Origin of the sequence: Actinokineospora diospyrosa (assembly GCF_024171925.1) — a bacterium.
GTDB classification, from domain to species: Bacteria; Actinomycetota; Actinomycetes; order Mycobacteriales; family Pseudonocardiaceae; genus Actinokineospora; species Actinokineospora diospyrosa.
In genome coordinates this window covers 173,015-217,276 of sequence record NZ_JAMTCO010000017.1, presented here as the reverse complement: position 1 = coordinate 217,276, position 44,262 = coordinate 173,015, and the positions used below count along the sequence as shown (strand labels likewise).

Annotated in this window: 43 protein-coding genes, 1 rRNA gene and 1 pseudogene (1 of these 45 running past the window's edge); 27 read left to right on the top strand and 18 right to left on the bottom strand. The window is 72.1% G+C overall.

The annotated features are described in order from the left end of the window. Window positions 1-39: 39 nt before the first annotated feature. The 13 genes and pseudogenes from rrf (at window position 40) to LV75_RS30550 (ending at window position 14,708) form a co-directional block, all read left to right on the top strand. A 5S ribosomal RNA gene (gene rrf / locus LV75_RS30610) occupies window positions 40-156 on the top strand. Window positions 157-2,017: 1,861 nt separating this feature from the next. After that, a complete protein-coding gene (locus LV75_RS30605) occupies window positions 2,018-3,031 on the top strand; it encodes a tetratricopeptide repeat protein (RefSeq protein ID WP_253890829.1) in 1,014 nt (337 codons plus the stop codon). Further along, window positions 3,024-4,004, top strand: a complete 981-nt coding sequence (locus LV75_RS30600; protein ID WP_253890828.1) for an HAD-IIA family hydrolase — start codon at window positions 3,024-3,026, stop codon at window positions 4,002-4,004. The genes LV75_RS30605 and LV75_RS30600 overlap by 8 nt, the downstream gene beginning before the upstream one ends. 13 nt (window positions 4,005-4,017) lie before the next feature. Further along, window positions 4,018-4,092, top strand: a pseudogene (locus LV75_RS30595) (hypothetical protein); the annotation flags it as partial. Between the two features lie 406 nt (window positions 4,093-4,498). Then, window positions 4,499-4,687, top strand: coding sequence for a hypothetical protein (locus LV75_RS30590; RefSeq protein WP_253890843.1), 189 nt, complete (start codon window positions 4,499-4,501; stop codon window positions 4,685-4,687). A gap of 4 nt (window positions 4,688-4,691) precedes the next feature. After that, window positions 4,692-5,498 carry a TlyA family RNA methyltransferase gene (locus LV75_RS30585; protein ID WP_253890827.1) on the top strand — a complete coding sequence of 269 codons (807 nt, stop codon included), beginning with the start codon at window positions 4,692-4,694 and terminating at the stop codon, window positions 5,496-5,498. Next, the gene (locus tag LV75_RS30580) at window positions 5,495-6,385 is read left to right on the top strand and encodes an NAD kinase (RefSeq protein ID WP_253890826.1); all 891 of its coding nucleotides are present in this window, start codon (window positions 5,495-5,497) and stop codon (window positions 6,383-6,385) included. Before LV75_RS30585 ends, LV75_RS30580 begins: the two co-directional genes overlap by 4 nt. A 43-nt stretch (window positions 6,386-6,428) precedes the next feature. Next, window positions 6,429-8,228: a DNA repair protein RecN gene (recN, locus tag LV75_RS30575; protein WP_253890825.1), complete on the top strand. Its 1,800-nt coding sequence runs from the start codon at window positions 6,429-6,431 to the stop codon at window positions 8,226-8,228. Between the two features lie 1,004 nt (window positions 8,229-9,232). Beyond that, on the top strand, window positions 9,233-10,417 hold the full coding sequence (gene steA, locus LV75_RS30570; RefSeq protein WP_253890824.1) for a putative cytokinetic ring protein SteA: 1,185 nt from the start codon (window positions 9,233-9,235) through the stop codon (window positions 10,415-10,417). Beyond that, on the top strand, window positions 10,414-11,355 hold the full coding sequence (locus LV75_RS30565) for a copper transporter (RefSeq protein WP_253890823.1): 942 nt from the start codon (window positions 10,414-10,416) through the stop codon (window positions 11,353-11,355). The genes steA and LV75_RS30565 overlap by 4 nt, the downstream gene beginning before the upstream one ends. A 176-nt stretch (window positions 11,356-11,531) precedes the next feature. After that, entirely contained in the window at window positions 11,532-12,191 is a 660-nt protein-coding gene (locus LV75_RS30560) for a hypothetical protein (RefSeq protein WP_253890822.1), read from the top strand. Window positions 12,192-12,354: 163 nt separating this feature from the next. Then, entirely contained in the window at window positions 12,355-14,055 is a 1,701-nt protein-coding gene (pyrG, locus tag LV75_RS30555; RefSeq protein WP_253890821.1) for a CTP synthase, read from the top strand. Next, a complete protein-coding gene (locus LV75_RS30550; protein WP_372504261.1) occupies window positions 14,052-14,708 on the top strand; it encodes an NUDIX domain-containing protein in 657 nt (218 codons plus the stop codon). Before pyrG ends, LV75_RS30550 begins: the two co-directional genes overlap by 4 nt. 27 nt (window positions 14,709-14,735) lie before the next feature. On the opposite strand, the gene LV75_RS30545 is transcribed toward LV75_RS30550, so the two are convergent. Beyond that, entirely contained in the window at window positions 14,736-15,239 is a 504-nt protein-coding gene (locus LV75_RS30545) for a DUF1707 domain-containing protein (RefSeq protein WP_308211073.1), read from the bottom strand. Window positions 15,240-16,354: 1,115 nt separating this feature from the next. On the opposite strand from LV75_RS30545, the gene xerD reads away from it, so the two are divergent. The 8 genes from xerD (at window position 16,355) to LV75_RS30505 (ending at window position 22,812) form a co-directional block, all read left to right on the top strand. Further along, window positions 16,355-17,290 (top strand): site-specific tyrosine recombinase XerD, encoded by a 936-nt coding sequence (gene xerD / locus LV75_RS30540; RefSeq protein WP_253890820.1) that lies wholly within the window; start codon window positions 16,355-16,357, stop codon window positions 17,288-17,290. 93 nt (window positions 17,291-17,383) lie between these two features. Beyond that, window positions 17,384-17,707: an ArsR/SmtB family transcription factor gene (locus tag LV75_RS30535; protein WP_372504260.1), complete on the top strand. Its 324-nt coding sequence runs from the start codon at window positions 17,384-17,386 to the stop codon at window positions 17,705-17,707. A gap of 131 nt (window positions 17,708-17,838) precedes the next feature. Further along, entirely contained in the window at window positions 17,839-18,780 is a 942-nt protein-coding gene (locus LV75_RS30530; RefSeq protein WP_253890819.1) for a ParA family protein, read from the top strand. Then, window positions 18,714-19,031 (top strand): hypothetical protein, encoded by a 318-nt coding sequence (locus LV75_RS30525; protein WP_253890839.1) that lies wholly within the window; start codon window positions 18,714-18,716, stop codon window positions 19,029-19,031. The genes LV75_RS30530 and LV75_RS30525 overlap by 67 nt, the downstream gene beginning before the upstream one ends. After that, window positions 19,028-19,843 (top strand): segregation and condensation protein A, encoded by an 816-nt coding sequence (locus tag LV75_RS30520; RefSeq protein WP_253890818.1) that lies wholly within the window; start codon window positions 19,028-19,030, stop codon window positions 19,841-19,843. The genes LV75_RS30525 and LV75_RS30520 overlap by 4 nt, the downstream gene beginning before the upstream one ends. Window positions 19,844-20,006: 163 nt before the next feature. Next, complete coding sequence (scpB, locus tag LV75_RS30515; RefSeq protein WP_425547625.1) at window positions 20,007-20,756, top strand: SMC-Scp complex subunit ScpB; 750 nt, start codon at window positions 20,007-20,009, stop codon at window positions 20,754-20,756. Then, window positions 20,746-21,501 (top strand): pseudouridine synthase, encoded by a 756-nt coding sequence (locus LV75_RS30510; RefSeq protein ID WP_253890816.1) that lies wholly within the window; start codon window positions 20,746-20,748, stop codon window positions 21,499-21,501. The genes scpB and LV75_RS30510 overlap by 11 nt, the downstream gene beginning before the upstream one ends. Before the next feature lie 150 nt (window positions 21,502-21,651). Next, window positions 21,652-22,812: a DUF1015 family protein gene (locus LV75_RS30505; protein ID WP_253890815.1), complete on the top strand. Its 1,161-nt coding sequence runs from the start codon at window positions 21,652-21,654 to the stop codon at window positions 22,810-22,812. A gap of 103 nt (window positions 22,813-22,915) precedes the next feature. Here the strand turns inward: LV75_RS30505 and LV75_RS30500 are convergent, their stop codons facing one another. From LV75_RS30500 to LV75_RS30450, 11 genes are all read right to left on the bottom strand, one after another. Then, window positions 22,916-24,094 carry a cation:proton antiporter gene (locus tag LV75_RS30500; RefSeq protein WP_253890814.1) on the bottom strand — a complete coding sequence of 393 codons (1,179 nt, stop codon included), beginning with the start codon at window positions 24,092-24,094 and terminating at the stop codon, window positions 22,916-22,918. Window positions 24,095-24,107: 13 nt separating this feature from the next. Further along, entirely contained in the window at window positions 24,108-24,581 is a 474-nt protein-coding gene (locus LV75_RS30495; RefSeq protein ID WP_253890813.1) for a cation:proton antiporter regulatory subunit, read from the bottom strand. Window positions 24,582-24,619: 38 nt separating this feature from the next. Next, entirely contained in the window at window positions 24,620-25,210 is a 591-nt protein-coding gene (locus tag LV75_RS30490; RefSeq protein ID WP_253890812.1) for a DUF4240 domain-containing protein, read from the bottom strand. An 88-nt stretch (window positions 25,211-25,298) separates the two neighbouring features. Then, on the bottom strand, window positions 25,299-26,402 hold the full coding sequence (locus tag LV75_RS30485; RefSeq protein ID WP_308211071.1) for an acyl-CoA dehydrogenase family protein: 1,104 nt from the start codon (window positions 26,400-26,402) through the stop codon (window positions 25,299-25,301). A 60-nt stretch (window positions 26,403-26,462) separates the two neighbouring features. Further along, entirely contained in the window at window positions 26,463-26,864 is a 402-nt protein-coding gene (locus tag LV75_RS30480) for a RidA family protein (protein ID WP_253890811.1), read from the bottom strand. Continuing rightward, window positions 26,861-27,679: an enoyl-CoA hydratase family protein gene (locus LV75_RS30475; protein WP_253890810.1), complete on the bottom strand. Its 819-nt coding sequence runs from the start codon at window positions 27,677-27,679 to the stop codon at window positions 26,861-26,863. The genes LV75_RS30480 and LV75_RS30475 overlap by 4 nt, the downstream gene beginning before the upstream one ends. A gap of 13 nt (window positions 27,680-27,692) precedes the next feature. After that, a complete protein-coding gene (locus LV75_RS30470) occupies window positions 27,693-28,379 on the bottom strand; it encodes an SDR family NAD(P)-dependent oxidoreductase (RefSeq protein WP_253890809.1) in 687 nt (228 codons plus the stop codon). After that, complete coding sequence (locus LV75_RS30465; RefSeq protein WP_253890808.1) at window positions 28,376-29,908, bottom strand: benzoate-CoA ligase family protein; 1,533 nt, start codon at window positions 29,906-29,908, stop codon at window positions 28,376-28,378. The genes LV75_RS30470 and LV75_RS30465 overlap by 4 nt, the downstream gene beginning before the upstream one ends. A 10-nt stretch (window positions 29,909-29,918) precedes the next feature. Continuing rightward, on the bottom strand, window positions 29,919-30,668 hold the full coding sequence (locus LV75_RS30460) for a creatininase family protein (protein WP_253890807.1): 750 nt from the start codon (window positions 30,666-30,668) through the stop codon (window positions 29,919-29,921). Continuing rightward, on the bottom strand, window positions 30,665-32,581 hold the full coding sequence (locus LV75_RS30455; protein WP_253890806.1) for an FAD-dependent monooxygenase: 1,917 nt from the start codon (window positions 32,579-32,581) through the stop codon (window positions 30,665-30,667). Before LV75_RS30455 ends, LV75_RS30460 begins: the two co-directional genes overlap by 4 nt. Beyond that, on the bottom strand, window positions 32,581-33,381 hold the full coding sequence (locus LV75_RS30450; RefSeq protein WP_253890805.1) for an LLM class flavin-dependent oxidoreductase: 801 nt from the start codon (window positions 33,379-33,381) through the stop codon (window positions 32,581-32,583). Before LV75_RS30450 ends, LV75_RS30455 begins: the two co-directional genes overlap by 1 nt. Window positions 33,382-33,461: 80 nt before the next feature. Between LV75_RS30450 and LV75_RS30445 the strand changes: the two genes are divergently transcribed. Genes LV75_RS30445 through LV75_RS30430 form a run of 4 tightly spaced genes read left to right on the top strand, consistent with a single transcriptional unit; the run spans window position 33,462 to window position 37,335 of the window. Beyond that, on the top strand, window positions 33,462-34,262 hold the full coding sequence (locus tag LV75_RS30445; protein WP_253890804.1) for a PaaX family transcriptional regulator: 801 nt from the start codon (window positions 33,462-33,464) through the stop codon (window positions 34,260-34,262). Then, entirely contained in the window at window positions 34,259-35,107 is an 849-nt protein-coding gene (locus LV75_RS30440; protein ID WP_308211070.1) for a tryptophan 2,3-dioxygenase, read from the top strand. The genes LV75_RS30445 and LV75_RS30440 overlap by 4 nt, the downstream gene beginning before the upstream one ends. Next, complete coding sequence (locus tag LV75_RS30435; protein WP_253890803.1) at window positions 35,104-36,264, top strand: aminotransferase class V-fold PLP-dependent enzyme; 1,161 nt, start codon at window positions 35,104-35,106, stop codon at window positions 36,262-36,264. The genes LV75_RS30440 and LV75_RS30435 overlap by 4 nt, the downstream gene beginning before the upstream one ends. A 33-nt stretch (window positions 36,265-36,297) precedes the next feature. Beyond that, a complete protein-coding gene (locus LV75_RS30430) occupies window positions 36,298-37,335 on the top strand; it encodes a cation diffusion facilitator family transporter (protein WP_253890802.1) in 1,038 nt (345 codons plus the stop codon). On the opposite strand, the gene LV75_RS30425 is transcribed toward LV75_RS30430, so the two are convergent. Both LV75_RS30425 and LV75_RS30420 read right to left on the bottom strand, forming a co-directional pair. Further along, window positions 37,305-37,739 carry an ATP-binding protein gene (locus tag LV75_RS30425; RefSeq protein ID WP_253890801.1) on the bottom strand — a complete coding sequence of 145 codons (435 nt, stop codon included), beginning with the start codon at window positions 37,737-37,739 and terminating at the stop codon, window positions 37,305-37,307. The two genes, LV75_RS30430 and LV75_RS30425, sit on opposite strands and share 31 nt — an antisense overlap. 55 nt (window positions 37,740-37,794) lie before the next feature. Further along, window positions 37,795-38,706: a Ppx/GppA phosphatase family protein gene (locus LV75_RS30420; RefSeq protein WP_253890800.1), complete on the bottom strand. Its 912-nt coding sequence runs from the start codon at window positions 38,704-38,706 to the stop codon at window positions 37,795-37,797. Between the two features lie 227 nt (window positions 38,707-38,933). On the opposite strand from LV75_RS30420, the gene LV75_RS30415 reads away from it, so the two are divergent. After that, window positions 38,934-39,914 carry a DNA polymerase domain-containing protein gene (locus LV75_RS30415; RefSeq protein ID WP_372504259.1) on the top strand — a complete coding sequence of 327 codons (981 nt, stop codon included), beginning with the start codon at window positions 38,934-38,936 and terminating at the stop codon, window positions 39,912-39,914. A gap of 2 nt (window positions 39,915-39,916) precedes the next feature. Here the strand turns inward: LV75_RS30415 and LV75_RS30410 are convergent, their stop codons facing one another. From LV75_RS30410 to LV75_RS30395, 4 genes are all read right to left on the bottom strand, one after another. Continuing rightward, window positions 39,917-40,474 carry a TlpA disulfide reductase family protein gene (locus tag LV75_RS30410; protein WP_253890799.1) on the bottom strand — a complete coding sequence of 186 codons (558 nt, stop codon included), beginning with the start codon at window positions 40,472-40,474 and terminating at the stop codon, window positions 39,917-39,919. Between the two features lie 113 nt (window positions 40,475-40,587). After that, the gene (locus tag LV75_RS30405) at window positions 40,588-40,923 is read right to left on the bottom strand and encodes a hypothetical protein (protein ID WP_253890798.1); all 336 of its coding nucleotides are present in this window, start codon (window positions 40,921-40,923) and stop codon (window positions 40,588-40,590) included. 41 nt (window positions 40,924-40,964) lie between these two features. Continuing rightward, window positions 40,965-42,317, bottom strand: coding sequence for an acyltransferase (locus LV75_RS30400; RefSeq protein WP_253890797.1), 1,353 nt, complete (start codon window positions 42,315-42,317; stop codon window positions 40,965-40,967). A gap of 130 nt (window positions 42,318-42,447) precedes the next feature. Beyond that, a complete protein-coding gene (locus tag LV75_RS30395; protein ID WP_253890796.1) occupies window positions 42,448-43,743 on the bottom strand; it encodes a glycoside hydrolase family 18 protein in 1,296 nt (431 codons plus the stop codon). A 204-nt stretch (window positions 43,744-43,947) separates the two neighbouring features. Between LV75_RS30395 and LV75_RS30390 the strand changes: the two genes are divergently transcribed. Beyond that, window positions 43,948-44,262 carry the start of a hypothetical protein gene (locus tag LV75_RS30390; RefSeq protein ID WP_253890795.1) on the top strand. The gene runs 606 nt beyond the window's last position, so the window shows 315 of its 921 coding nt (coding positions 1-315); the start codon lies at window positions 43,948-43,950; its stop codon lies off the right edge, out of view.

The following is a 44,262-nucleotide window of genomic DNA, read 5'->3' as shown; positions in this document are numbered from 1 at the left end:
TTGTGTGGTGGGGTTGAGGTTGTGATTGTTTCATAGTGTTTCGGCGGTCATAGCGGTGGGGAAACGCCCGGTCCCATTCCGAACCCGGAAGCTAAGCCCACCTGCGCCGATGGTACTGCACTCGTGAGGGTGTGGGAGAGTAGGACGCCGCCGGACAATCATTCCCGAAAGGGCCTGTGGTGAGGCACGTGTAACGTGCGTCAGACCACAGGCCCTTTTCGGTGTTGTCGGAGCAAGGTGCGGGTAGCCCGCATGCGGGAGGATCCAGGTGTCCGAGTTCGGTCGAGGCAGCGGCGCTGACCGCGGCGACAAAGAATCAGGTCGTCGGCGCGACGCGGGCGACGCCCCCCGACGCGACACAGACCGTGGCGGCGATCGCCGTGACAACAACAAGCGAGACGACCGGGGCGGCTTCCGTTCCGGTGGTTCGGACCGCGGCGGGTACCGCCCAGGCGGCTCCGGTGGCTACCGGGGCACCGACCGCGACTCCCGGCCCGGCAGCTCTGACCGCGGCGGTTACCGCTCGGGTGGTTCAGCGGGCCGCTCCGATGACCGCGGCGGTTACAAGTCCGGTGGCTCTGACCGCGGCGGCTTCCGCCCAGGCGGTTCCCGCTCCGATGACCGCGGTGGCTACAAGTCCGGCGGTTCGGACCGCGGCGGCTTCCGGTCCGACGACCGCGGGTCCCGGTTCTCCGAGTCCGGCCGCGGCGACCGCACGGGCTTCCGTCCCGGTGGTTCGGACCGCGACCGCGGCGGCCGCTCTGACGACCGTGGCGGGTACCGCCCCGGCGGCTCAGATCGTAGTGGTGGCAACAGATCCGATGATCGCGGTGGTTACCGCGCGGGCGGTTCCGACCGTGGCGGCAGCCGATCCGATGACCGCGGTGGTTTCCGCTCTGGCGGTTCGGATCGTGGCGCCAGCCGGTCTGACGACCGTGGTGGTTACAAGTCGAGTGACCGCGGTGGCTACAAGTCCGACGATCGGGGCGGTTTCCGTTCCGGTGGCTCGGATCGCGGTGGCCGCTCTGACGAGCGTGGTGGCTTCCGCTCGGGCGGTTCGGATCGCGGCGGCTACAAGTCTGACGACCGTGGCGGCTATCGCGCGGGCGGTTCCGACCGCGACCGTGGTGGCTTCCGTTCCGGTGGTTCCGACCGTGGCGGCCGCTCTGATGACCGGGGCGGGTTCCGCTCTGGCGGCTCGGATCGCGGCGGCTACAAGTCTGGCGGCTCGGACCGCGGTGATCGTGGTGGCTTCAAGCCCGGTGGTTCGGATCGCGGTGGATTCCGCTCGAGTGGACCCGATCGCGGTGGCAGCCGGTCTGACGACCGCGGCGGTTTCCGTTCCGGTGGTTCGGATCGTGGCGCCAGCCGCTCTGATGACCGTGGCGGGTACAAGTCGAGCGACCGTGGTGGTTTCCGGTCCGATGACCGTGGTGGCTACAAGCCCAGGGACTCCGACCGTGGCGGTTACAAGTCCGGCGGGTCTGACCGTGGCCCCAGCCGGTCTGATGACCGTGGTGGCTACAAGTCGGGTGGTTCCGACCGGGGTGGCTACAAGTCCGCTGGCTCGGATCGGGGCGGTTTCCGCTCGGGCGGGTCTGACCGAGGCTCCAGCCGGTCCGATGATCGTGGTGGCTACAAGTCGACTGGCTCGGATCGTGGTGGTTACCGGTCTGGTGACTCCGACCGTGGCGCCAGCCGGTCTGAGGACCGCGGTGGCTACAAGTCCGGTGGCTCGGATCGCGGCGGGTCTCGGTTCTCCGAGTCCGGTCGTGGCGACCGCGCGGGTTTCCGGCCGGGTGGTTCGGATCGCGGCGGCAGCAGGCCCGATGACCGTGGTGGCTACAAGTCGGGCGGTTCCGACCGTGGCGGCTACAAGTCCAGGGACACCGACCGCGGCGCGAGCCGTGATGACCGCGGGCCTCGGTCGGACAGTTCCGAGCGTCGCGATGACGACCGCGGCGGGTTCCGGCCCGCGGGTCGGGGGCACTTCCGGGCCGATGACGCCGAGGTCGACGTGCCGCGGGGCGACAACGCCGACGCGGCCGACAACTCGTCGAGCGGGGCCGAGGACAAGCTTGCGGACCGTTCTGCGGCGGACGACCGCGTAGTCGAGGTGACCGGGCGGCGGGAGCCGCGGGCACGTGCCGACGAGCGGGACGTGGAGCCGGTCGAGTTCGGGCCGCGGTTGCCCGAGGGCGCCGACTACTCCGCGCTCGACGTCGAGGCGCGGGCCGGGCTGCGCAGCCTGCCCAAGTCGCTGGCCGAACTGGTCGGCAAGCACCTCGTCGCGGCCGGGATGCTCATCGACGAGGACCCCGAGCGGGCCCTCGTGCACGCCAGGTTCGCCCGTGAGCGGGCGGCGCGGGTCGCCATCGTGCGCGAAGCGGCCGGGCTGACCGCCTACCACGCGGGGGAGTGGGCCGAGGCCCTCTCCGAGCTGCGCGCGGTGCGGCGGATGAGCGGCGGCAACACCCACATCGCGATCATGGCCGACTGCGAGCGGGCGCTGGGCAGGCCGGAGCGGGCCCTGGAGCTCGCCAAGGAAGCCGGGCGCGACCTGCCGCCGGACGTGGCCGTGGAGCTGCGGATCGTCAGCGCGGGTGCGCGTCGCGACATGGGGCAGCTGGAGGCGGCGGTCGTCGGCCTGCAGGGCCCCGACCTGGAGCCCAAGCGCCGGGACCCGTGGAGCGCGCGGCTGTTCTACGCCTACGCCGACAACCTGGCGGCCGCGGGGCGCACCGAGGAGGCCATCCGCTGGTTCCTCAACGCGGCCCAGGCCGATGACGACGAGGACACCGACGCCGCCGAGCGCGCTTTCGAACTGGGCGCCGACGAGTCCGAGATCGCCGCCGCGCTGCCGGGGGAGACCGTCGAGGTCGACGACTCCGACGAGGGCACCGACGACTCCGAGGACAGCGAGCCCGAGGACGGTGACGAGTCCGACGACGCGGGCGAGTCCACCGCCGCGCCTGCCGAGGTCGTCGCGGACAGCGGGAAGCAGGCGAACAAGGACGCGGTGGATGGGTGATCGACTGCTCGACGGCTACGACGCCCTGCTGTTCGACCTCGACGGCACCGTGTACCGCGGTGGCCAGGCGATCAGCGGGGCGGCGGCGGCCGTCGCGGCGGCCAGGGCGGACGGCACCACCGTCCGCTTCGTCACCAACAACGCCTCCCGCTCGCCCGCCCAGGTCGCCGAACACCTGACCGGGCTGGGCGTCCCGACCGAGCCCGGCGAGGTCAGCACCAGCGCCCAAGCGGCCGCCGCTGTCCTCGCCGCCCGGTTGACCCCCGGTGAGCACGTCCTGGTCCTGGGCACGTCCGCGCTCGCCGCGGAGGTCACCGCCGTCGGCCTGACCCCCGTGCGCACCGCTGACGGTGTCGCCGCCGTCGTGCAGGGCCTGTCGCCGGACCTGAGCTGGAACGACCTCGCCGAGGCGGCGGTGGCGATCAACGCGGGCGCGCTGTGGATCGCCTGCAACGTCGACCGGACGCTGCCCACCGAGCGCGGCCTGCTGCCCGGTAACGGGTCCCTCGTGCACGCCCTGCGGTACGCGACCGAACGCGAGCCGGAGGTGGCGGGCAAGCCCGCGACCCCGCTGATGGACGAGTCCGTCCGCGCCGCGGCCGCGCACCGCCCGCTGGTGGTCGGCGACCGGCTCGACACCGACATCGAGGGCGCCGTCACCGCGGGCCTGGACTCCCTCCTGGTCCTCACCGGCGTCGCCACCCCCGCTGACGTGCTCGCCGCGGGCCCCGAGGCCCGACCCACCTACCTGGCCGCCGACCTCACCGCGATCACCGCCCCCGTCGCCGACCTCGAGATCGGCCCCAAACCCGGCTGGTCCCTGCGCCTAGAGCACGACACCATCACCATCACCGGCGACGGTGACCCACTAGACCTCCTACGCGCCCTCTGCGCCACGACCTGGTCCGCCCCCACCCCACCCCACCTCGGCGACCACCCCGCCCTCGCCACCCTCGGCCTCACCCGCCGCTGAGCTGTTCGCCTTAACGGGATCCACCGCCTACGCCTACTCGGCGGGCGGGCCCATCGCTTGGCCGGATGTGCAGGCGATGTTGGTGGTAGCGCCTGCTCTCCTTCTTGAGCCTTGCTCGCCTTCTGCCGAGCGTCGCTCGTTCTGATCTCCGCTAAGCCCTCGCCCGCGTCCTGCTGAGTCCTCACTCGCCACCCTGCTCAACTCACCTCGGACTCCCCTCGCCCAGCGTCGCGGCGGGTTCCCGGTAGTGCTGAGGCCTCCCCGTCCACAACCCCCCGAACCATCCACAGGTCACCCGTGCCCCCCTTGACAACCACTCGAATCGGATAGGCTCGAACGTGGGACCCCAGACCCCGGGTGGGTGGGCGCCACCACGCGAGTTGATCATGGAGTTGGGTCGGCGGGTGGGGTGGTGGCGGGTGGGGTTTCTCGGTTGGCGAACGAGTCGCTGCCGGATGGTGTGGCTGGTCATCGGATAGCGTGCAGGAGTGCAGGTGGAGTTCACCCCGACCCCAGGGCCCGTGCCCGGGCCGCCCCGCGACCCGGCTCGGGATGAGGCCATCGCCGAGGCGGTCGCCGGGCTCGACGGGCTTGGTGCGCTGCCGGTGGCCGAGCACGTCGACCGGTTCGACGCGGTGCACATCGCCCTCACGGCCGCGCTGGCCAGCATCGACAAGGTCTGAGGCAGTGCCCAGGAGGGCGCGCCTGGACGCCGAACTGGTCCGCAGGGGCCTCGCCCGTTCCCGCGACCACGCCAGTGAGCTCATCGCCGCGGGGCGGGTCACCATCCGCGGCACCGTCGCCAGCAAACCCGCCACCGGTGTGGAGACCGACGCCGCAGTGGTGGTCAAGGACGTCGACGACGACCCCAACTGGGCCTCTCGCGGCGCGCACAAGCTGATCGGCGCGCTGGACGCCTTCGCCGTCCCCGTCGAGGGCCGCCGCTGCCTCGACGCGGGCGCCTCGACCGGTGGCTTCACCGACGTGCTGCTGCGCCGGGGCGCCGCCCAGGTCGTGGCCGCCGATGTGGGTCGGGGGCAGTTGGTGTGGCGGCTGCAGAACGACGAGCGGGTCCTCATCAAGGACCGCACCAACGTCCGCGCGATCACCCCCGAGGACATCGACGGGCAGGTCGACCTGGTCGTCGCCGACCTGTCGTTCATCTCCGCGCGCCTGGTCATGCCCGCGCTGCACGGGTGCCTGCGCGACGACGGCGACCTGCTGCCGATGATCAAGCCGCAGTTCGAGGTCGGCAAGGAGCGGCTGGGCACCGGGGGCGTGGTGCGCGAGCCGGCGTTGCGGGTCGAGGTCGTGTCCCGGGTGCTGGTCGCCGCCGGTGAGCTGGGCTTGCGGGTGCACGGCGTCGTCGCCAGCCCGCTGCCGGGGCCCTCGGGCAACGTCGAGTACTTCGCGTGGCTGCGCCGGGGCGAGCCCCGCGCCGATGACGAGGTGACCGCCTTGGTCGAGACCGCCGTCGAGGAGGGACCGCAGTGACAGAGCAGCGCGAGATCCTGCTGGTCGTGCACACCGGTCGGGCGGAGAACCGGCGGGTGGCCGAGAAGGTCGCCACCTCCCTGGCCGCCGCCGGGGTGCGGCTGCGGGTCGTCGACGAGGAGGCCCCGGACCTGGACCCGTCCTGCTACAGCCGGGTCGTGCCGCTGGGCCCGGAGGCCGCCGTGGGCACCGAGCTGGTGTTCGTCCTCGGCGGGGACGGCACGCTGCTGCGCGCCGCCGAGCTGGCCCACCCGGCGGGGGTGCCGGTGCTGGGCGTGAACATGGGCCGGGTCGGGTTCCTCGCCGAGGCCGAGTCCGACGCGCTCGAGGAGGCGGTGGAGCTGGTCGTCGAACAGGGCTACCTGGTCGAGGAGCGGATGACCGTCGACGTCTCGGCCCGGCTCGACGACCTCGTCCTGGCCGACACCTGGGCGCTCAACGAGGCCAGCGTCGAGAAGAGCAGCCGCGAGCGGATCCTGGACGTGCGGGTCGACGTCGACGGCCGCCCGGTGTCCTCCTTCGGCTGCGACGGCGTGCTGTGCGCCACACCGACGGGGTCCACCGCCTACGCCTACTCGGCGGGCGGGCCCATCGTGTGGCCGGACGTGCAGGCGATGCTGGTGGTCCCCAGCAACGCGCACGCCATGTTCTCCCGACCGCTCGCGGTGTCCTCCCGCTCGGTGGTCGGCATCGAGGTCGACCCCGACGGCCAGCCCGCTGTGCTGTGCTGCGACGGGCGCCGGACCTTCGGGATCCCGCCCGGCGCGCGCATCGAGGTGCGCGGCGGCAGCCAGCCGATCCGGCTGGCCAGGCTGCGCGACGAGACCTTCACCGAACGCCTCGTGGACAAGTTCGACCTGCCCGTGCACGGGTGGCGCAGCCGATGAACCTGGGGACGGCGGCTTACCGCTGTCGCCGCGAGCCGCTAGGGTGCGCCCTGTGCTAGCCGAGATGCGCATCCAGGACCTCGGCGTGATCGACGAGGCCACGCTCGAACTCCACCCGGGTTTCACCGTCGTCACGGGGGAGACCGGCGCGGGCAAGACGATGGTGGTCACCGGCCTGCACCTGCTGTCCGGGGGCAGGGGCGAGGCCTCGCGGGTCCGCAGTGGGAAGCCGAAAGCCGTGGTCGAGGGCCGCTTCGAGGGGCTGACCGACACGCCTGCGGCGTCCGTGGCGACCGAGGCGGGCGCCGAACCCGACGACGACGGCAGCCTGATCACCCTGCGCACCGTCAGCACCGACGGCCGCTCCCGCGCCCACGTCGGGGGCCGCTCGGTCCCGGTCGGGGTACTGCAGGACCTGGCCGAGCAGCTGATCGCGGTGCACGGGCAGAACGACCAGCTGCGGCTGCTGCGGCCCGCCGAGCAGCGCGCGGTGATCGACCGTTTCGCCGGTGCCGACCTCGCCGACGTGCTGGCCGACTACCGGTCGGTGCGCGAGCAGTGGCTCGCGGTCACCGCCGAACTCGACGACCGCACCCGCCGGGCGCGCGAACTGGCCCGCGAGGCCGAGATCCTGCGGATGGGCCTGGAGGAGATCACCGCCGTCGACCCGCAGCCCGGCGAGGACACCGAGCTGGTCGAGCAGGCCCGCAGGCTGGCCGACGCCGACCAGCTGCGCGAGGCCGCGACCGGCGCGAGCTACGCGGTCTCCGGGTCTCCTGACGGCGACCCCGACGTGCCCGGCGCGCTCGGCCTCATCGGCGAGGCGCAGCGGCGCGTGGGCGCCTCCGACGACCCGCGGCTGCGCGAGCTGGAGTCGCGGCTGGCCGAGTCCGCCGTGCTGCTCACCGATGTGGGCGCCGAGCTCACCGCCTACCTCGACGCCCTCGACGCCGACCCGGCCGCGCTGGAGCGGGTGCTGGCCAGGCAGGCCGAGCTCAAGGCGCTGACCCGCAAGTACGCCGCCGACGCCGACGGCGTGCTGGCCTGGGCGCGCGACGCGGTCGACAAGCTGTCCGGGCTCGACACCTCCGAGGAGGCGCTCGGCGAACTGGCCGCGCGCAAGAAGGAGCTGGCGGTGCGGCTCGGCGAGCTGGCCGCGACGCTGAGCGGGGCCCGCTCGGTGGCCGCGGAGGCCCTCGCCAAGGCCGTCACCGACGAGCTCGGCGGACTGGCGATGGGCCAGTCCAGCGTGCAGATCTCGGTGCGCCCCCGTCCGGCCGAGGCGGGCGACCCGCTGGCGATCGAGGTCAACGGGGTCGCACTGCACGCGGGTCCCGACGGCGTCGACGACGTGGAACTGCTGCTGGTCGCCCACGACGGCGCCCAGCCGCTGCCGGTGCACAAGGGCGCCTCCGGCGGCGAGCTGTCGCGGGTCATGCTGGCCATCGAGGTCGTGCTCGCGCACACCGACCCGGTCCCGACCCTGGTGTTCGACGAGGTCGACGCGGGCGTCGGCGGCCGCGCCGCGGTGGAGATCGGCCGCCGACTGGCCCGACTCGCCCGCAGCCACCAGGTGATCGTGGTGACCCACCTGGCCCAGGTGGCCGCGTTCGCTGATCGCCACTTGATCGTGGACAAGGGAATCCACGGGGGTGTCACCCGAAGCGATGTCCGCACTTTGGGTGATCACGAACGGGTTGTTGAGTTGGCGCGGATGTTGGCGGGGATGGAGTCGACGGAAACCGGGCGGGCGCACGCTGAGGAATTGCTGGGGTTGGCGGAGGGCGAGAAGCACGACTGGAAGTTGACGGGGAAGCCGCGGCCGCAGCGCAAGAAGAAGTAGGCGCATAGCGGGCGGGGCCAGGGGTCGGCCTCGTCGCCTGGCGGCGAGCTCGGCGACCCGGGCGGACGGCCTCGTTGCCTAGCGGCAAGCTCGGCCACCGCGATCGGACGCCTCGTTGCCTGGCGGCAACATCGGGCCCGATCCGCGACAATGCGGAAAGCTCGATGGGGTGGACCTGTTTTGTGTGGGGCCCCTACGGCACCCGTGGCAGAACCGCAAAGCAGGGGCCGAAAAGACTGGCCCTGCCGCGTGGAAACGCTACGGGTGCCGTCCCCCCACACAAAACAGGTCCACCCCATCGAGCAGTTGGCACCAGCGACTCCGACGGCCGCCGGGCTGGGAAAGTGGGCTGGGGCGGACCTGACGGGGGGCGGGTTGGCACCGACGGGTCCGAGTGTCCAGTTGCTGGGTAGGTGGGCTGGGGCGGACCTGACGGCAGCCGGGTTGGCACCGACGGGTCCGACTGTCCAGTTGCTGGGCTGGCAGAGCCGACGAGGGCGGGGCTGGGCTGACACCGGCTGTTCCGAGTGCCCAGGGCTGGACAGGTGGGTTGGGGCGGACCTGACGGGGGGCGGGATGGCACCGCCGGGTCTCGAGTGTCCAGGCGCTGGGTTGGCAGGGCAGATGAGAGCGGGCTGGGTTGGCACCGCTGGGTCCGAGTGTCCGGGGGCTGGGCAGGTGGTTGGGGTGGGTCCTGGCGGGGGCGGGGTGGCACCTTGGCTTCTGAGCGTCCAGTGGCTGGGTTTGGGTGGGCTGGCGGGTGGTTGTCCACAACGTGTTCTGGTGTCCACAGGCCTTGATCGTTGGCCCCGGTTCTGTCGGGATCCGACAATAGGCTGTGTATCGGGGGCTCTTGCGGCAGATGATCTTGTGGGGCGGGCAGGACCCAGGGGCTTTGGGTGTCCAGTGGGCGACCAGCCGCATCCTGGGTCGGAACTGCTCCATTTGGACGAGCGCGGCGTGGCGTTCGGACTATCAACCGTTGGTTTGTCACCATCGGGCGCATGAGATTCCCGGGTTTGCTCAGCCGCTCTCAGCCGCCGCGGCCAGGGATCACCGGGCCTGCCCGGGTGGATCGGCGCACCGGTGACCTGCTGCGGCGGTTGTCGCCCGGTGATGTTGTTGTGCTCGACCACCTCGATCTCGACCGCGCTACCGCTGATGCGCTGTTGCGGGCTGAGGTGGCGGGTGTGGTCAACGCGTCGCCGTCGATTTCTGGGCGGTTTCCCAATCTGGGGCCGGAGTTGTTGGTCAACGCCGGGGTGCCGCTGATCGATGCGGTGGGGCAGGAGGCGCTGCGGACCATCAAGGAGGGCACCAAGCTGCGGTTGCACGAGGGGGCGGTCTACCTCGGTGACCGGGAGGTGGCCAGCGGGGTCCGGCAGACGCCGGAGACGATCGCCGATCAGATGATCGAGGCCAAGGCCGGGATGTCGGCGCAGTTGGAGGCGTTCTCCGCCAACACCATCGAGTTCCTCCGCCGGGAGCGGACCATGATCCTCGACGGGATCGGTGTGCCGCAGGTGCCGGTGGCGATGCGCGGGCGGCAGGTCGTGGTGGTCGCCCCCGGGGTCGACCACGTCGACGACCTGCGCAAGCTGCGCCGCTACATCTCCGAGCACCGGCCGGTGCTGATCGGGGTGGAGTCCGGGGCGGACGCGTTGACCGCGGCGGGTCACCGGCCGGACGTGGTCGTCGGCGACCCCGACGGCATCTCCACCGACACCCTGCGCGGTGGTGCGCGCATCGTCGTGCCCGCTTACGTCGACGGGCACGCGCCCGGTCTCAACCGCGTGCAGGACCTGGGCATCGAAGCGGTCACCTTCCCGGCGTCGGGCAACGCCGAGGACCTGGCGCTGCTGCTGGCCGACGCGCACGAGGCCAGCCTCGTTGTCGTCGTCGGGTTCCAGGCGACGCTGCGGGAGTTCCTCGACCGGGGCCGCTCCGGGTCCAACCCGTCGACCTTCCTCACCCGGCTCAAGCTCGGCGGCAAGATCGTCGACGGCAAGGCGGTGGCCACCCTGCACCGCAGCCGGGTCTCCGCGGGCGCGGTGGCCATCATGGTCGGCGCCGCGCTGCTCGCCATCACCGCCGCCATCGCGGTCTCCGGGGTCGGCGCCGCCTACGGCGGTTGGTTCGCCGACACCAGCGCCGCGGTGTTCTCCTGGGTCAAGGAGCTGTTCACGTGATCTCGTTGCGCTACCACATCACCTCCATCGCCGCGGTCTTCCTCGCCCTCGCCGTGGGGGTCGTGCTCGGGTCGACCACGCTGAGCCGGTCGCTGCTGTCCGGGCTCACCACCGAGAACACCGACCTGGGCACCCAGGTGAGCCAGTTGGAGCACGACCGCAACGCGCTGGGTGCCCGCCTCGCCGACGGCGACTCGTTCGCGGGCGCGGTCGGTCCGCTCGCGGTGCGCGGCGCGTTGGACAAACGCACGGTCGTGCTTGTCACCACCGCCGACGCCCGGCCTGCCGACCGGGACGCGGTGAAGGGCTTGGTGGCCAACGCGGGCGGCAGCGTCACCGGCGAGCTGCAACTCACCGACGCCTTCGCCGACCCGGCCAAAGCCGACCAGCTCAAGGAAATCGTCATCCGGCTGCTGCCCGCGGGTGTGCAGCTGCCGACGGCGACCGACCCGGGCACGCTCGCGGGCGGGTTGCTCGGCCCGCTGCTGCTCATCAGCGCGGCGACCAACGAACCGCAGGCGTCGCCGGAGGAGACCGCGGCCGCGTTCGCCGGGCTCACCGAAGGCGGGTTCCTCGCCGCCGTGCCGGACGTGAAACCCGCTCAGCTGGCCGTGATCCTGACCGGGGGAACGTCCACAGGGGAGGATGCGGGCGACCGCGCGGCCACCGTCGCCCGCTTCGCCGCCCAGGTCGACCGCTCCGGCGCGGGCGCGGTGTTGGCCGGGGGAGCGGGATCCGCGGACGGGGCTGGCGCGCTCGGCGTGGTCCGCGCGGACACCGCGGCGACCTCGATCCTGTCCACTGTGGACAATGTGGACACCCCGGCCGGTCGGGTGGTGGTGGTCCTCGCGCTCGCCGAGCAGGTGGCCGAGCGGGCCGGTCGCTACGGCAGCGCGGGCAACGCGCAGGCGGCCGCTCCCGGCGTGCCCGTGGGCTAATCGCCCTCACTCGCGCGAGTGACACCGTCGCTACCGGTCATGAGCATCCCTCACCAACGAGGGAAAGTCATTCCCGGACGGGTAAGGACAGTGATCAGCTGGTCATTTTCCGACCCCCGCGACCGATGTCGCCCGTGGCGGAAGTTCGTTCCGCCACGGGAGGTCAAGGAGTGAACATGCGGCACATCACCAAGGCGCGCATCGCGATCACCGCGGCGGCGGCGCTCACCGCGCTCGTCGCGGTCGGCACCCCGGCGTCGGCTGCGGCCACGTCGCCGGGCACGGCGTCGGTCGGCTCGGCCACCTACGCCAGGTTGGGCATCCCGGTCACGGTCGCCCCCGTCGCGCAATGCGCGGTCACGGGCCCGACCACGGCCACCTCGGGCACCGTCAGCGCCAGCGGTGTCCGCTTCGGCGGCGGCAACTCCAGTTGCACCACCAGAGTCGTGGACGCCGACGCGGGGCTGACCGAGACCAAGTCGGAGGCCACCGGCACCAACTTCGAGCTCTCCGCGCTGGTGCTGCTGGGCGGACCGCGGCTCAAGATCGGCACCTGGAAGGTGTCCTGCGTCGGTGACAACGACGGGTCCACCGCTGGCTGGTCCTTCGGCGGGCTCACCGGCCTGACCGCGCTGCCCAACCCGCTGCCGACCAACTACGTGCGCGAGCTCAAGGGCGCGCTCAACGAGACCCTGGCGACGGTGACCTTCAAGGAGGTGACCACGCCCTCGGACGGCAGCATCACGCTGAACGTGGCGCACATCCGGTTCCTGCCGCCGTCGGGTTACACCGGTGACGTCATCGTCGGGTCGACCGCCTGCTCGCCGACCCCGTGACCTCGCCGCGGCCCCGCCGTGGCGACACGTCGGGGCCGCGCGGCCGTGGGCTCGCGGGCGGGCCGCGCGGCTGGTGTTAGCATGAAACCCCGTGGACCGGCGCGGTCTAGAAAGCCGCGGCCAGCGCGACAACACCACCGCGACCTAGACCACGGGAGCCCTCTTGGCGCAGCACGCTCGGACGACCAAGCACGTCTTCGTCACCGGAGGCGTCGCCTCCTCGCTCGGCAAGGGGCTCACCGCCTCCAGCCTGGGTCAGTTGTTGACCTCGCGGGGCCTTCGGGTGACCATGCAGAAGCTGGACCCCTACCTCAACGTCGACCCCGGCACGATGAACCCGTTCCAGCACGGCGAGGTGTTCATCACCGAAGACGGGGCCGAGACCGACCTCGACATCGGCCACTACGAGCGCTTCCTCGACCGCAGCCTCTCCGGCAGCGCGAACGTGACCACCGGCCAGGTGTACTCGGCGGTGATCGCCAAGGAGCGGCGCGGCGAGTACCTCGGTGACACCGTGCAGGTCATCCCGCACATCACCGACGAGATCAAGGCCAGGATCCGGGCGATGGCCGAGCCGGACGCGCACGGCCGCGCGCCGGACGTCGTGATCACCGAGGTCGGCGGCACGGTGGGCGACATCGAGTCGCTGCCGTTCCTGGAGGCCTGCCGCCAGGTCCGCCACGACGTGGGCCGCGACAACGTGTTCTTCCTGCACGTGTCGCTGGTGCCCTACCTGGCGCCCTCCGGTGAGCTCAAGACCAAGCCGACCCAGCACTCGGTCGCCGCGCTGCGCAACATCGGCATCCAGCCCGACGCCATCGTCTGCCGCGCCGACCGGGAGATCCCCGACGGGCTCAAGCGCAAGATCGCGCTCATGTGCGATGTGGACACCGACGCGGTGGTCGCCGCGCCGGACGCCCCGTCGATCTACGACATCCCCCGGGTGCTGCACGGCGAGGGCCTCGACGCCTACGTGGTGCGCAGGCTCGGCCTGCCCTTCCGCGACGTCGACTGGACGGTGTGGGGCAACCTGCTCGACCGGGTGCACAAGCCGACCGAGACGGTGCGCGTCGCGCTGGTGGGCAAGTACGTCGACCTGCCGGACGCGTACCTGTCGGTGACCGAGGCGTTGCGCGCGGGTGGGTTCGCCCACCGGGCCAAGGTCGAGGTCATCTGGGTGCCCTCGGACGCCTGCGAGACCCCCACCGGCGCGGCGGCCGCGCTGTCCGGGGTGGACGGTGTGCTGATCCCGGGCGGGTTCGGCGTGCGCGGCATCGAGGGCAAGATCGGCGCCATCACCCACGCCAGGGTCAACCGGGTGCCGGTGCTGGGCCTGTGCCTTGGCCTGCAGTGCATGGTGATCGAGACCGCGCGCAACCTGGCGGGCATCGCGGGCGCCAACTCCGCGGAGTTCGCCGACGACACCACCGAGCCGGTGATCAGCACCATGGCCGACCAGCAGGACGTCGTCGCCGGTGAGCGCGACATGGGCGGCACCATGCGGCTGGGCTCCTACCCGGCGACGCTGGCCGCGGGGTCGGTGGTGGCCGGTGTCTACGGTGAGCGCGAGGTCACCGAGCGCCACCGGCACCGCTACGAGGTCAACAACGCCTACCGCGACCGGCTGACCCAGGCGGGTGTGCTGTTCTCCGGCACCTCGCCGGACGGTCGGCTGGTGGAGTTCGTGGAACTGCCCGCCGACGCGCACCCGTTCTTCGTCGGCACCCAGGCCCACCCGGAGCTCAAGAGCCGCCCCACCCGGCCGCACCCGCTGTTCGCCGGGTTCATCGGCGCCGCGCTGACCTACCTGCGCGCCGAGCGGCTGCCGGTGGACCTCGACGAGCCGGTGGCGGTGGACGCGTGAGCGGCACCCAGGGCCAGGGCACTCAGGGCCAGGGCACCGCAGGCCTGCACTCGTTCGACACGGTGTCCACACGCGACATCCACGTCGGCCGGATCCTGGCGCTGCGCCTGGACGAGGTCGCCATGCCCGGTGGCGGCACCGCGAACCGCGAGGTCGTGGAGCACCTGGGCGCGGTCGCGGTGGTCGCGCTCGACGACGACGGCGCGGTCACGCTGATCCACCAGTACCGGCACCCGGTCGGCGCCCGGCTGTGGGAGCTGCCCGCCGGGTTGATCGACCACGCCGAGGAGGACCCGCTGGCCGCCGCCGAGCGCGAGCTGGTCGAGGAGGTCGGGCTGACCGCGCGGGACTGGTCGGTGCTGGTCGACATCGCCGTCTCGCCGGGGTTCACCGACGAGGCGGTACGCGTCTACCTGGCCACCGGTCTGTCCACTGTGGAGCGCGTGGTGCTCGGCGAGGAGGAGGCCGACCTGGTGGTCGAGCGGGTGCCGCTGGCCGACGCCGTGCGCCGGGTGCTGGCGGGGGAGATCACCAACGCCGCCGCGGTCGCCGGGTTGCTCGCCGCGCAGGCGGTCACCGCGGGCGTGGTGTCGGCACGACCGGCCGACGCGCCGTGGGAGGGCCGACCGGAGGCGTTCGGGCGCCGGGGGTAACCGCCGCTCGGGCAGTTGCTCAGTTGCTCAGTCGCGCAGGCGGCGGCCTTCGGCGTCGAGGCCGCCGCTGACGAGCAGCACCACCCCGTCGATCAGGCACCAGATGCCGAAGCCGCCGCAGGTGAGCAGTTGCGCGACGGCGATGCCGTAGTGGCCGGTGTAGAAGCGGCCCGCGCCGAAGGGCACCAGGATCTGCAGCAGGCCCGCGACCACTTTGGACCGGTGCGAGTACACCTCGACGTAGGGCGCGGGCATGTGCGGCGGGTACGGCTGCGGGTAGCTGGGCATCGCCACCGGCGCGGGCGCGGCCCAGGTGGGCGGCACGAGGAACGGCGGGTGCGGCGCGGGCAAGTCGGTGAACAGCTCCCGCAGATCCCCCCGAGTCACCGCGTCCGCGGCCGCGCCGACCCGCTGCTCGTACTCGTCCATCGGTAACCGACCCTGCGCGAAGTGCTCACCCAGCGCGCGCATCGCGTCCTCGCGCTCGGTCGTGCCGACGCGCACGGAATCGGGACCACCTGGAGCGCTCACAACGCCCACGATACGTGATCATCTGTGGGCGCTGGGGCTGGTTGTCCACAATGCCTGTGGTGGTCCACAGGCATTGGTTGCTGCTGCTGGTTTGTCGGTGCGTCTCGGTAGGCTGTGTATTGGGGGCGCTTGTGGTGGATGATCTTGTGGGCGGTTCTGTGGTGGTTGGTTGTCCACAACGGTTCTGGCTGTCCACAGGGTGCTGGTTGCTGCTGCCGTTGTGTCGGTGCGCGTCGGTAGGCTGTGTATTTGGGGGCTTTTGATCAGGTTGATCTTGGCGTAGGCCGTGGTTGGGGATGCGGGGGAAGGGGTTCGGTGCCTTCGGGTCGGCTCGCCTGCGGCATCGCGACCCGGATCGGACGCCTCGTTGCCTAGCGGCAACATCGGGCCCGATCCGCGACAATGCGGAAAAGCTCGATGCGGTGGACCTGTTTTGTGCGGGGCCCCTACGACACCCGTGGCAGGACCGCAAAGCAGGGGCCGAAAAGCATGGCCCTGCTGCGAACGACGCTACGGCTGCCGTCCCCCCACACAAAACAGGTCCACCCCATCGAGCATTTGGCACCAGCGAGTCCGACTGTCCAGGTGCTGGGTTGGCAGGGCAGCCGAGAGCGGGCTGGGATGGCACCGCCAGGTCCGACTGTCCACGGGCTGAGCAGGTGGGTTAGGGCCGACCTGACGGAAGCCGGGGTGGCACCGCAGGGTCCGAGTGTCCAGGCGCTGGGAAAGTTGGCTGGGGCGGACCTGACGGGGGCGGGTTGGCACCGACGAGTCCGACTGTCCAGGGGCTGGCACTGTGGGTTGGGGCGGACCTTACGGAAACTGAGGGGTACCGGAGGCTTCGAGGAGCGCGGGGCGGGGCTGGTAGGGCTGACTCGGTGGGCTTGGGAGGGCACCGACTGTTCCGAGCGTCCAGTGGCTGGCTTGGGCGGGCTGGGGCGGACCTGACGGCAGTCGGGTTGGCGCCGCTGGGGTCGAGTGTCCAGGGGGTGGTCAGGTGGGTGGGGCGGACCTGACGGAGGTTGGGGTGGCATTGCGAGTCCGGGTGTCCAGGGGGGCGACCTGGGGGGCGACGCGGCTGCGGGGGCTGTTGGGCAGCGCCTAGGCTCGGGGGCATGGTTGACGGCTTGGGGGGAGCGGTGGGGGTGGTGCTGGGCACCTATCTCGACCACCTCGCCGTCGAGCGGGGGACGGCGGCGAATACGTTGGAGAGTTATCGTCGGGATTTGCGGCGGTACCTCGACCACCTGGCTGGGTGCGGGGTTCGTGAGCTGGGGGCGGTCACCGAGCGGCACGTCACCGATTTCCTCGTCCTGTTGCGCGAGGGCGATCCGGACCACCCTCCGCTCGCTGCGTCGTCGGCGGCGCGGGCTGTGGTGGCGGTGCGGGGGTTGCACCGGTTCGCCGTCAGGGAAGGGCTTGTTGAGCACGATGTGGCCCGGGCGGTGAAGCCGCCGACGCCGCCGCGGCGGTTGCCGAAGGCGTTGCCGGTCGATGATGTGCTGCGGTTGTTGGATACGCCGGTTGGTGATGGGCCGGGCACCCTGCGCGACCGGGCGCTGCTGGAGGTCCTCTACTCGACCGGCGCGCGCATCTCCGAGGCCGTTGGGCTCGACCTCGACGACCTCGACACGGTGGAGCGGACCGCCCTGCTCGACGGCAAGGGGGGCAAGCAGCGGTTGGTCCCGATCGGACGGCCCGCGTTGGCCGCTGTTGACGCCTACCTGGTGCGCGCCCGACCGGGGTTGGCCGCCGCCGGGCGCGGGACGCCCGCCTTGTTCCTCAACCGGCGCGGGGGGCGGTTGTCGCGGCAGAGCGCGTGGACGGCGCTGAAGGTCGCCGCCGAGCAGGCGGGGATCACCGCGGCGGTCTCGCCGCACACGTTGCGGCACTGCTTCGCCACGCACCTGCTCGAGGGCGGCGCCGACGTCCGGGTCGTGCAGGAGCTGCTCGGGCACGCCTCGGTGACCACCACCCAGATCTACACGCTCGTGACGGTGACCACCCTGCGTGAGGTCTACGCCACCGCGCACCCGAGGGCGCTCGGCTAGTCGAGCCGCGGTGGCAGCGGTTGAGGTGAAAACTCCCGAAGTCAACCAGTTTCCGATGATCCTTCCCCTACTCTGTTCGGCCGGAGGTGCGCGATGGGCGCGATGGGCGAGGTGGACGAACCTGGGACGCTGCGGCTGACCCTGCCGGAGGTGCTGCACGCGTTCAGTGACCCGACCCGGCTGGCTGTGGTGACCCAGTTGGCGGCGGCGGGGGAGATGTCGTGCGGCAACCTCGACGTCTCGGTGGCCAAGTCGACGTTGTCGCAACACCTGCGGGTGCTGCGCGAGGCGGGGGTGACCCACACCCGCCGCGACGGCAACCAGCGCTGGCTCTCGCTGCGCCGCGACGACCTGGACCTGCGGTTCCCCGGTCTGCTGGAGTCGGTGCTGGGCTCGGTGGCACGGGTCGAGCACTGAGATCGGGTCGCCGGTGGGGCTTGACAGGGCGTGACGCGTGTGGCGTGTTGCGGCGAGCCGCGTTGGTCGCTGACCGGCGCCCGCTTACGCTGCGCGTGACAGCAACGCAGGCGACAAGGAGCTAGATCGCCATGTCGACACTTCCGCACGGGCGGGTGGTGGATCGCGGCGCCGTGGAGTTGAGCATCGCCCCGCGGGCCGCATCCGACGCAGACGACGACGGGCCTGAGGAGCTCCACGGCACCGGGGCGGGCCCGACCGGCCGCCCCAAGCGGCACATCCCCGAACCCGCGCTGCTCGAGCACCACGGGCCCGCGCGGGTGCTGGCGATGTGCAACCAGAAGGGCGGCGTCGGCAAGACGACCTCGACGATAAACCTCGGCGCGGCGCTCACCGAGTTCGGCCGCCGGGTGCTGCTCGTCGACTTCGACCCGCAGGGCGCGCTGTCGGTCGGCCTGGGCATCCCGGCCCACCAGCTCGACCGCACCATCTACAACGTGCTCATCGAGCGCTCGGTCGGCATCGAGGACGTGGTCATCCGCACCGGTGTGGAGAACATGGACCTGCTGCCGAGCAACATCGACCTGTCCGCCGCCGAGGTGCAGCTGGTCTCCGAGGTCGGCCGCGAGCACTCGCTGCTGCGCACCATCCGCCCGGTGCTCGACGCCTACGACTACATCCTGGTCGACTGCCAGCCCTCGCTCGGTCTGCTCACCGTCAACGCGCTCGCCGCGGCCGACGGGGTGCTCATCCCGCTGGAGTGCGAGTTCTTCAGCCTGCGCGGGGTGGCGCTGCTGATCGACACCATCGAGAAGGTGCGCGAGCGGCTCAACCCGAAGCTGCAGATCACCGGCATCCTCGCCACCATGTTCGACCCGCGCACGCTGCACTCGCGCGAGGTGATGGCCCGCGTCGTGGAGGCGTTCAAGGACACCGTGTTCGACACCGTCATCAACCGCACCGTGCGGTTCCCCGAGACCACCGTGGCCGGTGAGCCGATCACCACCTGGGCGCCGCGCTCGGCGGGCGCCAAGGCCTACCGCCAGCTCGCCCGCGAGGTGATCGCCCGGTGACGCAGCTGTTCGACCCGGTCCCCCACGGCACGCCGCGGCAGAAGCACAGCTCGAAGATCACCGTCTACGTCTCCGACGAGGAGCTGCTCGCCCTCGAACAGGCCAGGCTCACCCTGCGCGCCGGGTTCGGCGTCGCCGTCGACCGCGGCCGGGTGGTGCGCGAGGCGGTGGCCACCGCGCTGGCCGACCTCGCCGAGAACGGCGCCGACTCGGTCCTCGTGCGCAGGCTGCGCCAGGACGGCGGCCAGTGACCGAGCTCGACCCCGCGACCGGGTCCGGTCGCTTCACCGTGCGGCTGTCGAACTTCGAGGGACCCTTCGACCTGCTGCTGCAGCTGATCTCCCAGCACCAGATGGACGTGACCGAGGTCGCGCTGCACCAGGTCACCGACGACTTCATCGCCCACATCCGCTCGCTCGGCGACGCCTGGAGCCTGGACGAGACCACCGAGTTCCTCGTCGTCGCCGCGACCCTGCTCGACCTCAAGGCGGCCAGGCTGCTGCCCGCGGGCGACGTGGAGGACGAGGCGGACCTGGCGCTGCTGGAGGCCCGCGACCTGCTGTTCGCGCGGCTGCTGCAGTACCGGGCGTACAAGCAGGTCGCGGCGCTGTTCAGCGAGCTCGAGGCCGGTGCGCTGCGCCGCTACCCGCGCTCGGTGGCGCTGGAGGACCGCTACCAGCAGCTGCTGCCGGAGGTCATGCTCGGCGTCGACCCGGCCCGCTTCGCCAAGATCGCGACCGCGGTGTTCAGCCCCAAGCCGCCACCGGTGCTGTCGCTGGACCACCTGCACATGGGCAAGGTGTCGGTCCGCGAGACCGCCGGGCTGCTGCGCGTCAAGCTGGCCGAGCTGGGGCGGGCCAGCTTCGCCGACCTGGTGGCCGATTGCGAGCACACCATCGAGATCGTCGCCCGGTTCCTGGCGCTGCTGGAGCTCTACCGGGAGGCGACCGTGCTGTTCGAGCAGGACGAGCCGCTGGGGGAGCTGCACGTGGAGTGGACCGGCGGCGCCCTGACCGAGGTGGCGGCGGCACCGGTGGCGACCGAGGACGAGGACTATGGCTGACGACGACCAGACCGCGACCGACCGAATCGCGACCGACCAAACCGTGACCGACCAGACCGTGACCGAGCAGACCGGCGCCGGGTCGGCCCGGACCGAGTCGGCCGCGACCGGGCCCGCCGCCGAACCGGGTGCCGAGCCGGGTGGTGTCGATCCCGCCGAGCCGGTGGGCGACGAGCCGCTCGGTGGTGGTGCCGGGGCGGCGGAGCCGGTCGATGATGATCATGTGACGGACGACTCAACCGGTGCCGATCCGGCGTCCGCGCCGGGTGGGGCGGACCCGGCCGACGAGTCGCCCGAGGACGCCGCGGACGGCGCCGAGGGGGATCCCGAGGCCGATCTGGTGCAGGCCGGGTCCGGGTTCCCCGACCTCACCGAGGACGCCGACCTCGACTCCGCGCTGGAGGCGTTGCTGCTGGTCGTGGACGCCCCGGCCGAGGACGAGCTGCTGGCCGTGGCGACCGATCAGCCGGTCCGCCGGGTGCGCGAGGCGCTGCGGCGGATCGCGGCGCGCTACACCGAAGCGGGCAGCGGGATCGACCTGCGCCGGGTGAGCGAGGGGTGGCGGTTGTTCACCCGCGACCGGTTCGCGCCGGTGGTGGAGAAGCTGTTGCTCGACGGGCAACGGGCCAAGCTCACCAGGGCCGCTTTGGAGACACTGGCCGTCATCGCCTACCGTCAGCCGGTGACCCGGTCCCGGGTCGCCGCGGTGCGCGGGGTCAACGTCGACGGTGTCATCCGCACCCTGGTGGTGCGCGGGCTGATCGAGGAGACCGGGACCGATCCGGAGACAGGTGGGATCCTGTACCGCACGACCGAGTTGTTCCTGGAGCGGTTGGGGCTGTCCTCGTTGGAGGACCTGCCGCCCATCGCCCCGTTGCTGCCAGAAGTGGATGCGATCGACGATGTCAACTAGCCCGCAGGGGTCAACCAGCCCGCAGGGCATCCGGCTGCAGAAGGTCCTCTCCAGCGCGGGGGTGGCCTCGCGCCGCGCCGCCGAGGACCTCATCGACCAGGGTCGGGTCAGCGTCGACGGCGAGGTCGTGCGCGAGCAGGGCCTGCGGGTCGACCCGGACAGCGTGGTCATCCACGTGGACGGGGTGCGGGTGGTGGTCCGCGAGGACCGGGTCTACCTCGCGCTGAACAAGCCGCGCGGGGTGCACAGCACCATGGAGGACGACCGCGGTCGCCCGTGCGTCGGCGACTACCTGCGCGGCCGCGCCGACAAGCTGTTCCACGTCGGGCGCCTCGACGCCGAGACCGAGGGCCTGCTGCTGTTCACCAACGACGGCGACCTCGCGCACCGGCTGATGCACCCGTCGTTCGAGGTGCTCAAGACCTACCTCGCCGAGGTGCCCGGCCCGGTCGCCCGCGACGTCGGCAGGCGCCTGCGCGAGGGGGTCATGCTCGACGACGGGCCCGCGCGGGTCGACTCGTTCCGCATGGTCGACAGCTACGCGGGCAAGGCGCTGATCGAGATCGTGCTGCACGAGGGGCGCAAGCACATCGTGCGGCGGATGCTCGAGGAGGTCGGCCACCCGGTGCTCAAGCTGGTGCGCACCCAGATCGGCGACGTCCGGCTGGGCGGGCAGCGGCCGGGGTCGATGCGCGCGCTCAACCGCACCGAGGTCGGCGCGCTCTACTCCGCCGTCGATCTCTGAGCCGTCGACCGCTGAGCCGTCGACCGCTGAGCCCGCGGGGGCAGGCGGAGGTCACGCGGCGACGGCCCTCGCGTCCGTGGAAACGGACACAGAGGACGCTCCGCCCGGTGGGCGCCGCGTGGTGATCGCCGATGCGGCACGATGATCGGCATGAGTGAGTGGGTCCGCCCGATCAGGCGGGGGTGGATTGTCCGGGCCGAGGTGCCCGGGCCCGACGTCGACGAGTTCGCCGACGCCGACCGGGTGGTGGCCGCGCTGGCCCGGCCGGGGACCAGCGGGTCCCTGCTGGCCGTGCAGCACCCGCACCGCACACCGGCGGCGCTGGCGGCCGGGCACGGTCTGCTGGACGTGCTGGCCGGGGCCAGGCGGACGTTGCGCGACCTCGAGCGGGCCGCGTACCGGCCGGTGGCCGACGTGATCGCGCCCTACCGGGTGGACGGTCCGGACGGGGCGGCGACCGGGGTGCTGTGCATGGTCGACCCCGCCGCGGTGGGGGCCGACGGCGTGTCGTGGGTGCGCCACAGCGAACAGGTCTACCCGGAGGTCGTCGCCGAGCGGGCCGCCGTCCTCACCGGACTCGGCTGCGCCACCAGTGCGGCCCTGCTGATCCCGGTCACCGACGGCCAGTTGCTCACCGACACCGTCGACCAGGCGATCGCCGCGGCTGGTGCCCCCGCTGTCTCCACAGTGGACTCCGCGGGGCGGCGCCACCAGGTGTGGCTGCTGGGCCCCGGTCCCATCCGCGACGCCGTGCTGACCGTCGTCGCCGCCCGCCCCCTGATGGTCGCCGACGGCAACCACCGCGTCGCCGCCGCGGCCGCCGCGGACCTGGGTGGCTTGCTGGCACTGGTCACCGCTGGCCCCGGCCTGCGGATCGGCGCGTACCACCGGGTCCTCACCGGCACCGGGCTCGACGCCGACGCGTTGGCCAGCGCGTGGCGGTCGGTCGGCGTTCAGGTGCGCGAAGTGCCCAGCGCGGCGGCTCCCGTGGACCCGGGAACGGTCGTCGTCGAGTCCCACGGCCGGACGTTGTGCCTGGACCTGCCGCCGTCGACCGCGCTCGACCACGCCCAGGTCGAACTGCTGCTGTTGCACGAGGCGCTGAAGGTGGACCCGGAAGGTCCGCACGTGCGACCACTACCCGACGGCCGCACACCGGATGTCGAGGTCGACGCGGTGTTGCGATTGGCGCCCGTCCCACTCGCACAGGTGCTGGCCGTCCACGCCGCCGGTGGTCGGATGCCGCGCAAGAGCACCTACTTCACGCCGAAACCCCGCAGCGGACTGCTCCTCGCCGACCTGGACCGCTGAACTCCGACTGCCCTGACTCGGCCGTCGAGGCAACGTGGCGGGTTGCTGGCCGACCCGGGCTGGATGACCGGTTCAGCCATGGGCAGTTGTCAGCCGAGGTGGGTCAGGCGGCGGCGGGCTTGGGCTTGCCCATGAACACCCGGGTGACGGGTTCGACCACGCGCGCGGCCACGGGGCCGAGGATTGCCATGAGCAGCACGTAGGCGGTGGCGAGGGCGGCCAGTTGCTTGTCGACGGCGCCCGCGCTGACCGCCAAGCCCGCGATGACGATGGAGAACTCGCCGCGGGCGACCAGGGCGGCGCCCGCTCTCGCCTTGCCCAGCGTCGAGATGCCCTGCCTGCTCGCGGCGAACCACCCGGTGCCGATCTTGGTCGCCGTGGTGACCACCGCCAGCGCGATGGCGAAGCCCAGCACCGGCGGGATGCTGCTCGGGTCGGTGTTGAGCCCGAACACCACGAAGAACATGGCCGCGAACAGGTCCCGCAGCGGTTCCAGCAGCTTGGTGGCGTTCTCCGCGGTCGACCCGGAGATCGCGATGCCCAGCAGGAACGCGCCGACCGCCGCCGACACCTGCAGCTGCGAGGCCAACCCGGCCACCAGCAGGGCCGCGCCGAGCACGCGCAGGAGGAACACCTCGGGCTCCGGGCTGTCGACCAGCACCGAGACGTACCGGCCGAACCGCAGCGCCACCACGAGGACCACGGTCACGGCCACCAGCGCCACGCCGACGGCGGTGAGCCCACCGAGCAGCGTCGCCCCGGCCAGCAGCGCGGTGAGGATGGGCAGGTACACCGCCATCGCCAGGTCCTCGAACACCAGGATCGACAGGACCACCGGCGTTTCCCGGTTGCCCAACCTGCCCAGGTCGCCGAGGACCTTCGCCACGATGCCCGAGGACGAGATGTAGGTGACGCCCGCCATCGCCAGCGCGCCAACCGGCCCCCAGCCCAGCCACAGCGCCACCACGGCACCGGGCAGGGCGTTCAGCACGATGTCGACCACGCCTGCCAGCCAGGACCGCTTCAGCCCGGTGACCAGCTCGGCCGCCGAGTACTCCAGGCCGAGCAGCAGCAGGAGCAGGACGACGCCGATCTCGCTGGCGATCGTGGTGAAGCCCTCGATGCCTTCTAAAGGCACCAGGCCGCCCGCGCCGAAGGCGAGCCCGCCGATCAGGTACAGCGGGATCGGGGACACGCCGATGCGCCAGGCCAGCCTCCCGAGCACACCCAGCCCGAAGAAGACCGCACCCAGCTCGATCAACGAGATGGAGGAATCGTGCAAGTGCCTGACCCCGTCAGCCGCGTTCGAGGACTTCGGCGGCCTTGGCCAGGCCGTCGGCGGTGCCGACGGTGACTAACAGGTCGCCCCCGCCCAGCGCGAAGTCCGGCTGCGGCGACGGGTGCACGGTGCCCGCGCGGACCACCGCGACCACCGAGACCGCGGTGCGCGTGCGCAGCGCCGTGTCGCCCAGCGTCCGCCCGTCGTAGGGCGAGTTGGGCGCGATGGGCAGCTGCCGGGTGCTCACCCCGGGCGCCTGGTCGCGCAGCTGGGCGACCAGGTTCGGCGCGCCGAGCAGGTTCGCCAGCGCGGCGGACTCCTCCACGGTCAGCGGGATCGACGCGACGCAGGAGTCCGGGTCGTCGTGGCGGGACACCACCAGGTCGAAGTGCCCGTCCCGGTGCGTGATCACCCCGATCCGGCGGCCGGTCCTGGACACGAAGTCATGGCGGGTCCCGATACCCGGCAGCGGAGTCACCTCGACGTTCACCACACCACGGTAACAAGCGCGGCGCCCGTTTCGTTCCCTCAGGCGCGCGCGTCACGCGCCGAGAACAGCGCCCACAGCCGCGGCAGCCTGGCCCGCACCTGCTCCTCGTCCTCGATGTCCCACTCGGCGTCGGCCGCTCGACCCTCCCGCGCCACGGGGACCGCGAGCTCGCGGCCGGTGACTTCTTGGTGCGCCTCGTGCGCGGCGAAGTCCAGGCTCTCCCACTCCGGCCAGTCCTGGTCGGACCACTCCCGCATCGGTCTCGCCGCCAACCCCCGCACCCCGGGCACCTCCGCCAGGCTGTCCGGATCGGCGACGGCCCGGTCGAAGACCTCGCGACCGAGCGTCAGCAGCCACAACTGGAAGTAGCAGAACCCGTCACCGGAGCACCCCTCCTCGATCAGGTGCGCCGCCGCCCACATCGTCCAGGTGTCCGCCCGCCGCCGGACCTCGGCCAACCGCCGCGCGAAGTCCACCACCTCCGCCACCGGCAACCGCGTCAACTCCTCGGCGAGCCACTCGCTCTGCTCGTCGCGATCCCCGGCCTGCTCGGTCGTCCTGCTGATCAGCTGCCAGAACGCGTCGTCGGTCATGCCGCTGATCATGCCGGTGCCCCCCGACAGCGGCACCGGTCATGATCATCACAATCCCTGCCGCGCAGCCGGTCTGACCGCACTTCACCGCTGCGGTCGGCCTGATGTGCGGGGGTCCTTGAGGTCAGTGCTGGGGGCGGAAGAGTTGGCGGGCGATGATCTCGCGTTGGACCTCGGAGGCGCCCTCGTAGATGCGGGGGGCGCGGACCTCGCGGTAGAGGTGTTCGAGGAGGTGGCCGCGTTCTAGGGCTCGGGCGCCGTGGACTTGGATGGCCAGGTCGACGGCGGTTTGGGCGGTTTCGGTGGCGAACAGCTTGGCCATGGCCGAGAGGTGGCCGGTGGTGCCGGGGGCGGTGTCGTAGGCGGCGGCCGCGTGGTGGACCAGGAGGCGGGAGGCGTGCAGGCGGGTGGCCACGTCGGCTAGTTGGTGGGAGATGCCCTGGAAGGCCGACAGGGGTTTGCCGAACGCCTGGCGGGTGGCGGCGTGGGTGACGGCGGAGTCGAGGGCGGCTTGGGCCATGCCCACGGCGAAGGCGCCGACGCTGGGGCGGAACATGTCCAGGGTGCGCATGGCGACCGACCAGCCGCCGTTGACCTCGCCGAGGACGTTGGCGCGCGGGACGCGGACCTGGGTGAAGCGCAGGCGGCCGATGGCGTGCGGGGCCAGCAGGTCCTGCGCCGACCCGTCGAGGCCGGGGGTGGCGCGGGGGACGGCGAAGGCCGTGATGCCCTTGGCGCCGGTGTCGGCGGTGCGGGCGAAGACCGAGTAGACGTCGGCGTCGGGGGCGTTGGAGATGTAGGTCTTCTCGCCGGTGAGCAGGAAGTCGTCGCCGTCGGGGGTGGCCTGGAGGGTGAGGTGCGCGGCGTCGGAGCCCGCCTCCGGCTCGGTGAGGGCGAAACCGACCGCTGCCGTACCCGCCGCGATGCCGGGGATCCAGGTGGCGACCGTCTCGGGGGAGCCCGCGAGCAGGATCGGGTACGCCCCGAGGCCCTGCAGGGCGAACGCGGTCTCGGCCTCGGTGCAGTGCCTGGCCAGGGCCTCGCGGATCACGCACAGGACCAGCGCCTTCGCCGGGCCGTCGCCGAAGATCTCGGCGAGGACGCCGTGGTCGGCGAGGGCCTTGAGCAGGGGGCGGTTCAGGGTGCCGGGGGTGCCGCCCTCAGCTGCTGTCCGGAGTGGACCTTGGGCGAGCTCTTCGCAGCGCACGCGGAGGTCGTCATGTGTCACGGGGACCGCCGTTCGAGGACGAGGGGAATGTCCGGCTCTCGCAGTGTGCGCGGAGGTGGGTCATGGGATGACCGCCGTGCCGAGGAGTTCGATGAGGGCGTCGTCATCGAACAGGGTAACTACGCCGAAGAGGGCGACGGCGGGGTAGTGGCGGCCGAAGTGTTTGCGCCACAAGGGGCCTAGCTCGGGCAGGGCTGCCTTGTAGGCGGGGACGTCGGTGACGTAGATGAGCAGGGAGACCAGGTGTTCCGGTGTGCCGCCGGACGCCGCGAGGGCGGTGACGACGTTGCCCGCTGCTTGGTCGAATTGCTCGGCCACGGTGCTTCCGACGATCGCGCCGGTGCTGTCCTGCGCGGTTTGCCCGCCGAGGTACACGGTGCTGCCGGGGGCGGCGACCACGGCGTGGGCGAAGCCGACCGGGGGTGCCAGGTCGGGGGCGGTGATGACGCGGTGCGGGGTCATCGGCCGGTCCACTTCGGGGTGCGGCCCTCTTGCCACGCGGCGTAGAACTCGGCGTGGTCGGCGGACTTCATGAGCAGTGCCTGGCTCACGGCCTCCAACTCGATGGCCGTCGCCAGGTCCACGTCCTGCTCCCGGGTCAGCAGCACCTTGGTCGTCGAGTACGCCAGCGCGGGCCCCTCGGCGAGGCGCTGGGCGAGCGAGGCGGCCGCGGCGGGGAGGTCGTCGACGACGGTGCCCAGGCCCAGTTGTTCGGCGCGGGCGGCGTCGACCTTGTCGCCGAGGATGAGCAGTTCGGTGGCCCGGCCGAGGCCGATGATGCGCGGCAGCAGGTACGCCGAGCCCATGTCCGCGCCCGCCAAGCCGACTTTGGTGAACAGGAAGGCAAAGGACGCCTCCGGTGCCAGCAGCCGGAAGTCCGCGGCCAGGGCCAACACCGAGCCCGCCCCCGCCGCGATCCCGTTGACAGCGGCGATCACCGGCATCGGGCATTCCCGCAACGCCCGCACCACCGCCCCCGTCATCCGGGTGAACTCCAGCAGCTGCGCGGCGTCCATCGCCTGCAGCGCCCCGATGATCTCCTCGACGTCGCCGCCGGAGCAGAACCCGCGCCCGCTACCGCGCAGCACCAGCACCTTGGCGTCGCCCCGGTGCGGCAACTCGGCGATGAGGTCGCGCAGGTCCGCGTACGCCTCGAAGGTGAGCGCGTTCAGCTTCTCCGGCCGGTCCAGCGTCACCGTCGCGACCCCGTCCGCCACGGCGAACCCGAAATGCGCCCACGACTCGGTGAACCCCGCCGACGCCCGCAACGGGCTCACCGCTGACCACCGCTCACTGAACTCCTCCTCCGTCGAGCACCAATGACTGCCCGTTGATCGCGCCCGCTCCCGCGGCCGCGAAGAACGACACCGCGAACGCGACCTCCGCGGGCTCCAACAACCGCCCCAGCGGTGACGCCCCGGCCAGCGCGGCCTCCGCCTCGGCGGGTGACCGCCCCGTCCGGTTCGAGATCACCCTGGTCGCCTCCGCCACGATGTCCGTCCGGGTGAACGTCGGGCACACCGCGTTCGAGGTGACCCCGGTGCCCGCCACCTCCGCGGCCACCGCGCGCATCAAGCCGACGGCGGCGTGCTTCGCGGCGGTGTAGGCCGCCGTGTAGCGCTGCCCGACCTTGCCCGCGGTGGAGGCGACGAACACGATCCGACCGCTGTCGCGCTCCAGCATCCCCGCAAGTACCGCCCGCGTGCACAAGAAGGCACCGAAGGCGTTGACGTCCTGCTGGTCGCGCCACTGCTGCACGGTGGTCTTGGTGAGCGGGGCGCTCGAGGCGATGCCCGCGTTGTTCACCAGCACGTCAACCGGTCCGATCCGGGTGAACACGGCGTCGACGGCGGCCTCGTCGGTGACGTCGCAGTCCGCTCGGCCCAAGGCGATGACCTCGTCACCGGCCGCCCGGAAGCGCTCGGCGACGGCCGCGCCGATGCCGCGGCTGCCGCCGGTGACCACCACTCGTCTCATGTGGACACATCCAACGTGCGCAGTGCCCTGCGGTCCAGTTTGCCGTTCGTGGTCCGGGGGAGCTCGGCGACGAACACCACCCGTTCGGGGGTCTTGTGCGGGGACAGCCGCTCGCGGACATAGCGGCGCAGGTCGTCCTCGGTGACCCCGCCGGTGCTGACCACGAACGCGTGCGGCCGGGTCAGCCCGCCCCGCTGGTGGCCGAGCACGGCGCACTCCACCACGGCCGGGTGGCCGATCAGGCAGTGCTCGATCTCGCTGGGCGCCACCCAGATCCCGCTCACCTTCAGCAGGTCGTCCGCGCGCCCCCGGTAGTGGAAGGCGCCGTCGGGGTCGCGCACCACCAGGTCTCCGGTGTGGACGGTCCCGCCGCCGGGGAAGGTCACCGCGGAGCGCTCCGGGTCGCCGACGTACTCCGTGGCCGCGGTGTCGCCGGTGATCTGCAGGGTGCCCACCTCGCCGTCGGGCACCGCGTCGCCGTCGGGGTCGACGACCCGTGCGGTGTAGCCGGGGACCAGGGTGCCGATGCTGCCCAGGACGGCGGCGCCGGGGCGGTTGGAGATGTAGATGTGGTACGCCTCCGACGACCCGATGCCGTCGATGACCTCTACGCCGAACAGGGCGTCCCACTTGCGGTGCAGCTCCGGCGGCAGCGCCTCGCCCGCGGAGGTGCACAGCCGCAGGGAGCTCAGGTCCTGCTCGGCTGCCCGCGGGTGCGCCACCATCGCGGCCATCATGGTCGGCACGTTCACCAGGACCGTCGGCCGGTGCTCGGCGATCAGCGCGAAGACCCGCTCCGGCGTGCTGCGCTCCGGGAAGACGACCCCGGCACCGCCGACGCCGAACGGGAATAGCGCGGCCAAATCCCTGGCGTACCCGAAGAACAGCTTCGGCACCGGCAACACGATGTCGTCCTCGGTCAGCCCCAGCACTCCTCGCGCGTACCACTCGTGGCTGTTGACCGGGCTGTGGAACGTGTGCGGACAGGCCTTCGGCGTTCCCGTGCTACCCGTGGTGAACTTCCACAGCACCACATCGTCCGGCCCGCGCAACACAGCGTCTAAAGTGGACGGAGAAGCGGCCGCCAGCGCGTCGAAGTCGTGCTCGTTCGCCTGTAACTCCAGGTCCGCTGCGCCAACCACGAGAATGTCGCGCCCTTGCGTTCCTGCTTCGCGTAACCGTTGCAGCGTCAGGGAATCCGCGACCACCACCGACGCCCCGGTGTAGCCCAAGAAGTAGGAGTAGTCCTTTGCCGTGAGGAACGTGTAGACCTCGGCGGTCACCGCACCGATCTTCTGCGCCCCGAACCAGGTCGCGACGAACTCAACGCCGTCGGACAGGGCTAAGAGCACGCGGTCGCCCGGGCGCACCCCGAACGACAGCAGCACGTTGCCGACCCGGTTGGTCAGGTCGGCGAGGTCGGCGTAGGTGTGCGGGCCGGTCGGGCCGAGCAGGGCTGGGCGGTCCGACCGGCCGAGGTCGGTGTTGCGGTCGAGGAAGTGGCTCGCGAGGTTGAGCTGGTGGGGCACCGGACTCCTCTCAACGCACCTGGTCGTGGATGGCCTCGACCAGCATGTCGGTCAGGCTCTCGAAGGTCTGCCGCCCCTCCTCGGCGGTGGCCTCGGCTGGCGCGCCGCAATAGGCGTCGAGCATGCCCATCGCGGTGAACCCGTGCTTGCCCGCGCTCATCGCCGCGGGCAGATCGACCCGCACCGCGGGCAACCGGGCCATGGCCCCGGTGTCGACCAGTTCGGGGTGGTCGGCGAGGACGAGCGAGGTCTCGTAGCGGCCCGCGTGGCAGGAGCCGGACTGGAACTCCTCGGTCAGCCGGGCGACCGCCGCGCGCCGCAGGAGGTCGAGGTACCCGGTCCGGATCCCGTTGTCCGCCAACGTCTTGACCGCCGCCCGCAGGGCGCTGACGTGGGCGGGCTCGAAGTGGTTGTTCACCACGACCACCCGGGGGAACCCCTGCGCGGCAAGGGAAGAGCAGATCTCGACGACCAGGGAGCCCAGCGTCGCGGCGCTGATCCCGACCGCCCCGGCGAACCCCGCCCCGAACTCGGTCACCCCGTAGGACAGCGCGGGCAGGATCTTGACGGTGATCACCGGGTCGTCGGCCAGCCGGTCCGCCGCCCGCAGGCACATCCCCGCGGAGATGATCGGGTCGGTGTCCAGTGGCGCGTGCGGCCCGTGCGGCTCCACGGCGCCCACCGGCAGCAGCAGCACCGGCGTCCGCTCCCGCAGTGCCGCGGCCCCCGGTGAGGTCAGGTCGGCGAACCGGTGGCTCATGGCGCCTCCGCCAGCACGCACAGGTCCGCCCTGCCCGCCGCGACGACGGTGTTGACCTCGTCGAGCGTGGTCAGGTAGCCGCCGACCAGCGTCGGGATCCCGGCCTCGTTGCGCACCCGGTCCGACAGCGTGGTCAGGTAGCCGCGCTGGTAGTCGGGTCGGAAGTCCGGCAGCGTGTGCCCCGCGCGCACGTGCACGAGGTCCGTCCCGTGCGCCCGCAGCTCCTTGGCGAAGGCGATGCCGTCGGCGACGCTCGTCCCGCCCGGCGCCCAGTCCGTGACCGCCAGCCGCACCGCCAGCGTGCGGGGGAACGCGGCGCGCACGGCGTCGAGCACGGCGAGCGGGAACTTGTGCCGGTCGCCCCACTCGTCGGTGCGCTGGTTGGTCAGCGGGGAGCGGAACCCGGCGAGCAGGTGCCCGTCGGCCATGTCCAGCTCCAACAGGTCGAACCCGGCCTCGGCCGCGTCGGCGGCGTGCTCGGCGAAGGCCCGCAGCACCGCGTCGAGGTCGCTCACCTCGGTAGGGACCGGCGCGAACGGCCCGTAGGGGATCGGTGAGGCCGCCACGCACGGCGCCCCGGCCCGGGCACCCCGGTGCGTGAGCCGCAGGCCGAGGCGGGTGTCCGCCTTGAGCGCGACGGCGCCCCGCCAGTCCGCGGGCGAGGCCGAGTCGACCTCGACCGGACCGGCCAGCACCAGCCCGTACCCGTCCGCCACCCGAGCCGCCACCTCGTCCGGTGTGGACACCTCGGCGACCAACCGGTTCGGCAGCTCGCCGAACGGCGCGAACACCGGCGGCGCGGCGATCGCGCGGCCCGCGAACCACGAGTCGATCCGGCGGATCAGCCGCGGGTCGCGCTGCGCCAGGTTCGCGTGCGTGACCCGGCCGCTGCGGGTGAGGAGGTTGACCGCGAACTGGATCGGCTCGTACGAGGTGTAGTGCGCGGTCCGGCTGAAGTAGCCCGCGCTCTCCGCCGCCGCCTGCTGGAACCGCTCCACCACCGGCTGCCGCCGCAGTTCGTAGTCGGTCAGCGCCGCGTCCAGCGTCGGCTCGGTCGCCAGCGAGGCGGCCAGCGCGATCGAGTCCTCCATCGCCAGCTTGGTGCCCGAGCCGATGGAGAAGTGCGCGGTGTGCGCTGCGTCGCCCAGCAGCACCAGGTTTCTCTTGTGCCAACTCGGGGTGCGCACCAGCGGGAAGTCCAGCCACAGCGACCGGTTGGACCGCAGCCGCGCGCCGCCGAGGTCCTCGGCGAACAGCCGCTCGCAGAACGCGATGCTCTCCTCTTCGGTCGCCGTGTCGAGTCCGGCGCGCTCCCACACCCCTTGCGCGCACTCCACGATCCAGGTGCTGGTCCGCTCGTCGAACGGGTACGCGTGCGCTTGGAACAGGCCGTACTCGGTCTCGCGGAAGGCGAAGGTGAACGCGTCGAGCACCAGGTCGGTGCCGAACCAGACGTACTTGCAGCCCTGCGGCGACACCCGCGCCCGGAAGTGCCGCTGCCGGGTCTTGCTGTTCGCGCCGTCGGCCGCGACCCGCAGGTCGGCCTGCGGCGGCTCCTCGAGCTCACTGCCGAACCGCAGGTCGGCGCCCAGTTCGGTCGCCCTGGCCCGCAGGATCGCGAGCAGGTGCCTGCGGGCGATCGCGGTGAACGAGTGGCCGCTGGAGCGGACGACCTCGCCGCGGTAGCGGATGTCGATGCGCGACCAGCGGGCGAACGAGTCGGTGATCTCCAAGTGCGTCGGCGGGTCCGCGTCGTGCAACGCCCCCAGCGTCTCCTCGGAGAACACCACCCCCCACCCGAACGTGGCGTCCGGGGCGTTGCGCTCGTGCACCGCGACGGTATGCCCTGCCTTGCGCAGCAGGATCGCCAGGTACAGCCCCGCCGGGCCCGCGCCGAGGATCGAGACGTCCATCAGAGCGCCTCGGCAAGGCGGTCGAGGTCGGCCAGGTCGAGCGTGGTGGGGAACAGGATCAGCTCGTCGCAGCCCGCCTCGGCGTAGCCGCGCACGTAGTCCTTGATGGCCCGCGCGCTGGTCAACGCACCGGCCGCGATCTTGTCGGCGAACGGGCCGGTGAAGGCGTAGTAGTCGCGCAGGTAGTCCTGCCCGCGCTCCGGCTCGCTCAGCGCCAGATAACCCTGCCCCCACAACACCGGGGAGCCTGGCCTGCCGTGGTCGTACCACGCGGCACGGGCTTGCGTCGCGGCGGAGGCGAACGCGCGGGGCGGACCGCCGCCGTGGGCGTACCCGTTGGCGTAGCGGGCCATCCGGGCCAGCGCCGTGCCGGAACTCCCGCCGACCAGGATGTCCACAGAGGACAACCCGCCGCCGCGCAGGTGGGCGAGCTGGGTGGACAGCGCCGCGCCCCGGGTGCTCGGGTCGACCCCCGCGGCGGCGTAGTCGTCGTGCCGGGCGCCGATGCCCAGGCCGAGGGTGAACCGCCCGCCGGAGACCTCGTGCAGCGACTGGGCCTGCTTGGCCAGCACGCCGGGGGAGCGCAGCGGGCCGATCGCGATCATCGTGGCCAGCCCGATCCGCTCGGTCACCGCGGCGGCGGCCGCCAGCGTGATGAACGGGTCCACGCTGTCGTAGCGCAGCCGGTCGAGCACGGCGAGCGTGCTGAAGCCCGCCGCCTCGGCGCGCCGCGCCCACTCGAGCAGCGCGCCGCGCCCACGAGCGGGAACCGTGTTGGGGAGTCCGATACCGACCTGCACCAGCGTCACACCCTTGTGCCCGGGGTCACTGGGCAAAACGTTACGGTTGACCCCGCTGAGGTGTCAACTAAGCTCGTGCTGTGTTCGACGCAGCCCCGCAGGACCTCGTGCTGACCATCCTCGGCGCCCACCTGCGCCCCCGCGAGCGCACCACGGTGTGGTCCGGTGGCCTGGTGGCGCTGCTGGCCGAGTTCGGCTCCTCACCCGGCGCGGCCCGGGTCGCGCTGACCCGGCTCGTGCAGCGCGACCTGCTGGAACGGGTCCGCGACGGCCGGATGGTGCACTACCGGATCACCCCCCGCGCCGCCGCCGTGCTCGCCGAGGGCGACCGGCGCATCTTCACCCTGGGCACCCGCGCGGGCGCCGCCGGGCAGTGGACCGTGCTCTGGCACGCCATCCCCGAGGAGCAGCGGGTCGCCCGGGCCCGGCTGGTGCGCAGGCTGCGGTTCCTCGGCTTCGGCTCGGTCCAGGACGGCACCTGGCTGGCCCCCTACGACCGGGCCGACGAGGTCGCCACCCTGCTGGCCGAACTGGGCGTCGCCGCGCACGCGGGCGTCCTGGTCGGCGCGCCCGCCGCCGTGCCCGACTTCGCCGCCTTCACCGCCCGCGTGTGGGACCTGCCGGGGTTGGAGCGGCGCTACCGCGACTTCGTCACCGAGTTCACCAACCGCGACCCGGAGCCCGATCCGGCCACCGCGTTCGGCTTACGCGTGCGGCTGACCCACACCTACCGCCAGTTCGCGCTGCTCGACCCGGAACTCCCCGAGGACGTCGTGCCGCCCCCGCCGCACCGGGCCGCCGCGGTCGACCTCTTCCACGACACCTACCCCGCGCTGGCCGAGCAGGCCCAGCGCCACTTCGACGGAGCGATGACGCCGTGACCGCACCAGAGCAGGGCCCTCCCAGCGCGGAACCCAACCCGGCAGACCCGAGCCCGGCCGACACGAAAGCCGCGCTCACCTACACGTCCTACCTGGCCCTCGACGAGGTCCTCGCCGCGCAGCGCCCGCGCTCCGACGAGCACGACGAGCTGCTGTTCATCGTCATCCACCAAGTCTACGAGCTGTGGTTCAAGCAGGTCCTGCACGAGCTCGCCCGGCTGCAGGCGGTGCTGGCCAAGGGCGACACCGCGCACGCCACCCGGGTGCTGCGCCGGGTGCTGACCATCCTCAAGGTGATCGTCGCCCAGATCGACGTGCTGGAGACGATGACCCCGCGCCAGTTCACCAGCTTCCGCGCCCGCCTCGACGCCTCCAGCGGCTTCCAGTCCGCCCAGTTCCGCGAGCTGGAGGCGGTGCTGGGTCGCCGGGACCGGCGCGCGTTCGCGCACTACCCGGAGGGCGGCGACGAGCGCGCCCGCATCGCCGACGCGATGGCGCGGCCGTCGCTGTTCGACTCGTTCCTGGGCTACCTCGCCCTGCACGGCTACCAGGTCCCGGCGGACCTGCTCGACCGCGACGTGAGCACGGCGGCGGCGCCTTCCGCCGAGCTGCAGAAGGTCCTGCTCGCCGTCTACGGCGACGACTCGGGACCGTCCACCGTCGCGGAGTACTTGGTCGACCTCGATGAGGGTCTACAGGAGTGGAGGTACCGGCACGTGAAGATGGTCGAGCGCACGATCGGCACCAAGCAGGGCACCGGCGGGTCGGCGGGCGCGGCGTACTTGCGCGGCACCCTGTTCGACCCCGCGTTCCCCGACCTGTGGGCCGTGCGGAGCGAACTGTGAGCGCCGCGGACCTCGCCGCCCACTACCGGCGCTTCGGCGTCGCCGACCGGCTGCTGCTGACCGGGCACTCGCACCAGGCGTGGCCGGATGTGGCGCTGGAGGGCCAGATCGAGGCCTTCGACGACGCCGCGCTCGCCGTGGACGAGAAGTGGGGCCGCGCCTTCGCCAAAGCGGATCGGTTGCGGGCCGCCTACGGTGAGCTGGTGGGCGACCCCGGCGGTGACGTCGCGCTCGGCGCCAACACCCACGAGCTCGTCGTCCGGTTCCTGTCCGCGATCGACATCACCGGCCGCCCCAAGCTGATCACCACCGACGGCGAGTTCCACACCCTGCGCAGGCAGCTGGGCAGGCTCGCCGAGGAGTTCGTCCGGATCGTGCGGGTCCCAGCCGAACCGGCCGACACCCTCGCCGAGCGCCTCGCGTCCGAAGTGGACGACAAGACCGCCGCCGTGCTGGTGTCCGCGGTGCTGTTCGAGACCGCCCGGATCGTGCCCGGTCTCGCCGCGGTCGCCGCCGCGTGCGAGCGCCACGGCGTCGAGTTGCTCGTCGACGCCTACCACGCGCTGGGCGTCGTCCCGTTCGACCTCGACGGCCTCGCCGACGCCTGGATCGTCGGCGGCGGCTACAAATACCTGCAACTGGGCGAGGGCAACTGCTTCCTGCGGCTGCCGGGGCACGCCCAGCACACCCGCCCGGTGATCACCGGTTGGTACGCCGAGTTCGCCGCGCTGGCCGACGAACGGGACCCCACCCTCGTCGCCTACGGGCCGGGAGCGACCCGCTTCGCCGGGGCCACGTACGACCCGACCAGCCACTACCGCGCGGCGCGGGTGCTCGACTTCTTCGCCGAGCAGGGCCTGACCGCCGCCCGGTTGCGCGAGATCTCCCTGCACCAGAACGGCCTGCTGGCCTCGGCGTTCGACGAGTTGGGGCTGCCCGACGAGGTCGTCACCCGCGACCGCGACACCCCGCGCAGCGCGTTCGCCGGGTTCCTGTCGCTGCGGGCACCGCGCGCGCAGGAGTTCCAACGGGTGCTGGCCGAGCGCGGCGTCCTCACCGACAGCCGCGGTGAGCACCTGCGGTTCGGGCCCGCGCCCTACCTGCGCGACGACCAGTTGCGCGCGGCGGTGGCCGCGCTGGGGGAGATCGCGAGCTGAGCGGGCCGCCACCCGGCGACTTAGGATCGCCGGGTGGCGCAGGACGAGCGGTCGCACAGCGGTGGGGCCAAGGGTGAGAAGCCGTCCACGGGTGGCGAGAGCACGCTCACGGTGGTGCTCGCCGGATCGGTGAACCTGCTGATCGCGGTGCTCAAACTGGTCGCCGGGCTGATCACCGGCTCGGCGGCGATGCTGTCGGAGGCGGTGCACTCGGTGGCCGACACGATCACCGAGGTGCTGCTGCTCACCGCGCTCAAGGTCTCCCGCCGCCCGGCCGACCGCACCCACCCCTTCGGCTACGGCAAGGCCCGCTACTTCTGGTCCCTGCTCGCCGCGGTGTCGATCTTCGCGTCCGGCTCGATGTTCGCCCTCTACGAGGGGATTGCGACCGTCTTCGGCGAGGCCGAGGACCAGACCTCCCCCGTGGTGGCCTACATCGTGCTGGCGGTCGCGTTCGCCCTGGAGTCGGTGTCCTGGGCGCAGGCGCTGCGCCAAGTCCGCCGCGACGCCGCCGACCAGGGGCGGACTTTGCGCGCCCAGTTGCGCCACAGCGACGACCCCACCGCCACCACGGTCTTCTACGAGGACTCCGCGGCGCTGTCCGGTCTGCTGCTGGCCTTCGCGGGCGTCGGGCTGCACCACCTCACCGGGGACTCCGTGTGGGACGGGATCGCCTCGATCGCCATCGGCCTGCTGCTGGCCGGTGTGGCGTTCCTGCTCGGCAGGGCCAACGCCGCGCTGCTCATCGGTCGCCAAGCCGCGCCGGACCTGGTCTACGGGGTGCGCGACCACCTGTCGGCCGCCCCGGAGGTCGACGCCGTGGTGGACCTGCAGACCATGCTGATCGGCACCGACAGCGTGCTGGTGTGCGCGCGGGTCGACTTCGACGACACGCTCACCGCGGGGCAGTTGGAGCGGGTCTGCGTGCGGCTGGCGGCCGAACTGCGCCAAGCGCACCCCGATGTCAGCGAGGTCTTCCTCGAACCGGTGCCGCGCTCGGACGCCGACCTGCGCGCCGCCGTGCTCGCCCGCTACGGCGCTCAGTCCGCCCGTCGCTCCACAGTGGAGTGATCGCGGGTCGCGCCCTCGCGGGCGAACCACGCGGTGAACGTGGTGCGCCCGTCGGTCACCGCGAGGTTGACCTCCTCGGCGAGCGCCCGCACGATCGCCATGCCGCGCCCGGCGAGCACCACCCCGGAGGCGGGCACCCGCCAGCCGATCTCGTCGACCACCGTGACCACCACGACCGCGTCGTCCACGTGCGCGCTCACCCCGAGCACGGCGGAGCGCGCGCCCGAGCGGCCCCCGTTGGCGATCGCGTTGCTCATCGCCTCGTCCGCCGACCACACGGCGTCCTCGCACGTACCCTCCGGGACACCGGTCCCGGCCAGCCAGTCCCGCAGCGCGTGCCGCGCGAAGTGCAGCTGCGCCGGGTCGGCGGGCACCGTCACCGCCCACACCGCCAATTCCGTCATGGATCGGGAATACCTCGACCGCCGGGGGTGAAACGGTCGCGCGGTGGTGAACCGGTCACGCGGCGTCGGTGCCGACCAGTCCCGAGCGGTGTTCGCGCAGTGCCAGCAGCAGCCCCTGGGTGGTCGACCACGGGCTGACCACGACCGCGTCGTGCCCGGTGACCTCCATCAACGCCCGCGCCGCCACCGCGCCAGCCAGCGACTGCTCGGCCCGGTGGCGCGAGATGCCCGGCAGCTTCGCCCGGCGCCGCGCCGACAGCCGCGCCAGCCGGGGGATCCACCGGTCCAGGTCGGCCACCCGCACGGTGCGCCTGCCCGCGAGCTTGGCCAGACCGCCGAACACCTTCGAGCAGCCCACCGCGCGCCCCCGGTGCAGCGCGGCCAGGTCGTCCTCGGTGAGCGCGCGCCGGATCAGCTCGGCGACCTCGTCCTCGCGGTCCACCAGCCCCAGCGCGGTCAGCGTGCGCGCGCCGAAGGGCAGCGACTCGGCCACCAGCGGCTCGTCGGCCGCGCCGGTGGCCACCTCGACGGTCCCGCCGCCGACGTCGAGCACGGTCAGCCTGCCCCGCTGGCCCGACCAGCGGCGGGCGGCCAGGTAGGCGAGCTGGGCCTCCTGCTGGCCGGTGAAGGTGCGCAACACGACCCCGGTGCGCCGGGCGATCCGGCGCACGACCTCGTCGGCGTTCGCCGCGTCGCGCACCGAGGAGGTGGCGAAGGGCACGAACTCGCCGATCGGCACCCCCGCGCGCCGGGCCCGCCCGCGCACCGCGGCGATCGCCGCGGCGATCGCGTCGATGCCCTCGGGGCGCAGCCGCCCGCAGGTGTCGTAGGCGCGGTCGAGGCGCAGCCGGACCTTGTCCGAGTGCAGCGGGGTCAGCGGGTCGTCCTGGTGGGCGGCCACCACGAGCAGGTGTGCGCTGAAGCTGCCGACATCGAGCACACCGACGGTGTCGAGCGGTTCGCGCATCGCTGGTCCCTGTTCGCGTCCGGTGTTGGTGATATGCCTCTTAAGTCAGTGGTGTGGGGATTATTGTTACCCGCCGGGGCGGGCAGGCAAATCCACCGAACCAGTACGAGTGTCACTGACCAGTGTAATTGCGGCCATTCGGACGGCCGCGCCGTGGGACCGCGGGTGCCCCGGCGCGCGATCTCGCGGCCGATTCCCGCCCCCGCCCCCTGTGGCACAGTGAGCGGGTGACGAGCGACGAGATCCGCAGCGACGAGATCCGTGACGGGGTGTCGCTGACCAACCTCGACCAGCCGCTGTTCGACGGGGCCGAGGCCACCAAGCGGACCCTCGTCGACTACCTGGCCGCGGTGGCCGGGCGGATGCTGCCCGGCTTGAGCGAGCGGCCGCTGTCGGTGGTCCGGGTCCGGCCGGGCCAGCCGCCGTTCATGCAGAAGAACACCCCCAAGTACACCCCCGGGTGGGTGCGCACCACCCGGTTGTGGGCCGACAGCAGCAAGCGCGAGATCAACTACGTGGTGTGCGACGACCGGCCGACCCTGGTGTGGCTGGGCAACCAGCGCGCGGTCGAGTACCACGTCCCGCTGTTCCGCCTCGGGGAGAACGCGCAGACGCACCTCGTGCTCGACCTGGATCCCCCGCCGGAGGCCGGTTTCGACGCCGTGGTCGCCGCGGCCGCCTTGGTGCGGCGGGCGTTGGCCGACGACGGGCTCACGGCGGCGGTGAAGACCAGTGGCTCCAAGGGCGTGCACATCCTCGTGCCGCTGCTGCCCGCCGACCCCGACGACGTCGCCGCCGCGACCCGTGCCGTGGCCGCCCGCGCGGAACGGCTGGACCCGGCCATCGCCACCACCGCGTACATCAAGGACGACCGGCACGGGAAGGTCTTCCTCGACTCGACCCGCGCGTACGGCGCCACCATCGCGGCGCCCTACAGCCCGCGGATCCGCCCGGGCGTGCCGGTGTCGTTCCCGGTGTCGTGGGACGAGTTGGACCGCGTCACCCCCGCCGACTTCACCCTCCGCACGGCGCTGGACCTGCTCGGCGAGCGCGACCCGTGGGCCGAGTCGATGCCCGCGGCCCAAGCGCTGCCTGCGGATCTCGTGGCCGAGGGGCGGACCATCCCGGTCGCCCGGGTGCAGGCCATGCACGAGGGCAAGCGCCGCGCCAAGGCCCGTGAGGCGGCTGAGAAAGCGGGCGACGCCTGAGGTCAGGGGGACTGTTCGGCCGCGACCGCCCGCACGACCGGGACCAGTTCGGACCGCAGCAGCCCGCCGACGAAGAACGCCGCGACCCGGTGCTGACCGTCCAGCACGAGCGTTGTCGGCACGGCCACGCCGCGGTACTTCTTCAACTTCAGCAAGGTGCGCGCGGCAGGGTCGTAGATCGAGCGGTACGGCACTTCGCGGTCGCGCACGAAATCCACCGCGAAATCGCGGTCGTTGTCGCGGACATCGATGCCGAGGAACGCAACCGGCAGATCCGCCACGTCCTCGTGGGCCCCGATCAGGTGCTCGGTCTCGCCCCGGCACGGACCGCACCACGCGCCCCAGATGTTGAGCACGACGACCTGGTCCGGGAAGTCCCCGAGCGACACGGTTGTGCCGGGGGACAACAGGTCTTCGCCGCCGAGGTCCTCGATGCCCACCCGGTCGGCGACGGCGATCACCACACCGGTGGGGTTGGTCGCGGTGCCCGGCGCGGATTCCGCGACCGAACAGCCGGAAATGGCCAGCAGAACCGATAGTGCGACCGCGCGCGCCCGCATTGTCCCCCCGGAAACGGTGCTGTTTCCGCGATTCTAACAGCGGGGTTCGGCAAACCTGACGGGCCGCCCACGCCCCGGGTGGGGACGTGGGCGGCCCTGCGGTCGGGTGCCGGTCAGGGCGCCCAGTCCCGGTCCGGTGGGGACGGGTCGAAGTAGGACAGCCAGAAGGTGTGCGCGTCCAGCACGTGCAGACCGTGCCTGCCGAACACGAGGAAGCCGCTCAGGCGCAGCGGGTGCGCGCCGGTCTTGTCGGTGAGGATGCCGGTCGGGGGCTCGTCGGTGCTGTCGATGCCGAAGGTGACCTCGGGGGTGACCTTGCCCTGCTGGCGCAGGGCGGTCACCCACTGGCTGATGGCGGGCAGGGTCGACGGGTCGCTGTAGTGCGCTGCCTGGACCGGGGCGGGCCAGGGTTGGTAGTACCTGGCCACGGTCCCCTTGGAGCCTCTCACGGCACCCAGCCTACCAGGCCGTTCGAACATGTGTTCGACAGCTAGGCCAACTTGCGGATCTCCCCGGCCAGCGCGGGCAGTTCCTCCGCCGGGTCCCGGTAGCGGTGCAGCGCCTCGCGCCCCACCGGGCCGCGCAGCACAGTCGCCAACCGGGCGGGCACCGCGATGGTGAACAGCAGCCCCCGGTTGTCGAAGCCCTCGACCACCCAGGCCACCCAGGGCAGCTGCAGGTTGGACGTGGGGCTGAAGAACACCGGCTGCTTGCCGCCGAAGGTGATCTCGTAGATGCCGAAGCGGCTCCAGTTGGTGATGGTGAACGTCCGCTGGTCGGGGTCGAAGCCGACCGGGACGCACTCGCCGAGCCGGGAGCGGCCGATGGACTCCAGGAACGCCCGGTTCGCCCGCAGGTTGAGCTGCGCGCGCGGGAAGTCGGTCACGGCGTCGCGGACCAGCCCGGCGATGACCTCGGCGGGGGCGTCCGGCGGGCAGGTCACGAACATCTCGCCGACGAGGTTGCCGATGACACCCTCGTCCAGGCCCAGGAAGCGGCGGACGTTGACCGGCATCGCGATCGAGCGCGCGGCGTCGGTGTCGCCCGCGAGCCCGCGCACCACGTTCGTGACGTGCCCGCACAGCACGTCGTTGACCGACAGCCGCCGCCCGGCCGCCGCGCTGACCTCGTCGCGCAGGCGGGCGATCTCGGCGTCGGTGAAGTAGACCTGGACCGTGCGGTTCGCCCGGACCGCGCCCTGGAACTCCGCGGCGAGCCGCTCGGCCTGCTCGGGGGTGGGTAGCCGGAACCCGGGGCGGCCGGAGTCGGTGGGCGGCAGGACCGCGTCGAGGTGCGCGTCCGGGTCGGTGAGCAGGGTGATCGCGGGCGGTTCGGTGCCCTCGGTGGCCGCCGACCAGGCCCGGACCAGGAACATGAAGCTCGCCAGGTCGCCGACCGAGTGGTGGAACGAGCAGCCCAGCGCCGAGGTGCCGTCGGACAGGTGCGTCAACCGGACGGTCAGCAACGGCAGTCCGCCCTGGCGCGCGTCGCGGGCCTGGACGTGGTCGACGAAGTCCGCGCCGGGCAGCGTCACCCGGCCGATCGCCTTGGGCAGCGTCTCGTCGAGGTCGTAGACCTCCAGCGGGATGCCCGAGTCGTCGCAGACGATCTCCAGGAGGTCACCGGTGGTGCGCAGCCGCCCGGCGAAGGCGGGCACCGCGGCCAGCGCCGCCGCGAGCCCCTCGGCGAGGCTGTCCTCGTCGAGCGCGTGCGGGAAGAAGAACACCACCGACACCGGGACGTCGGCGATCACCGTGTCGGTCACCCCGCAGGTGATCACCGTACCCGGCGCCGATCCGACCCGGACGGTCCGCGCCGAACGCAGGTGGGGCCATCCGCTCATTCCTCGGTCCTTTCCCCGGTGGGTTGGGGGAACCGTAGATCAGCGCGACCCGGCCCGACAGACTCCATTTGCCGCACAGGACAAGGGGTCCCCGGCGGCAATCGCCGGGGACCCCGTTACGCCAATTGTCCTAACAGGACAGTTCGCGGTGCAGCGCCTTGATCAGCTCGCCGTCGCTGGTGTCGGCGTCGAGCGACCAGACCATCGCCCCGCCCAGGCCCTGGGAGTTGATGTAGCGGGCCTTGCGGCGGATCTCGGTCGGGTCGTCGTAGGTCCAGAAGTTGTTGCCGTCGTAGAGCCAGGCGTGCCCGGCCTTCTCGTCGCGGTACACCTTGTACCCGCCGACGCCGACCTTGGTCTTGAGGACCTTGTAGTCCTCGCTGCCCGCCTCCCACGTCGCGGGCGCCGGGCCGGTGGCCTTCTGGTAGAGGCCGTTGTTGACGTTGGCCACGCCGGTCCAGCCGCGCCCGAAGAACGGCACGCCGAGGACGAGCTTGTCGCGCGGCGCGCCGCGCGAGACGTAGGCGTCCACGACGACCTGGGTGCTGAAGCCGGGGGCCGGGGTCGGGTCGCCCTTGGCGGTGCGCAGGCCGGACTGCTGGTTGGTGGTCGGGTCCCAGGCTCCGTGGTAGTCGTAGCCCTGCAGGTTCCCGAAGGTCAGCAGTCGCAGCACCTTCGACACCTCGAAGCCCGAGGTGATCTCCCGGGTGTTCGCGGGCAGGTACGCGGTCAGGTCGGCGCCCTTGGGCAGCTGCCTGCGGTACTCCTCCATCAGCTTGGTGTAGTTGGCCTTGTCCTCGGGCCTGCTGATGTTGCCGGGGTCGCCCGCGGTGCTGTTGGGCCACTCCCAGTCGAGGTCGATGCCGTCGAACACGCCAGCGGCGGCGCCGCCGGGGGCGACGTTGCCCTTGATCCACTGGTCGACGCAGGACTTCACGTGCGCCTTGCGCGACTCGGCGGTGAGCGCGGCGTTGGAGAAGTACTTCGAGCCCGACCAGCCGCCCAGCGAGATGAGCACCCGCAGCTTCGGGTACTTCTTCTTGAGCTTGCGGATCTGGTTGAGATTGCCCGACAGCGGCTGGCCGGCGACATCGGCCACCCCGTCGACGCTCTGCGCGGCCTCGAACGGCTTCTGGTAGTCGGCCCAGGCGTCCGAGGCGACGCAGTTGCCCTGCGCGTCGAGGAAGCCGAAGGCGTAGTTCAGGTGGGTCAGCCGGGCGGCGGTGCCGCTGGTGTCCAGGTCGCGGACGGTGAAGTTGCGGCCGTAGATGCCCCAGTTGGTGAAGTACCCGATCACCCGGTCCTTGCTGTGGCCGCCACCGTGGCCGTGGTCGGGGTGCGCCTGGGCCTGCGGCGCCACCACGACGGCCGCGGCGACGGCCACCCCGGTGAGCAGCGCCGCCGCGCGCCATCTATTCGCGGACATTGTTCTCCCTCGCTGTCGAGCGGTCCGGAACACCGCCCTTTGGTCTGGACCAAACTAAGGGCAGGCCGAAAATGCAGCTACGGCCGAACGGCGCAATTCGGGCGCTTTTCTCGATCCACTGTGGACCACTGAGGGTGTTCTCAGGATTTCCCTACCCCAGTGGGGGGACGAGCCGGACCCGGGTCCGACCTACCGTCGTTTCCCATGGTGCAACGGGGAGTTGTGGGGATGGTGACCCAGGTGTGGACCGCGGTGCGGCCGCACGGGGGTGCGCAGCGGTTTCTCTGGTGGTGCGGCACGCTGTTGCTGGCCTCGGCGGTGGCGCACTCGGTCGTGGCGGTCGTGGACGGCACGCCGTGGCTCGGATCGGTGAGCTGGCGCAAGCCAATCGTGTTCGGCGCGTCGTTCGGGTTGTTGGCGTGGTCGGTCGTGTGGGTGTTGCGCAATATGCAAAGGCGGTGGTTGCGGTGGCCGGTGGTGGTGTTGCTCGGCGGGTTCTCGGTCTTCGAGGTCGCGCTC

What these genes read in the sequence shown, in the direction of transcription:
- LV75_RS30460 (WP_253890807.1), bottom strand. Translation starts at nt 30,668, where the DNA reads ATGAGCCACCGGTTCGCCGACCTGACCTCACCGGGGGCCGCGGCACTG.
- LV75_RS30560 (WP_253890822.1), top strand. Translation starts at nt 11,532, where the DNA reads ATGCGGCACATCACCAAGGCGCGCATCGCGATCACCGCGGCGGCGGCG.
- LV75_RS30470 (WP_253890809.1), bottom strand. Translation starts at nt 28,379, where the DNA reads ATGAGACGAGTGGTGGTCACCGGCGGCAGCCGCGGCATCGGCGCGGCC.
- xerD (WP_253890820.1), top strand. Translation starts at nt 16,355, where the DNA reads ATGGTTGACGGCTTGGGGGGAGCGGTGGGGGTGGTGCTGGGCACCTAT.
- LV75_RS30600 (WP_253890828.1), top strand. Translation starts at nt 3,024, where the DNA reads ATGGGTGATCGACTGCTCGACGGCTACGACGCCCTGCTGTTCGACCTC.
- steA (WP_253890824.1), top strand. Translation starts at nt 9,233, where the DNA reads ATGAGATTCCCGGGTTTGCTCAGCCGCTCTCAGCCGCCGCGGCCAGGG.
- LV75_RS30395 (WP_253890796.1), bottom strand. Translation starts at nt 43,743, where the DNA reads ATGTCCGCGAATAGATGGCGCGCGGCGGCGCTGCTCACCGGGGTGGCC.
- LV75_RS30425 (WP_253890801.1), bottom strand. Translation starts at nt 37,739, where the DNA reads ATGACGGAATTGGCGGTGTGGGCGGTGACGGTGCCCGCCGACCCGGCG.
- LV75_RS30510 (WP_253890816.1), top strand. Translation starts at nt 20,746, where the DNA reads ATGTCAACTAGCCCGCAGGGGTCAACCAGCCCGCAGGGCATCCGGCTG.
- LV75_RS30410 (WP_253890799.1), bottom strand. Translation starts at nt 40,474, where the DNA reads ATGCGGGCGCGCGCGGTCGCACTATCGGTTCTGCTGGCCATTTCCGGC.
- LV75_RS30400 (WP_253890797.1), bottom strand. Translation starts at nt 42,317, where the DNA reads ATGAGCGGATGGCCCCACCTGCGTTCGGCGCGGACCGTCCGGGTCGGA.
- LV75_RS30505 (WP_253890815.1), top strand. Translation starts at nt 21,652, where the DNA reads ATGAGTGAGTGGGTCCGCCCGATCAGGCGGGGGTGGATTGTCCGGGCC.
- LV75_RS30455 (WP_253890806.1), bottom strand. Translation starts at nt 32,581, where the DNA reads ATGGACGTCTCGATCCTCGGCGCGGGCCCGGCGGGGCTGTACCTGGCG.
- LV75_RS30480 (WP_253890811.1), bottom strand. Translation starts at nt 26,864, where the DNA reads ATGACCCCGCACCGCGTCATCACCGCCCCCGACCTGGCACCCCCGGTC.
- LV75_RS30530 (WP_253890819.1), top strand. Translation starts at nt 17,839, where the DNA reads ATGTCGACACTTCCGCACGGGCGGGTGGTGGATCGCGGCGCCGTGGAG.
- LV75_RS30535 (WP_372504260.1), top strand. Translation starts at nt 17,384, where the DNA reads ATGGGCGCGATGGGCGAGGTGGACGAACCTGGGACGCTGCGGCTGACC.
- LV75_RS30420 (WP_253890800.1), bottom strand. Translation starts at nt 38,706, where the DNA reads ATGCGCGAACCGCTCGACACCGTCGGTGTGCTCGATGTCGGCAGCTTC.